At 69.2% G+C, this 55,358-nt stretch carries 54 protein-coding genes (1 of these 54 only partly in view); 27 read left to right on the plus strand and 27 right to left on the minus strand.

The window, feature by feature from the left end:
• The 3 genes from miaA to Mth01_RS04595 all read right to left on the minus strand — a co-directional run.
• Window positions 1-118, minus strand: partial view of a tRNA (adenosine(37)-N6)-dimethylallyltransferase MiaA gene (miaA, locus tag Mth01_RS04585; protein ID WP_204011738.1) — the beginning only. Its footprint begins 851 nt before the window's first position; the window shows 118 of its 969 coding nt (coding positions 1-118); the start codon lies at window positions 116-118; its stop codon lies off the left edge, out of view.
• 102 nt (window positions 119-220) lie between these two features.
• Complete coding sequence (locus tag Mth01_RS04590) at window positions 221-751, minus strand: methylated-DNA--[protein]-cysteine S-methyltransferase (RefSeq protein WP_239089354.1); 531 nt, start codon at window positions 749-751, stop codon at window positions 221-223.
• A 53-nt stretch (window positions 752-804) separates the two neighbouring features.
• A complete protein-coding gene (locus tag Mth01_RS04595) occupies window positions 805-1,749 on the minus strand; it encodes a ribonuclease Z (RefSeq protein ID WP_204011740.1) in 945 nt (314 codons plus the stop codon).
• 308 nt (window positions 1,750-2,057) lie between these two features.
• On the opposite strand from Mth01_RS04595, the gene Mth01_RS04600 reads away from it, so the two are divergent.
• Window positions 2,058-4,451 (plus strand): nitric-oxide reductase large subunit, encoded by a 2,394-nt coding sequence (locus Mth01_RS04600; protein WP_204011742.1) that lies wholly within the window; start codon window positions 2,058-2,060, stop codon window positions 4,449-4,451.
• The gene (locus tag Mth01_RS04605) at window positions 4,448-4,891 is read left to right on the plus strand and encodes a hypothetical protein (protein WP_204011744.1); all 444 of its coding nucleotides are present in this window, start codon (window positions 4,448-4,450) and stop codon (window positions 4,889-4,891) included. Before Mth01_RS04600 ends, Mth01_RS04605 begins: the two co-directional genes overlap by 4 nt.
• Window positions 4,892-5,889: 998 nt before the next feature.
• Here the strand turns inward: Mth01_RS04605 and miaB are convergent.
• Entirely contained in the window at window positions 5,890-7,401 is a 1,512-nt protein-coding gene (gene miaB / locus Mth01_RS04610; RefSeq protein WP_204011746.1) for a tRNA (N6-isopentenyl adenosine(37)-C2)-methylthiotransferase MiaB, read from the minus strand.
• 170 nt (window positions 7,402-7,571) lie between these two features.
• On the opposite strand from miaB, the gene Mth01_RS04615 reads away from it, so the two are divergent.
• From Mth01_RS04615 to Mth01_RS04640, 6 genes are all read left to right on the plus strand, one after another.
• The gene (locus Mth01_RS04615) at window positions 7,572-8,213 is read left to right on the plus strand and encodes a Uma2 family endonuclease (RefSeq protein ID WP_308440769.1); all 642 of its coding nucleotides are present in this window, start codon (window positions 7,572-7,574) and stop codon (window positions 8,211-8,213) included.
• A 134-nt stretch (window positions 8,214-8,347) separates the two neighbouring features.
• Window positions 8,348-9,103 carry an amino acid ABC transporter ATP-binding protein gene (locus tag Mth01_RS04620; RefSeq protein ID WP_275408887.1) on the plus strand — a complete coding sequence of 252 codons (756 nt, stop codon included), beginning with the start codon at window positions 8,348-8,350 and terminating at the stop codon, window positions 9,101-9,103.
• A gap of 56 nt (window positions 9,104-9,159) precedes the next feature.
• Window positions 9,160-10,035, plus strand: coding sequence for a glutamate ABC transporter substrate-binding protein (locus tag Mth01_RS04625; RefSeq protein WP_204011752.1), 876 nt, complete (start codon window positions 9,160-9,162; stop codon window positions 10,033-10,035).
• Between the two features lie 94 nt (window positions 10,036-10,129).
• On the plus strand, window positions 10,130-10,798 hold the full coding sequence (locus tag Mth01_RS04630; protein WP_204011755.1) for an amino acid ABC transporter permease: 669 nt from the start codon (window positions 10,130-10,132) through the stop codon (window positions 10,796-10,798).
• A gap of 8 nt (window positions 10,799-10,806) precedes the next feature.
• The gene (locus tag Mth01_RS04635) at window positions 10,807-11,664 is read left to right on the plus strand and encodes an amino acid ABC transporter permease (protein WP_239089355.1); all 858 of its coding nucleotides are present in this window, start codon (window positions 10,807-10,809) and stop codon (window positions 11,662-11,664) included.
• 104 nt (window positions 11,665-11,768) lie between these two features.
• Window positions 11,769-12,509, plus strand: a complete 741-nt coding sequence (locus tag Mth01_RS04640) for a transporter substrate-binding domain-containing protein (protein ID WP_204011762.1) — start codon at window positions 11,769-11,771, stop codon at window positions 12,507-12,509.
• Window positions 12,510-12,570: 61 nt separating this feature from the next.
• Here the strand turns inward: Mth01_RS04640 and rny are convergent, their stop codons facing one another.
• The 3 genes from rny to recA form a co-directional block, all read right to left on the minus strand.
• Window positions 12,571-14,196 (minus strand): ribonuclease Y, encoded by a 1,626-nt coding sequence (gene rny / locus Mth01_RS04645; RefSeq protein ID WP_407695919.1) that lies wholly within the window; start codon window positions 14,194-14,196, stop codon window positions 12,571-12,573.
• 304 nt (window positions 14,197-14,500) lie between these two features.
• Window positions 14,501-15,070, minus strand: coding sequence for a recombination regulator RecX (gene recX / locus Mth01_RS04650; RefSeq protein WP_204011767.1), 570 nt, complete (start codon window positions 15,068-15,070; stop codon window positions 14,501-14,503).
• A gap of 8 nt (window positions 15,071-15,078) precedes the next feature.
• Entirely contained in the window at window positions 15,079-16,200 is a 1,122-nt protein-coding gene (gene recA, locus Mth01_RS04655) for a recombinase RecA (protein ID WP_204011768.1), read from the minus strand.
• Between the two features lie 500 nt (window positions 16,201-16,700).
• On the opposite strand from recA, the gene Mth01_RS04660 reads away from it, so the two are divergent.
• Complete coding sequence (locus tag Mth01_RS04660; protein ID WP_204011771.1) at window positions 16,701-16,976, plus strand: hypothetical protein; 276 nt, start codon at window positions 16,701-16,703, stop codon at window positions 16,974-16,976.
• Window positions 16,977-17,072: 96 nt separating this feature from the next.
• Here the strand turns inward: Mth01_RS04660 and Mth01_RS04665 are convergent, their stop codons facing one another.
• The 5 genes from Mth01_RS04665 to Mth01_RS04685 all read right to left on the minus strand — a co-directional run bounded on the left by Mth01_RS04665 (window position 17,073) and on the right by Mth01_RS04685 (window position 19,822).
• On the minus strand, window positions 17,073-18,158 hold the full coding sequence (locus Mth01_RS04665; RefSeq protein ID WP_204011775.1) for an ABC transporter permease: 1,086 nt from the start codon (window positions 18,156-18,158) through the stop codon (window positions 17,073-17,075).
• Window positions 18,155-19,033, minus strand: a complete 879-nt coding sequence (locus Mth01_RS04670) for an ABC transporter ATP-binding protein (RefSeq protein WP_204011787.1) — start codon at window positions 19,031-19,033, stop codon at window positions 18,155-18,157. Before Mth01_RS04670 ends, Mth01_RS04665 begins: the two co-directional genes overlap by 4 nt.
• Window positions 19,026-19,355, minus strand: a complete 330-nt coding sequence (locus Mth01_RS04675; RefSeq protein WP_239089356.1) for a winged helix-turn-helix domain-containing protein — start codon at window positions 19,353-19,355, stop codon at window positions 19,026-19,028. The genes Mth01_RS04670 and Mth01_RS04675 overlap by 8 nt, the downstream gene beginning before the upstream one ends.
• Complete coding sequence (locus tag Mth01_RS04680; RefSeq protein ID WP_204011789.1) at window positions 19,331-19,528, minus strand: hypothetical protein; 198 nt, start codon at window positions 19,526-19,528, stop codon at window positions 19,331-19,333. Before Mth01_RS04680 ends, Mth01_RS04675 begins: the two co-directional genes overlap by 25 nt.
• A 99-nt stretch (window positions 19,529-19,627) precedes the next feature.
• Window positions 19,628-19,822 carry a DUF3046 domain-containing protein gene (locus Mth01_RS04685; RefSeq protein WP_204011790.1) on the minus strand — a complete coding sequence of 65 codons (195 nt, stop codon included), beginning with the start codon at window positions 19,820-19,822 and terminating at the stop codon, window positions 19,628-19,630.
• Window positions 19,823-19,927: 105 nt separating this feature from the next.
• Here Mth01_RS04685 and Mth01_RS04690 point away from each other — a divergent pair, with 105 nt between their 5' ends.
• Window positions 19,928-24,823 carry an Lhr family helicase gene (locus Mth01_RS04690; protein WP_239089357.1) on the plus strand — a complete coding sequence of 1,632 codons (4,896 nt, stop codon included), beginning with the start codon at window positions 19,928-19,930 and terminating at the stop codon, window positions 24,821-24,823.
• 43 nt (window positions 24,824-24,866) lie between these two features.
• On the opposite strand, the gene Mth01_RS04695 is transcribed toward Mth01_RS04690, so the two are convergent.
• Both Mth01_RS04695 and Mth01_RS04700 read right to left on the minus strand, forming a co-directional pair.
• A complete protein-coding gene (locus Mth01_RS04695; protein WP_204011795.1) occupies window positions 24,867-25,112 on the minus strand; it encodes a hypothetical protein in 246 nt (81 codons plus the stop codon).
• 15 nt (window positions 25,113-25,127) lie between these two features.
• Complete coding sequence (locus tag Mth01_RS04700; protein ID WP_204011797.1) at window positions 25,128-26,303, minus strand: ROK family transcriptional regulator; 1,176 nt, start codon at window positions 26,301-26,303, stop codon at window positions 25,128-25,130.
• Between the two features lie 214 nt (window positions 26,304-26,517).
• Here Mth01_RS04700 and Mth01_RS04705 point away from each other — a divergent pair, with 214 nt between their 5' ends.
• From Mth01_RS04705 to Mth01_RS04720, 4 genes are all read left to right on the plus strand, one after another.
• Complete coding sequence (locus Mth01_RS04705) at window positions 26,518-27,864, plus strand: sugar ABC transporter substrate-binding protein (protein ID WP_204011799.1); 1,347 nt, start codon at window positions 26,518-26,520, stop codon at window positions 27,862-27,864.
• 104 nt (window positions 27,865-27,968) lie between these two features.
• Window positions 27,969-28,886 (plus strand): carbohydrate ABC transporter permease, encoded by a 918-nt coding sequence (locus Mth01_RS04710; protein WP_239089358.1) that lies wholly within the window; start codon window positions 27,969-27,971, stop codon window positions 28,884-28,886.
• Complete coding sequence (locus Mth01_RS04715) at window positions 28,883-29,734, plus strand: carbohydrate ABC transporter permease (protein ID WP_204011804.1); 852 nt, start codon at window positions 28,883-28,885, stop codon at window positions 29,732-29,734. Before Mth01_RS04710 ends, Mth01_RS04715 begins: the two co-directional genes overlap by 4 nt.
• Before the next feature lie 105 nt (window positions 29,735-29,839).
• The gene (locus Mth01_RS04720) at window positions 29,840-31,294 is read left to right on the plus strand and encodes a glycoside hydrolase family 3 protein (RefSeq protein ID WP_204011807.1); all 1,455 of its coding nucleotides are present in this window, start codon (window positions 29,840-29,842) and stop codon (window positions 31,292-31,294) included.
• A gap of 300 nt (window positions 31,295-31,594) precedes the next feature.
• On the opposite strand, the gene Mth01_RS04725 is transcribed toward Mth01_RS04720, so the two are convergent.
• The gene (locus Mth01_RS04725) at window positions 31,595-32,779 is read right to left on the minus strand and encodes an ROK family transcriptional regulator (RefSeq protein WP_204011810.1); all 1,185 of its coding nucleotides are present in this window, start codon (window positions 32,777-32,779) and stop codon (window positions 31,595-31,597) included.
• Window positions 32,780-33,111: 332 nt separating this feature from the next.
• Between Mth01_RS04725 and Mth01_RS04730 the strand changes: the two genes are divergently transcribed.
• Window positions 33,112-33,576 (plus strand): RrF2 family transcriptional regulator, encoded by a 465-nt coding sequence (locus tag Mth01_RS04730; protein WP_204011813.1) that lies wholly within the window; start codon window positions 33,112-33,114, stop codon window positions 33,574-33,576.
• Window positions 33,577-33,586: 10 nt separating this feature from the next.
• Window positions 33,587-34,408: an Fpg/Nei family DNA glycosylase gene (locus Mth01_RS04735; RefSeq protein WP_204011816.1), complete on the plus strand. Its 822-nt coding sequence runs from the start codon at window positions 33,587-33,589 to the stop codon at window positions 34,406-34,408.
• Window positions 34,409-34,422: 14 nt separating this feature from the next.
• On the opposite strand, the gene Mth01_RS04740 is transcribed toward Mth01_RS04735, so the two are convergent.
• The 7 genes from Mth01_RS04740 to Mth01_RS30345 all read right to left on the minus strand — a co-directional run bounded on the left by Mth01_RS04740 (window position 34,423) and on the right by Mth01_RS30345 (window position 41,817).
• Entirely contained in the window at window positions 34,423-34,803 is a 381-nt protein-coding gene (locus tag Mth01_RS04740; RefSeq protein WP_239089359.1) for a helix-turn-helix domain-containing protein, read from the minus strand.
• A gap of 253 nt (window positions 34,804-35,056) precedes the next feature.
• Window positions 35,057-35,572, minus strand: coding sequence for a CinA family protein (locus Mth01_RS04745; protein WP_239089360.1), 516 nt, complete (start codon window positions 35,570-35,572; stop codon window positions 35,057-35,059).
• Window positions 35,573-35,691: 119 nt separating this feature from the next.
• Window positions 35,692-36,330 carry a CDP-diacylglycerol--glycerol-3-phosphate 3-phosphatidyltransferase gene (gene pgsA / locus Mth01_RS04750; protein WP_204011819.1) on the minus strand — a complete coding sequence of 213 codons (639 nt, stop codon included), beginning with the start codon at window positions 36,328-36,330 and terminating at the stop codon, window positions 35,692-35,694.
• A complete protein-coding gene (gene rimO / locus Mth01_RS04755) occupies window positions 36,327-37,784 on the minus strand; it encodes a 30S ribosomal protein S12 methylthiotransferase RimO (RefSeq protein ID WP_204011829.1) in 1,458 nt (485 codons plus the stop codon). The genes pgsA and rimO overlap by 4 nt, the downstream gene beginning before the upstream one ends.
• 29 nt (window positions 37,785-37,813) lie before the next feature.
• On the minus strand, window positions 37,814-38,551 hold the full coding sequence (locus Mth01_RS04760) for a helix-turn-helix domain-containing protein (protein ID WP_204011830.1): 738 nt from the start codon (window positions 38,549-38,551) through the stop codon (window positions 37,814-37,816).
• 105 nt (window positions 38,552-38,656) lie between these two features.
• The gene (locus tag Mth01_RS04765; protein ID WP_204011832.1) at window positions 38,657-41,263 is read right to left on the minus strand and encodes a DNA translocase FtsK; all 2,607 of its coding nucleotides are present in this window, start codon (window positions 41,261-41,263) and stop codon (window positions 38,657-38,659) included.
• Between the two features lie 134 nt (window positions 41,264-41,397).
• Window positions 41,398-41,817, minus strand: a complete 420-nt coding sequence (locus tag Mth01_RS30345; RefSeq protein WP_407695920.1) for an aldehyde dehydrogenase family protein — start codon at window positions 41,815-41,817, stop codon at window positions 41,398-41,400.
• 36 nt (window positions 41,818-41,853) lie between these two features.
• On the opposite strand from Mth01_RS30345, the gene Mth01_RS04775 reads away from it, so the two are divergent.
• On the plus strand, window positions 41,854-42,948 hold the full coding sequence (locus Mth01_RS04775; protein WP_204011834.1) for a glycerate kinase: 1,095 nt from the start codon (window positions 41,854-41,856) through the stop codon (window positions 42,946-42,948).
• A 117-nt stretch (window positions 42,949-43,065) separates the two neighbouring features.
• Window positions 43,066-43,203 carry a hypothetical protein gene (locus tag Mth01_RS04780; RefSeq protein ID WP_204011837.1) on the plus strand — a complete coding sequence of 46 codons (138 nt, stop codon included), beginning with the start codon at window positions 43,066-43,068 and terminating at the stop codon, window positions 43,201-43,203.
• A gap of 170 nt (window positions 43,204-43,373) precedes the next feature.
• Here the strand turns inward: Mth01_RS04780 and Mth01_RS04785 are convergent, their stop codons facing one another.
• From Mth01_RS04785 to Mth01_RS04795, 3 genes are all read right to left on the minus strand, one after another.
• Complete coding sequence (locus tag Mth01_RS04785) at window positions 43,374-45,059, minus strand: ribonuclease J (protein ID WP_204011839.1); 1,686 nt, start codon at window positions 45,057-45,059, stop codon at window positions 43,374-43,376.
• A gap of 76 nt (window positions 45,060-45,135) precedes the next feature.
• Complete coding sequence (dapA, locus tag Mth01_RS04790; RefSeq protein ID WP_204011841.1) at window positions 45,136-46,053, minus strand: 4-hydroxy-tetrahydrodipicolinate synthase; 918 nt, start codon at window positions 46,051-46,053, stop codon at window positions 45,136-45,138.
• 257 nt (window positions 46,054-46,310) lie between these two features.
• Window positions 46,311-46,565: a hypothetical protein gene (locus Mth01_RS04795; protein ID WP_239089361.1), complete on the minus strand. Its 255-nt coding sequence runs from the start codon at window positions 46,563-46,565 to the stop codon at window positions 46,311-46,313.
• A gap of 184 nt (window positions 46,566-46,749) precedes the next feature.
• Between Mth01_RS04795 and Mth01_RS04800 the strand changes: the two genes are divergently transcribed.
• The 4 genes from Mth01_RS04800 (at window position 46,750) to Mth01_RS04815 (ending at window position 49,323) form a co-directional block, all read left to right on the plus strand.
• The gene (locus Mth01_RS04800; protein WP_204011846.1) at window positions 46,750-47,487 is read left to right on the plus strand and encodes a GntR family transcriptional regulator; all 738 of its coding nucleotides are present in this window, start codon (window positions 46,750-46,752) and stop codon (window positions 47,485-47,487) included.
• Window positions 47,488-47,539: 52 nt separating this feature from the next.
• Window positions 47,540-48,214, plus strand: coding sequence for a JAB domain-containing protein (locus tag Mth01_RS04805; protein ID WP_204011848.1), 675 nt, complete (start codon window positions 47,540-47,542; stop codon window positions 48,212-48,214).
• A 105-nt stretch (window positions 48,215-48,319) separates the two neighbouring features.
• Window positions 48,320-48,799, plus strand: a complete 480-nt coding sequence (locus Mth01_RS04810; RefSeq protein WP_204011850.1) for a GntR family transcriptional regulator — start codon at window positions 48,320-48,322, stop codon at window positions 48,797-48,799.
• A gap of 44 nt (window positions 48,800-48,843) precedes the next feature.
• Window positions 48,844-49,323 (plus strand): GntR family transcriptional regulator, encoded by a 480-nt coding sequence (locus Mth01_RS04815; protein WP_204011852.1) that lies wholly within the window; start codon window positions 48,844-48,846, stop codon window positions 49,321-49,323.
• 56 nt (window positions 49,324-49,379) lie between these two features.
• Here Mth01_RS04815 and Mth01_RS04820 read toward each other — a convergent pair whose 3' ends face one another.
• A complete protein-coding gene (locus Mth01_RS04820; protein ID WP_204011854.1) occupies window positions 49,380-49,751 on the minus strand; it encodes a ClpX C4-type zinc finger protein in 372 nt (123 codons plus the stop codon).
• 147 nt (window positions 49,752-49,898) lie between these two features.
• Between Mth01_RS04820 and Mth01_RS04825 the strand changes: the two genes are divergently transcribed.
• Entirely contained in the window at window positions 49,899-50,339 is a 441-nt protein-coding gene (locus tag Mth01_RS04825) for a coiled-coil domain-containing protein (RefSeq protein ID WP_204011856.1), read from the plus strand.
• A 213-nt stretch (window positions 50,340-50,552) separates the two neighbouring features.
• On the opposite strand, the gene Mth01_RS04830 is transcribed toward Mth01_RS04825, so the two are convergent.
• A complete protein-coding gene (locus tag Mth01_RS04830) occupies window positions 50,553-51,509 on the minus strand; it encodes a DMT family transporter (RefSeq protein WP_204011859.1) in 957 nt (318 codons plus the stop codon).
• Between Mth01_RS04830 and Mth01_RS04835 the strand changes: the two genes are divergently transcribed.
• The 4 genes from Mth01_RS04835 (at window position 51,508) to Mth01_RS04850 (ending at window position 55,223) form a co-directional block, all read left to right on the plus strand.
• Window positions 51,508-52,926 carry an aminotransferase-like domain-containing protein gene (locus Mth01_RS04835; protein WP_204011860.1) on the plus strand — a complete coding sequence of 473 codons (1,419 nt, stop codon included), beginning with the start codon at window positions 51,508-51,510 and terminating at the stop codon, window positions 52,924-52,926. The genes Mth01_RS04830 and Mth01_RS04835 overlap by 2 nt on opposite strands.
• Window positions 52,927-52,985: 59 nt before the next feature.
• Complete coding sequence (locus Mth01_RS04840; RefSeq protein WP_204011861.1) at window positions 52,986-53,534, plus strand: CGNR zinc finger domain-containing protein; 549 nt, start codon at window positions 52,986-52,988, stop codon at window positions 53,532-53,534.
• A 38-nt stretch (window positions 53,535-53,572) separates the two neighbouring features.
• Window positions 53,573-54,175 (plus strand): GNAT family N-acetyltransferase, encoded by a 603-nt coding sequence (locus Mth01_RS04845; protein ID WP_204011862.1) that lies wholly within the window; start codon window positions 53,573-53,575, stop codon window positions 54,173-54,175.
• 178 nt (window positions 54,176-54,353) lie between these two features.
• A complete protein-coding gene (locus Mth01_RS04850; protein WP_204011863.1) occupies window positions 54,354-55,223 on the plus strand; it encodes a 1,4-dihydroxy-2-naphthoate polyprenyltransferase in 870 nt (289 codons plus the stop codon).
• Window positions 55,224-55,358: the final 135 nt, after the last annotated feature.

Raw genomic sequence — 55,358 nt, forward strand, 5'->3', positions numbered from 1 at the left:
CCATGCCCCGATAGAGCTGCATCGAGTCGGTGTTGATGACCTCGCCGTCCAGCCGGAGCGCCAACTCGACGGCCAGATCGGACTTTCCTGCCGCCGTGGCGCCCACGACCGCGATCACTGGTTGCTCTCCTGGTTGCCGGCCCACACCGTCCAGTGTGGCAGTGCCGGGAAGCGCAGATGTCCCGGTGGTCAGATGTGCCGGTGTCAGATGTGCCGGTGGTCAGATGTGCCAGTCGAGCGTCGGCGGAAGATGGCCTTCGAGGGTCAGCAGCCAACGCTTGGACTCCACGCCGTCGCCGCCGCTGAACCCGCCCAGACCGTTGCCCGCGACCACCCGGTGGCACGGCACGATGATCGGGATCGGGTTGCCACCCATGATCGCCCCGATGCCGCGGGCCGGGACGCCGGTCCCGCTACTGGCCGCCAGCTCTCCGTATGTCACGACTTTTCCGTACGGAACGGTCGCGAAGAGCGTGCCGAGGACCTGACGCTGGAGCGTCGAGGTGAGCCGCCAGTCGACCGGGACGCCGAACTCCCGCAGGTCACCATGGAAGTAGGCGGCGAGCTCGGCGCGGGCGGGAGCCGTACGGGCGGGATCGTCGGCCACGGCCAGCCCGAGGCGGGCGGCGATGCGTGTCCGTACCCGCGGATCGTCGCGGAAGTGCGTGGCGACGACGCCCTCCTCCGTCACGGCCGCGAGCACGTCGCCGAGCCGGGTCGGGACGCTCCCGAACGCTACGGTTTCCCCCACTCGTCCATTCTCCACCGGGATCGGCACGACACGCACGGAAGTTCAGGGCGAGATCAGGGCGCCCACTTCGGCGCTATGTCCCTTTTGGGCACGGGGATCCGCATGAGGTCGCGCGCCACGATCACGTCCCCCGCGTACGTCTCGCGGACCTCGGCGACGAACCGGGGCTCGTCTTCGAAGGAGTAGCGCTCGGAGAAGTGGGTCAGCACGAGACGCCGCACCCCGCACTCCGCCGCCACCCGGCCGGCCTGCGCCGCGGTGAGGTGCCCGTAGGCGACGGCCAGTTCCGCCTCGGCGGACAGGAACGTCGACTCGATCACCAGCAGGTCCACGCCGTCGGCCAGCGCGAACACCCCGTCGCACAGCCGGGTGTCCATCACGAACGCGGCGCTTTGGCCCGGGCGTGGCGCGCTGCATTCGGCCAGCGTCACCGTCGAGCCATCGGGCAGGGTGAGCGAGCCGCGCCGCTGCAACTCGCCGACCATCGGCCCGTGCACACCCCGCCGGGCCAGCTCCTCGGGCAGCATCCGGCGGCCGGCCGGCTCGTCCAGGCGGTAGCCGTACGACTCGATGGGGTGTGACAGCGGCCGGGCGGTGAGCGTCACCGGACCGGCCGGCCACTCGACCAGATCACCGGAGACCGGGCGTCGGACGATCACAGCGGTGTCGCCGAAGGAGGTGGCGTGGCGCAGCCGCCGCCAGTAGTGCTCGCCGGCCGCTGGATAGGCGGCCTGGACCTGGTGGTCCACCCGATCTCGCGCGATGCGCTGGATCACCCCGGGCACACCGAGGCAGTGGTCGCCGTGGAAGTGCGTCACGCAGATCCAGGTGAGGTCGTGCGAGCCCACCCCGGCGTGCACCATCTGCCGCTGGGTGCCCTCCCCCGGGTCGAACAGGAAGCCCTCGCCGTCCCAGCGCAGCAGATACCCGTTGTGGTTGCGATGCCGGGTGGGGACGGCGCTCGACGTACCCAGGACGACCAGTTCGCGAACGGACACACTCGCGATGCTAGGCGCTGCTTCCGTCGGCGGCCCCATCTCTCACGACATGAGCAGAAGATCACCGCGACGGTAATTTAACTGTCAACTTTGTAAAAAAACAATCGGGCACCCTTGGCGATCCACCGGGTCTCCGAAGATCAAAAGAGTCTCGCTGTCGTACAAAATCCCAGGTGGAGCGGGGATTTCAGGTGCGATCCGACACTGAAGGAGGGCGAGTGAAGGACCGCTGTTCACCGCGGGTAGTTTGTACAACATTCTTCGTGAAAAAACTAAAGCAGTCAGGCGCCCAGGGAGGATGAGCGAGGATGTCGGACATCACCGTCGAGCAGTCGGCCGAGGACGTTCCTCCGGCCAGACCCGATCCGGATTCCCCGGGCAGGCGAGCTCGCATGATCGGCCGCGGCTGGGTCCAGGCGGCCGTCCTGGTCACCGCCGTCGGCTTCCTCGTTCTCGGACTGCTCGCGGTCCGCACCTACCAGGCGGAGCCGCCCATCCCGCAACGCGTGTCCACCTCTGACGGACAGGTGCTCTTCACCGGCGACGACGTGCGAAACGGTCAGAAGGTCTTCCTGAGCACCGGTCTCATGCAGTACGGCTCGATCTTCGGGCACGGCGCATACCTGGGCCCCGACTTCACCGCGGACTACCTGCACCGCAGCGCCACGTTCGTGCAGGAGCAGCATCGCAAGGCCGGGGCACAGGACGCGCACGCCGCCACCGTCTCCGATTTCCGTACGAACCGATACGACGAGCGCACGGGCACACTCGTCTGGACGGCGGCCCAGGCCGCGGCGTTCAAGCAGATCACGGCCCACTACGCGGACCTTCTCGGCCGTCCCGAGGGCAAGCAGGGGCTGCGCCCGGAAGCGGTGACCGACCCGAAGGACATCCACAACCTGACCGCCTACTTCGGCTGGTCGGCCTGGGCCGCCGCCGCGCAGCGGCCCGGCGAGACCTACTCGTACACCAACAACTGGCCCGCCGAGCCACTGGTGGACAACGGGCCGACCGGCCACATGGTGACCTGGAGCGTGCTCTCGCTGATCTTCCTGCTGGGCGGCGCCGGAGCGCTGTTCGCCGCGTTCGGCCGGTGGAACTTCCTGGGCTGGCACGGCCGCGACCAGCGGACCCTGCGCTTCCATTCGCCGCGCGACGTCCTGCTCACGCCGGCGCAGCGCACCACTGCCTGGTTCTTCTTCGCGATGGCAGGGCTGTTCCTGGTGCAGGTCCTCGTCGGCTCGGCCACCCAGCACTACCGTGCCGACCTCGGCACCTTCTTCGGCATTCCGCTGGACCGCTGGCTGCCGTACAACCTCACCCGCACCTGGCACACCCAGCTGGCGATCTTCTGGGTGGTCACGTCGTTCCTGGCCATCGGCATCTTCCTGATGCCGCTGATCTCCCGCGGCTGGGAGCCGCGCAGGCAGGCGCTGCTGTCGCGGCTGCTGCTCGGGGCGCTCGTCGTGGTCGTCGGCGGCAGCCTGCTGGGCGAGCTGGCCGGGCAGCGGGGGTGGCTGGGCTCGATGTGGAGCTGGCTCGGCAACCAGGGCTGGGAATACCTCGACCTCGGGCGGCTGTGGCAGGTGCTGCTGGTCGCCGGGCTGACCCTCTGGGTGGTGATCCTCTTCCGGGGGCTGCGCAGACGGCTGCGCAGCGAGAGCGTGGCCAACATGCCGTGGCTGTTCTTCCTCGCCGCGCTCGCGCTTCCGGCGTTCTACGCCGTCGGCCTGCTCGCCACGCCGGACTCGTCGTTCACCAGCGCCGATTTCTGGCGGTTCATCGTGGTGCATCTGTGGGTCGAGGACTTCATGGAGCTGTTCACCACGGTCACCGTCGCCTACCTGTTCGTCATGCTCGGCGTGGTGCGCGAGCGGGTGGCACTGGCGGTGATCTATCTCGACATCGTCCTCTACAGCGCCGGCGGCGTGATCGGCACCATGCACCACCTGTACTTCTCCGGCGAGCCCGCCGAGCACCTCGCCCTCGGCGCGATGTTCTCCGCGCTCGAGGTCATCCCGCTGCTGTTCCTGACCGTGGAGGCCTGGAGCTTCCTGCAGCTCGGCGCCCGTAAGAAGAGCCCGTCGAGCACGCCGTTCCCGCACCGATGGGCCGTGATGTTCCTGGTCGCCGTCGGCTTCTGGAACTTCCTGGGTGCCGGGATCTTCGGGTTCCTGATCAACCTGCCGATCGTGTCCTACTACGAGATCGGCACCGGGCTGACCGCCAACCACGCGCACGGCGCGATGATGGGCGTGTACGGCATGCTGGCGGTGGGGTTCGCCCTGTTCGCGCTGCGCTACCTCATCCCGGAGGAGCGCTGGTCCGACCGCTGGCCGCGGCTGTCCTTCTGGTCGCTCAACCTGGGCCTGGCCTGGATGTCGTTCGCCACCCTCCTGCCCGGCGGCGCGCTGCAGCTCTACAAGGTCCTCGAAGCCGGATACGCCGACGCCCGCAGCCTGGGATACCTCCAGGGCAAGGCGAACGCCGTGCTGGAGTGGCTCCGGCTCCCGGGCGACGTGGTGTTCATGGTCGGCGGCGTGCTGCCGCTGCTGTGGATGACCTGGCTGGGGATCCGCTACCGGGTCGCCGCGGCACGGCGGGTGGACGCACCGGAGCAGGTCCTGCTCTTCACCGAGGTCGTCGAGCCCGATGATGTGGCGGCCGTCGGCGGCGACCCGGCCGAACCGGTGGGCCGATGAGCGGCGAGGTCGTGTTCATAGCCGCGTATGCCGTGGCGCTGCTCGTGGTGGCCACCGTACTGGAGATCTACGGCCGCCAGCCGACCAGCGCCTGGGCCTCACGGGTGTTCGCCGGCTATCGGCGTGCGGTGCCGGACGCGCCGGGCCCCGCCGACCCCGAGGATTGGCCGCACTCCGAGGCGAGCCGCTTCCACCAGGTGGTGTCCCTGTTCGTCACGGTGGTCGCCGTGGCCCTCGTCGCGGGCGAACTGGTCCGCCACCACCGGCCGTTCGAGGCACTGACCCTGATCGCGGCCGGATCGGCGCACGGCCTGCTGGCCGCGCGGATCGTACGGCGACTGCGCCACGCCCGGGCGTCCCGTACGACTGGGCCGACTAAACGCGAGGAAGACCCGGTTGTGGAAAACGTCCCCGAGGCGAGACACCGGCGAGCACACTGAACGTGAAGGACAGAAACGGTCCGTAGCGATCAGGAAGAATCACCACGTTGCCGCAGTATGACCCCATACCGGAAACCCAGGAAACCCAGGAAACTCAGAAGACCCGGCGTAGAGGTTCCGGGATTCTCGCCGTAGCGGGGATCACGGGCGTGGTCGCCCTCGCCGGCTTCGCCATCGCCCTCGGTGCCGCGCCCGAGCGCTCCCCGGCCGCCTCGGCACGATCAGGGGCGGATGGAATGCCCGCGCACTCCTTGGAGGAACCGCGCGACGTGCCGGCCGCCGGGACGGGTCTCACACCTGAAGCCGACGCGCAGCGTGTACGGGACGTGGGGTCTCGTCCGGGTCCCGCCCCGATGCCGTATGCCGGGGCGGCGCCTGGGGCGCGAGCCGCGACGAGCCCGGAGACCGCACCGAGCCCGGCCCCCGCGCCTACCGCGAGCGCGCGGCCCGAACTCGTCCCGGCCGAGCGGGTGACCGTGGGACCGGTCCCGCGACCCACGGACACGACTCGCGAAGCGACCGGCCGGTCCCCGCACCTGGAAGGAGGCGGTACGGAACGCCACGTCGGTCCGGCCCGAAGACCGGGCGGCACCTCCTCGGGCGGCACCTCCTCGAGCAGCACCTCCTCAGGCAGCCGCGAATCCCGCTCCGGCCGCCCGTCGGTGCAACAACCGGCGGCGGGAAAGGCCTCGCCGAGCGCGGAACCGGCACCGCGGAGGATAGCGTCACCACGGAAGACACCGGCACCGCGGAAGACACCGGCACCGCGGAAGACACCGGCACCACGGGAATCCACGGCTCCGGAGAAGTCATCGACGGCGGAAGGATCGGCGCGGCCGGCACCGGAGGACCCGGAAAGGGAGGCGCCGCGGCAACGTCATGGCCCGGCGCCGAACCCCTGCGCGACCTTCCACGACATACGCCGGGACTACTGCTACCAGGTGCTCGACCGGCTGATGAACGGCTAGAGCCGACTTCCCAGGCCTGCCCGGGTCGCTCTAGACGGCCGAGCAGGCGGGAGGGTCGGCGGGGGCGGGAGCCGGACGGCCGATCGTGGGCATGCCGAGGCTGACGGCACGGCCCCGTTCGGGGGCGCCCTGGCGCGCCTCCCACGCGTCGCCGGCGCGGGTGCGCCGTACGGACAGGACCTTGTCGGCCACCAGGTGATGCGGCGCGGCATAGGTGACCTCGGCGGTCACCATGTCACCCGGCCGGGCGTCGGCGGCGGCGACGTGCACGAGGCGGTTGTCCGCCGCGCGCCCGGACAGGCGGTGCGTGGCGTCGTCCTTGCGGCCCTCCCCCTCGGCGATCAGCACCTCGACGGTCCGGCCGGTCTGCGCCCGGTTCTCCGCCCAGGAGATCTCGTCCTGGAGGGCGACCAGGCGCTCGTACCGCTCCTGCACGACCTCCTTGGGCACCTGGTCCGCCATCGTCGCGGCGGGTGTGCCGGGACGGATGGAGTACTGGAAGGTGAACGCGCCCGCGAAGCGGGCCTGCCGTACGACGTCGAGCGTCTGCTGGAAGTCCTCCTCGGTCTCGCCGGGGAAGCCCACGATGATGTCGGTCGAGATCGCGGCGTCGGGCATGGCCGCGCGAACCCGGTCGAGGATGCCGAGGTAGCGCTCGGAACGGTACGACCGGCGCATCGCCTTCAGCACCCGGTCGGAGCCGGACTGCAGCGGCATGTGCAACTGGTGCATCACGTTCGGCGTCTCGGCCATCGCGTCGATCACGTCATCGGTGAACGCGGCGGGGTGCGGCGAGGTGAAGCGCACCCGCTCCAGGCCGTCGATCTCCCCGCAGGCCCGCAGCAGCTTGCCGAACGCCAACCGGTCGCCGAACTCGGCGCCGTAGGTGTTGACGTTCTGCCCCAGCAGGGTGACCTCCAGCACACCCTGGTCGACCAGCGTGCGCACCTCGGCCAGGACGTCGCCGGGACGGCGGTCCTTCTCCTTGCCGCGCAGCGACGGCACGATGCAGAACGTGCAGGTGTTGTTGCACCCGACCGAGATCGCCACCCACGCGGCGTACGGCGACTCGCGCCGGGTCGGCAGCGTGGACGGGAAGGTCTCCAATGAGTCCTTGATCTCGACCTGCGCCTCCTGGGCGATCCGGGCGCGTTCCAGCAGCACCGGCAGCGAGCCGATGTTGTGCGTGCCGAACACGACGTCGACCCACGGAGCGCGGCGGACGATCTCGCCCTGGTCCTTCTGGGCGAGGCAGCCGCCGACCGCGATCTGCATGCCCTCCCGCGCCATCTTGATCGGCCGCAGGTGGCCGAGGTTTCCGTACAACCGGTTGTCGGCGTTCTCGCGCACCGCGCAGGTGTTGAACACGACGACGTCCGCGGCCTCCCCCTCGAGGGCCCGGACGTATCCGGCGTCCTCCAGCAGCCCGGCCAGCCGCTCGGAGTCGTGCACGTTCATCTGGCAGCCGTAGGTCCGCACCTCGTAGGTCCGGGTCGCGTCCTCGGTGCCCTGGGTGGTCTCAGCATTCGTGGTCGCAGTCATCGCGATACAAGCCTAGGCGTTCCCCGGCACCTTCCCGTACGCCAACCGAATCGATGACCATTCGTGACGTTTTCCTAACACTCCGATGTATGGCCAGGTAGATTGCCCTTCGCGACCGCATGCGAAAATGAGAACGGACCGATTGCTGGAAGTGGTGAGCCGCGATGGCGATGCCCGCACGAACCGCGGAGGCGTCAATGGAGGCGGACGAGTCGCCGGCGACGACCAGCCCCTGGCACACGCCTGGCGAGCTCAGCGTCGAGGAATGGTTCGAGCTCAACGAGCGGGCGGGCGACGGCAGCCGCTACGAGCTCATCAACGGGAGCCTGATCGTGTCCCCCGCCCCACTCCCCCGGCACCAATTGATCGGTGACAACCTCCGCTCGGTCCTGCAGGATGCCGCGCCGGACGATCTTGTAGCCATCACCGCGATGGGCCTGCTCCTCGATGGCAGACCCGGTGTCATCCCTGACGTCACCGTCGTGGAACGCCGGCCGATCCGGGACGGCGCCACCGTGGCCAGGCCGGACTGGGTCCGCCTGGCGGTGGAGATCGTGTCGAAGTCGACCACGGCGATGGATCGCATGGTCAAGCCTGCGAAGTACGCCGAAGCGGGCATTCCGTACTTCTGGCGGGTGGAGATGTCACCCTTCCGGGGGCAGGCGGGGGACCGGCTCCCCGTCGTCTTCACCTACCGGCTCGACGAAGACGGTCAGTACCAGCTCACCCATCGGATAGGGGCGGGCGCTTCGATCGTGCTCGCCGAACCGTTCAAGGTGACGGTCGATCCGGCCGCGCTCGCCTGGCTCTGATCTCCACCTCCGTACGCCCGGTGATCTACGAAGCGGTGCATATCGGCTCTGATCAGGAGAGTTCGCAGGTCGTGACCGGATCGGTACCAGGTGGTTAGTGACTTGGCAGTATCAACCCGCCTACGTTGTTGACCATGACTGAGCCCGGTGGTTCCGCCCCGCTGGTAAAGCTCGAAGGGGTGAACAAGCACTTCGGCGCGCTGCACGTGCTGAAGGACATCGACCTGGCCGTGGAACGCGGCGAGGTGGTCGTGGTCATCGGCCCCTCCGGCGGCGGCAAGTCCACGTTGTGCCGCGTGATCAACCGGCTGGAGACCATCGACTCGGGGACCATCGTCTTCGACGGGCGGGAGTTGCCGGCGGAAGGAAAGGCCCTCGCCCGGCTGCGCTCCGAAGTCGGCATGGTGTTCCAATCCTTCAACCTTTTCTCCCACAAGACGATCCTGGAGAACGTCACGCTCGGCCCGACCAAGGTTCGCGGGATCTCCCGGCAGCAGGCCGAGCAGCGGGGCATGGAACTGCTCGAACGGGTCGGCATCGCCGCCCAGGCAGGCAAATACCCGGCGCAGCTGTCTGGGGGCCAGCAGCAGCGCACCGCCATCGCCCGGGCTCTCGCCATGGATCCCAAGATGATCCTCTTCGACGAGCCGACCTCGGCGCTCGACCCGGAAATGGTCCAGGAAGTGCTGGACGTCATGACCGCTCTGGCCCGCGAGGGCATGACCATGATGGTCGTCACCCACGAGATGGGCTTCGCCCGGCGGGCCGCGGACCGGGTCGTGTTCGTGGCCGACGGGCAGATCGTCGAGCAGGCCCCGCCCGCGGAGTTCTTCACCCAGCCCAGCAGCGAACGGGCCAGGGACTTCCTTTCCAAGATCCTCACCCATTGATCACACACGTCCCCGGCCCGGACCGGGCCGGGGCGAGGAAGTAGAGGTGGCAGTCAATGCGAGTGCGTCGAATAGGGGCGGTCCTCGGCGTCGCGGCCATGGTCGTGGGCCTCGCGGCCTGCGGGAGCGACAAGACCTACGACAGCGTCGCCGACAAGGTGAAGGACGCCAAGAAGATCGTCGTCGGCACCAAGTGGGACCAGCCCGGGCTCGGCCTGAAAGACCCCGCCAAGGGCGAGCCCGAAGGGTTCGACGTCGAGGTCGCGAAGTACGTCGTCAAGGAGCTGGCCGGCGGCCAGGACGTCGACATCGAATGGAAGGAGTCGGCCTCCTCCAACCGTGAGGCGTTCCTCGCCAACGGCACCGTGGACCTGATCGTCGCGTCATACTCGATCACTGAAAGCCGTAAGGAGAAGGTGACCTTCGGCGGGCCGTACATCGTCGCCCACCAGGACGTCATGGTCCGCGGCGACGACACCGGCATCGCCAAGCCCGAGGACCTGGCCGGCAAGCGGATCTGCCAGGCCGCGGGCTCCAACTCCTACAAGCGGATCACCGACCCGCCGCCGGACGGCGCGCTCGACCTCGACGCCGAACTGGTGGGCGCGGCCACCTACTCCGAGTGCGTGAACAAGCTCGGCGGCAACAACCTCGACGCGGTCACCACCGACGACCTCATCCTGGCCGGGTTCGCCACCCAGGCCGCCGAGCAGGGCGGCGCCAGCTTCAAGATCCTGGGCAAGCCGTTCACCGACGAGAAGTACGGCGTCGGCCTGAAGAAGGGCGACACCAAGACCTGCGAAGCGGTCAACGCCGCGATCACCAAGATGTACCAGGACGGCACCATCCAGCAACTGTTCAGCAAGTGGTTCGGAAAGGCCCAGGGCCTCAGCGCCCCCACGGCCGCCCCCGCCTTCGAGCCCTGCGCCTGACCTGTCGCATGGCGCGGCCGGTGACCCGGTGCCCCGGGTCACCGGCCGACGTCGCCCGACAGAACAGCACGGCAGAGCAGCACCGTGGAGCACGATGAATGATCTGATCAAATACGCGCCCGACCTGGCCGCGGGCTTCCTGGTGAACGTGGAGCTCTCCCTCGTGTGCGCGGTCCTGTCACTGATCGCCGGCACGGTGCTCGTGTCCCTGCGGGTCGCGCCGACACCGGTCCTGCGCACGGCCGCCGCCACCTACATCAACATCGTGCGCAACACACCCCTGACGCTGGTGCTGGCCTTCTCCGCGCTGGGGCTGAGCGACACGCTCGGCCTGTCCTTCTCCAAGGAGCCCAGCACCAACGCGTTCTGGCTGGTGGTGCTGGGCCTGTCCGCGTACACCGCCTCGTTCGTAGCCGAGACGCTGCGCTCGGGCATCAACACCGTGTCCCTGGGACAGGCGGAGGCGGCCCGCGCGATCGGGCTCACCTTCTTCCAGTCCCTGCGACTGATCATCCTGCCGCAGGCGTTCCGTGCGGTCATCGCGCCGATGGGCAGCGTCATGATCGCGATGATCAAGAACACCACGGTGGCCATCGCCGCCGGCTACCTCGCCGAATCGGCATTCGTGATGAGGGACACCTTCGACGACACGGGCGTGTCGATCCCCATCTTCATCGGGCTCGTCCTCGCCTTCATGGCCATCACCCTGCCGGTCGGCTTCCTCACCGGCCGACTCTCCCGACGTCTGGCGGTGGTCCGATGAGCGGCCCAGTGACCACTTCGGTGCTGTTCGACGCGCCGGGACCCCGGGCACGGCTGCGCAACAACGCGCTGACGCTGCTGGCCTTGATCGGGATCGCGGCGATCGCCTACCTCGTCTATCTGAGGTTCGACGAGAAGCACCAGTGGGAGGGGAGGATCTGGGAGCCGTTCACCGAGTCCGCGACCTGGACCGGGTACATCATCCCCGGCCTACTCGGCACGCTGAAGGCCGCTGGTCTCAGCGCGGTGTTCGCGCTCGTCTTCGGCTCGGTCTTCGGTCTGGCCAGGCTCTCCGACCACCGATGGATCAGGGTGTCCGCAGGCGCGGTCGTCGAGGTCTTCCGCTCGATCCCGCTGCTTCTTCTGATCTTCTTCCTGTTCTTCCTCGCCCCCAGCGTCTTCGGCGGCGGTGACTACACGCTGATCGCGCTGGTGGCCGGTCTCACGCTCTACAACGGTTCGGTCCTCGCCGAGGTGGTCCGAGCCGGCGTCCTGGCCGTGCCGAAGGGCCAGTCGGAGGCGGCCTACGCGATCGGGTTCCGCAAGAACCAGGTGATGCGGCTGGTCCTGCTTCCGCAGGCAGTCACCGCGATGATGCCCGCCATCGTGAGCCAGCTCGTCGTGCTGCTCAAGGACACCGCGCTGGGCTACATCATCGCGTACGTCGACCTGCTCAACTATGGATTCAGGGTCCTCCCGGCTCGCTTCTTCGGATCGCTCATCCCCGCCGCGATCGTCATCGGAGTCATCTACGTCGGTCTCAACATGACGCTCAGCGCCCTGGCCACCTGGCTGGAGAGGCGGAGCAGGCGCAGCCGCAGAACATCCGTGAAACCGATACCTGCGACGGCGGACATCGGCGAGTAGCTCGGTTTGATCAGGCCGGTCCGGTCATCCATGGGCAAGTGTTTGCCGTGTCGCTCCTTGCCGCCCGTCGGACCGGCCGTGATCCTGGGCAGGTGCGGCGTGTCGTGGCCCTGTTAGCAGGCGTAGCGATGGCGGGCACGCTGCTCACGGGATGCGGGAGCAGCGGCACGCTCGTCGTCGGCGTGCGTCAGGGACAGCCTGGGCTCGTCACACCCCTCCCCGGCGGGAGAGTCTCCGGCTTCGACATCGCGGTGGCCCACTACGTCGCCCATGAGCTCGGCTACCGTGACGACCAGATCACCTACACCGCCGACCCGGAACAGGCCGACCTGGTCCTCGGCACGATGGGCTCACCCGCCCTGCGGAACGTCGCCGGGCCCTACCTGGAGACCAGCACCGACATCCTCGTCCGCGCGGGCGACCTGACGATACGCAAGCTGCGTGATCTCGCCCGCAGACGCGTCTGCGCGACCAGCGCGTCGGCGAAGCGCCTCATCCGGGCGTTCGGCGGGAAATGGAAGGACGCGTTCCTCGCGGAGGCGAACGTCCCGGCCGCGTGCGCGCCGCTGCTGGCCGACGGGAGGATCGACGCGATCGTGGCCGACGCCCCCGTCCTCGTCGGTCTCGCCGCGCAGTACCCCGGCCGGTTCCGGATCAGCGGCCGCCCCCTGACCACCGAGCGGTACGGCATCGGCACCGGATCGGACACGCTCAGGGACCAGGTCAACGACGCCCTGCGCCACATGTTCGACGACGGCGCCTGGAAACGCGCCGTCATCGACTATCTCGGCGTGCTGGCCACGCGATACACCTCACCCCCGGCCCTGCCGCGCTCGCAGCTGTAGCGCGGTCGGCGGTGGAGGGGGTCGGTGGTGTAGTGGCCGATGGCGTACTGGCCGGCGACGGTCAGCGGGCGAACTCGGTGGCCCGCGACTCGCGGACCACGTTGATCCGGATCTGGCCCGGGTAGGTGAGCTCCTCCTCGACCTGCTTGGCGACATCCCGCGCGATCACCTGGGCCTGGATGTCGTCCACCGCATCCGGTCGCACCATCACCCGGATCTCCCGGCCGGCCTGCATCGCGAACACCTTGTCCACACCTTCGTACGACTGGGCGATCTCCTCGAGCCGCTCGAGCCGCTTGACATACGCCTCGAGAGACTCGCGCCGCGCCCCCGGCCGGCCACCGCTGATCGCGTCGGCGGCCTGGGTCAGCACGGCCTCGACCGTACGGACCTCCACCTCGTTGTGATGCGCCTCGATCGCGTGGACCACGTCCTCGTGCTCGCCGTACCGCCGGGCGATCTCCGCTCCGATCAGCGCGTGGCTGCCCTCGACCTCGTGGGTGAGCGCCTTGCCGATGTCGTGCAGCAGCGCGCACCGCTTCACCAGGTCACGATCGAGCCGCAGCTCCGAAGCCATGATCCCGGCCAGATGCGCCGACTCGATCAGGTGCTTGAGCACGTTCTGCCCGTACGAGGTGCGGTAACGGAGCTGCCCGAGCAGCGTGACCAGCTCCGGATGCATCTCGGTGATGCCCAACTCGACCAGCGCGTCCTCTCCCGCGCGGACGCACAGGTCGAGCACCTCTGCCTTGCTGCGTTCGTGGGCCTCCTCGATGCGCTGGGGATGGATGCGCCCGTCGAGGACCAACTTCTCCAGCGTCAGCCTCGCCGTCTCCCGCCGCACGGGGTCGAAGCACGACAGGAGCACGGCCTCCGGCGTGTCGTCGATGATCAGGTTGACGCCGGTCGTGGACTCGAAGGCCCGGATGTTGCGGCCCTCACGGCCGATGATGCGACCCTTCATCTCGTCGCCGGGCAGATGGAGCACGCTGACCACCGACTCGGCCGTCTGCTCGGTGGCCACCCGCTGGACGGCCAATGTCACGATCTTGCAGGCACGCTTCTCGCCTTCCTTGCGCGCCTCACTCTCGATCTCCCGCACGATCAGCGCGGCCTCGCGCTTGGCCTGGTTCTCGATCTCCCTGACCAGCTCGCCCTTGGCCTGCCCGGCGGTGAGACCCGCCACCCGTTCCAGGATTTCCCGGCGCCGCTCGGCGGCCCGGTCGAGCTCCTCACGGCGGTCGGCCAGCTCGGTCTCCGTCTCAGCCAGCTTGCGCGCCCGATCGGCCTGCCGGCGGGCTTCCTCGTCCAGCCGCTGCTCACGCTCGGCCAGCCGGCCCTCCCGCCGTTCGAGGTCGGTCCGGAGCTCCTTGATCTCCGTCTTGAGGACCCTGGCCTCCTCCTCGACCTCCTTGCGCATGGCCGCGGCGCTCTCGGCCAGGGAATCGGACTTCTTGAGGATCTCCTCCGCGTCCTTCTCCGCCTTGATGCGGATCTCCTCGGCCTCCCGCCTGGCCCGCTCCAGCTCCTCATCCATCTCAGCCGTCACCGCGCTGAGCTGTTCGGGCGAAGGACCGGCCGACGGGAGCAGGCCACCGGTACGACGCACGACGATCACGAGGGCCGCGACCGACACGAGCGCCAGCAGCACCACCGCAACCGCCAAAACGATCACGACCGTATTCATGCGCGCTCACCCTCTCCTCGCCTTGCGATCTCTGCCAGCGAGGGAGCACACGCGCAGCACGACAGCACCCGGCGGCGTCACCAGGACAAATATCGTCTCAATCTCCGGGCATCCCGGAGGACGCCCGACATGGCCCGGAGGCCGGTCAATATCTATCGCCTGTCGTTCACCGTTATGGAAATCCGCGCTGCGCGGAGTGTTACTCCTCACTGCGGTCGAGATTAAGCGTCAGAGAGGTAACGAGCAAGCAAAGACTGTCAGGATCTCCCCACATCGGGCCGTCGGTCCGGCCACATGGGCGCTCTCAGCCGATCTCCTCGGGGAGATCGTCCACGTCGCAACCCTCGGTTTCCAGGGCCTCCCGGACGACCCGGAACGCCAGGCCCGGCGAGTAGCCCTTGCGGGCCAGCATCCCCACCAGCCTCCGGGTCCGCGCCCTCGGGTCGGCACCATGCGTGGCGGCCAGCCTGCGTGCGACCAAGATCCGCGCGGTCTCGACCTCCTGCTCCGGATCGAGTTGTTCCACCGCGTCCTGGACCGTCTCCTCATCCACGCCGCGATGCCGCAACTCCTGGGCGAGCGCCCGCCGGGCCAGGCCTCGGCCGTGATGCCGCGAGCTCACCCAGGCCGCGGCGAACGCCTCGTCGTCGATCAGCCCGACCTCGGAGAACCGCTCAAGCACGGCCCGAGCCGCCTCCTCTGGGACCCCCCGCCTGCTCAGAGCGTCCGCGAGCTGAGCCCGGGTCTTCGGCGCCATCGTCAGCAGCCGCAGGCAGATCGCCCTCGCCACCGCCTCCGGATCGGCATCGGGCTCCCTGGGGTCCCCGTCCGGTCCCCGGCCCTCACGCCGGCCGGGGAACTCGTCGCGTCTCATCCTGGAGATCAGACGTCACCCGGCTTGGGCGTGCTGGCCTTGCTGCCCCGCCCGGATGTGGAAGCGGCCCGCCCGGATGAGGGAGCGGCCGGGGCGGCGGGAGCCGCCGGAGCCGCCTCGCCGGGGGTGTCGAGGCGCGGCCCGATGCCGAGCTTCTCCTTGATCTTCTTCTCGATCTCGTTGGCGATGTCGGGGTTGTTCTTCAGGAAGTTTCGGGCGTTCTCCTTGCCCTGCCCGAGCTGGTCGCCCTCGTACGTGTACCAGGCGCCTGCCTTCCGCACGAACCCGTGCTCGACCCCCATGTCGATCAGGCCGCCCTCCCGAGAGATGCCCTGACCGTAAAGGATGTCGAAATCCGCTTGACGGAATGGCGGACTGACCTTATTCTTCACCACTTTTACCCGGGTCCGGTTGCCGACCGGCTCGGTGCCGTCCTTCAGCGTCTCGATCCGCCGCACGTCCAGCCGCACCGACGCATAGAACTTCAGCGCCTTACCACCTGTGGTGGTTTCGGGTGATCCGAACATGACTCCGATTTTTTCCCGCAATTGGTTGATAAAGATAGCGGTTGTCCGGGTTTGGTTGAGTGCGCCGGCGATTTTGCGGAGGGCCTGCGACATGAGGCGGGCCTGGAGGCCGACGTGGCTGTCGCCCATCTCGCCCTCGATCTCGGCCTTCGGCACAAGTGCCGCCACCGAGTCGATGACGATGATGTCGACGGCGCCGGAGCGGATCAGCATGTCCGCGATCTCCAGGGCCTGCTCGCCGGTGTCGGGCTGGGAGACGAGCAGCGCGTCGACGTCGACGCCCAACTTCTTCGCGTACTCCGGGTCGAGGGCGTGCTCGGCGTCGATGAACGCGGCGATCCCCCCACCCTTCTGGGCGTTGGCCACCGCGTGCAGCGCGACGGTCGTCTTACCGGACGACTCGGGTCCGTACACCTCCACGATCCGGCCTCGGGGGAAGCCGCCGATGCCCAGGGCGACGTCGAGGGAGATCGAGCCGGTCGGGATGACCTCGATCGGGGGGCGCGTGTCATCGCCGAGGCGCATGACGGAGCCCTTGCCGAACTGCCGCTCGATCTGCGCGAGGGCGGTCTCGAGGGCCTTCTCGCGATCGTTGATTGCCATTACTGCCCCCTGGAGGGTCGTCGTCTGCTCGGTCACCAGAAAACTACGGGGTGCCACCGACATTTTCCGGGGCTTCCCGGGAGCCCTCGGGACTCCCATCGGCTCCGCCGCACCCCGGCGGCGACGAGTCAAATATAGCCGAACGGCTGTTCGATCACATGCCATCTCACGTCATCGCTCCGATCCCTCCGATGATGGCGTCCGCCACCCGCCCTCTCGGGTCGAGCACACCCGGGCGGCGAAGGCCTCGACCGCGACTTGGCCGCGTCCATGTGGTCGAAGATGCGGCGATGTGGCAGGCGGCCAGGTGAGGGGCTCGATCAACGGCCAGGCTCGGCCTCGACAACCGGACCCAGATCGCGCTCCTCGCGCACGACGCGGGGCTGGCCTGACCCGAACCTCTCCGTTAGATGTCCGGGCCTTACCCCGGCATGGTTGTCAGCTGACTGACCTGCGGCAATGCTTGTAGGAAAGTCGGATCCCCGGAGAAGGCGGCGACGGTGACGAGCACCAGTGAGTACGGCTGGCGGCGCCGTTCCCTCCTGGAAACCCTCGCCGGGCAGCTTCCGGAGCGGGGGCTCGCCAGCCGGATGATCGGCGGGGAGGAGCCGGTGCTGTGGATCTGGCACCCGCGCACCAGGAAGCAGACGATCGTCTTCGCCTCCCCTGCCAAGGAGGGCTGGGTGTTCCTGTGGTCCCCCGACGGACAGGAGAACGCCGATGAGCCCGGCCTGGCGGCCGACAGGATCAGGAAGCTGCTGTCCCAACCCGTCTGAGCGTTGCCCGTCTCTCCATTCCCCAAGGCGCGAAGGCCGCCCCGATCTCAAGGTCGGGGCGGCCTTCGGCGACCGGGGCCTGTGCGCAGGCGCTGTCTATCGGATGACCTCGCCGAGCTTGACGCGGGCGCCGGTACGGAGCACGGCCCGCTCGTAGACGCGGGCGCCGGCGAGTAGCACGACCACGACCGCCGCGATCATCAGTGCCGCGGCGAGGACGATCTCCCCGAGCGGCACCTCCGCCGCCGCGGTGCGCACCGGCATGACCATCGAGGAGAACGGCGGGATCAGTGACAGGATCCTGGCCGGCGTTCCGGTCGGCTCGGCGGCCGCCAGGTACGACACCAGATAGGTCAGCGTCATCAGCATCGTCATCGGCGTCAGCACACCGTTGAGCTCCTCCTGTCTGGAGACCAGCGAGCCGAATGCGGCGGCGAGCGTCGAGAAGAAGGCGTAGCCCAGGATGAACCACACCACCGCGCTGATCACGATCCCGGCCATTCCCGGCGGGAGATCCGTGGCGAGCCCGCTGGCGAAGGCCGCACCGAGGCCGACCGCGATGACGACGCCGAGGTTGATCAGACCGAGCACGCCCAGGCCGACGATCTTGCCGCCCAGGAGCTGCCAGGGCCGCACGGAGGTGAGCAGGATCTCGACGATCCGGCTGCCCTTCTCCTCGACCACGCCCATCGCCACGAACATCGCGGAGTAGATGAGCAGGAAGAACAGCATCATCATCAACAGCATGGCGAGACCGGCTCGCACTCCCTCGTAGGCGGCGTCGGCCCCGACGGACACGACACGCAGCGGAGTGATCGTGAGACCGGCCTGCTTGATCTGGGCGTCGCGGTGGGCGCTCTGCAGGATGAGGCCGAGCCGGTCGTTGATCTCGCCGTCGGCCAGCACGGTCTGATCGTCGATCAGGGCGGCTTCGACGTCTCCGTCGATCACTGCCTTTCGCGCGGCCGCCTCATCGGCGTACGTCACGAACTTCACCTGCTCGACGGCGGCCGGAGCCGTACCGACGACGCCCACGTCGTAGGTGTCGTTCCCGCCGAACAGCTTCGGGATGAACGCGAACGCGCCCACCAGCACAGCGGTGATCGCCAGGCTGACGATGAAACCCTTCGTCCTGATGCGCGTGCGGATCTCCCGCTGCGCCACCAGCCACAGCCCGTTCATGCGACCGCCTCTCGGAAGATCTCCACGAGTGTCGGCTCCTGGCGGCCGAAGTGCTCGACGTGTCCCGCCTGTACGGCACGGCGGAGGATGGTCTGGTCGTCGCCGTCGGCGCTGAGCAGCACCTGCCGGTCGCCGTCCACGGTGATCTCGCCGGGAAGCCCCTCGGCCCAGCCCGGTGCGGCGCCCCGGACGACGACCTTGAGCAGCCCGCGTCCCTCTCCGGCGCGCAGCTCGGCCACCGAGCCGCAGGCGACCATGCGGCCGGCCGAGATGATGCCGACCGAGTCGCAGAGCCGTTCGACCAGTTCGAGCTGGTGGCTGGAGAAGATGACCGGGACGCCGGATGCCGCCCGGTCCTTCAGCGCTTCGGCGAGGGCGTCCACGGCGAGCGGGTCGAGGCCGGAGAACGGCTCATCGAGGATCAGCACCCCCGGATCATGCACGAGCGCCACCGCGAGCTGGACGCGCTGCTGGTTGCCCAGCGACAGCGCCTCGACCGCGTCGCCGCGCCGCTCGACGAGGCCGAGCCGTTCGAGCAGTTCGGCGGTGGTCCGGCGAGCCGCGGCCGGGGTGAGCCCGTGGAGCCTGCCGAAGTATTCGACCTGCTCGGCGACCTTCATCTTCTGGTAGAGCCCGCGCTCCTCCGGCATGTAGCCGTACGCACGGCGGTCCTCGTACGTGACGGGGCGGCCCTCGTGACGAACCTCGCCCGAGTCGGCCTCGAGGACGCCCATGATGATCCGCATGGTCGTGGTCTTGCCGGCGCCGTTGGCTCCGACGAAGCCGAACATCTCGCCGGGCCGTACGGCGAAGCTCACCCCGTCGAGGGCGACCTTGTCTCCGTAGCGTTTGCGTAGGTTATCGATTTCAAGCAAGGGGGGTTCCTTCGGTGATCCTGTGGAGTACGTCCATGTAGTTCTTGAACGCGGCCCGTCCGCGGTCGGTCAGCGAGAGCCAGGTGCGCGCCCGCTTCCCGACGAAGGTCTTGTCCACGCGGACGTATCCGGCCTCTTCCAGGGTGAGGATGTGCTTGGAGAGCAGGGAGTCGCTGACCTCGATCGTGTCGCGCAGGAACCGGAAGTCGGCCTTCTCGGCGGCCGCCAGCGCCGCCATGATGGACAGCCGGACCGGCGCGTGGATGATCTCGTCCAGCTCGTGGCGCGGGTGGGTGCTCATCGCCTGCCCAGCAGCCGCCATACGGCCGGCACCATGCCGTCGACGAGGAGCATGATCGGCCAGTAGACCATGGTGGCCACACCGACGATCAGGAACATCCAGCCGGGTCCACGCGAGGAGTCGCGCACCCGGCCGTCGACCCGGCTCACCTCTCGCAGCGCCTGGCCGGGAGAGAGTTCTTCTTCAGCGTTCATGTCCTTCCTCCTCCCTCATCCCCTTAAAAAGCTAACAAGTACTCAACCAGCGTTCAAGTACAAGAGCAGCGGTAAAGAGAGTGTGGACAAAAGGAAAGGTCAGCGGAGCTTTGGCTCCACGTCCTCGACCTGGCAGACGGCGTGCCAGACCCGCTTGGCGGAGATCCCCCCGGCGAGGGCCTGCTCGACCGTCCGCCCGCCGAGCTCGGCGAGGACGTAGTCCTTCGCCCAGGACTCCGCGTACGCCTCTCCGAAGTGGCGGTGCATCCGGCTCCAGAAGTCAGTGAGGCGCATCCCTCAAGTATGGTCCGCCCCGGCGGCCGCCCGTCCCGCCTCCGACGGCGATCCTCTCCGTCTCGCGGGGCGTTTTCTGTCAGTGGGCGGAGGCATTATGGGCGGGTGAGCGCGCTCGACGGTTTCAGCACGGTGACCAGGCAGTGGTTCACCGGCGCGTTCGCCGCGCCGACGACGGCCCAGGAGGGCGCCTGGTCGTCGATCTCGCGCGGCGACAACACGCTGGTGGTCGCCCCCACCGGTTCGGGAAAGACCCTGGCCGCCTTCCTCTGGGCGATCGACCGGCTGGCCGTCGAGCAGTCGACAGACCCCCTCGAAACCGGCACCGCCGGGGGCTCCAAGGTCGAGCGGCTGTGCCGCGTGGTGTACGTCTCGCCGCTGAAGGCGCTCGCCGTCGACGTCGAGCGGAACCTGCGCGCCCCACTCACCGGGATCAGGCAGACCGCGGCGCGGCTCGGCCGCCCGGTGCCCGAGATATCGGTGGCCATCCGGTCGGGCGACACGAGCGCGGAAGACCGCCGCCGTTTCGCCGCCAACCCGGCCGAGATCCTGATCACCACACCCGAGTCGCTGTTCCTGATCCTCACCTCGCAGGCACGGGAGGCGCTGCGCGGGGTGGAGACGGTGATCGTGGACGAGGTCCACGCGGTCGCCGCGACCAAACGCGGCGCCCATCTCGCGCTGACGCTGGAGCGGCTCGACGCCCTGCTGCCCAGGCCTGCTCAGCGCATCGGCCTGTCCGCGACCGTGCGGCCGGTCGCCGAGGTCGCGGCGTTCCTGGGCGGCTCCCGCCCGGCCGCCGTGGTGCAGCCGCCCGCCGAGAAGGTCATCGAGATCGACGTCATGGTCCCGGTCGAGGACATGACGGAGCTCGCCCCGCCCCCTCCCGGGATGGCTGCCCCGGACGGGATCACGGGCATGGTCGGGGAGCCCGCCGAACACCGCCGCAGCATCTGGCCGCACGTGGAGGAGCGCCTCCTCGACCTCATCGAGGCCCATCGGTCCACAATCGTCTTCGCCAACTCCCGGCGGCTGTCCGAGCGCCTGTGCACGCGGCTCAACGAGCTGGCCTGGGAACGGCGCGGCGGCACGGTCGACGGTCCGGGGGACGGTCCCGGGGATGGTCCGGGGTACGGCTCGGCGAGCCCACCGGTCTCATCGATCCCGCAGGCGGCGCCGGCCGCGATGATGGCACAGGCGGGGGCGTCGAACGGGGTGGTGCCCGAGGTCGTGCGCGCCCACCACGGATCGGTCTCCAAGGAGGAGCGGTCCCAGATCGAGGAGGCGCTGAAGTCGGGCCGCCTGCCCGCCGTGGTCGCCACCTCCAGTCTGGAGCTGGGCATCGACATGGGCACGGTCGATCTGGTGGCCTGCGTCGAGTCGCCGCCGAGCGTCGCGAGCGGCCTGCAACGCATCGGCCGGGCCGGGCACCAGGTCGGCGCGGTGTCCCGCGGGGTGATCTTCCCCAAATATCGCGGCGATCTCATCCAGACGGCCGTGGTCGCCGAACGCATGAAGACCGGCCAGATCGAGGAGATCCGCTACCCGCGCAATCCCCTCGACGTGCTGGCCCAGCAGATCGTCGCGATGACCGCGCTCGACGAGTGGACGACCGACGCGCTGGAGGCCCTGGTCCGGCGGGCCGCGCCGTACGCGACGCTGCCGCGCTCGGCGCTGGAGGCGACGCTCGACATGCTGGCGGGGCGTTATCCGAGTGAGGAGTTCGCCGAGCTGCGGCCGCGCATCGTGTGGGATCGGGTGACCGGCACACTGCGCGGCCGGCCGGGAGCGCAGCGGCTGGCGGTGACCAACGGCGGCACGATCCCCGATCGCGGCCTGTTCGGCGTGTTCCTCGCCGGGGACGGCGGCTCCGGCGCCTCGGCCAGGCACTCGACCCGGGTCGGCGAGCTGGACGAGGAGATGGTCTACGAGTCGCGGGTGGGCGACGTGTTCGTGCTCGGCGCGACCTCGTGGCGGATCGAGGACATCACCACGGACCGCGTGCTGGTCTCGCCCGCCCCCGGCCGCCCGGGGAAGCTGCCGTTCTGGCATGGCGACGCTCCCGGACGGCCCGCCGAGCTGGGCCGGGCGATCGGCACGTTTCTTCGCGAGCTGTCCACGTCCGAGTCGGCGCACGACCGGGTCAGGGCCGCTGGGCTGGATGAGTTCGCCACCGGCAACCTGCTCGCCTATCTGGCCGAGCAGCGGGCGGCGACCGGCTATGTGCCGGACGACCGGACGCTCGTGGTGGAGCGTTTCCATGACGAGCTGGGCGACTGGCGGGTGGTGATCCACTCGCCGTACGGCGCGCGGGTGCACGCCCCGTGGGCGCTCGCCATCGGGCGGCGGCTGCGCGAGCGGTACGGCGTCGATGTCCAGGCCGTCCACTCCGACGACGGGATCGTCCTGCAGATCCCGGACACGCTGGACGAGGCGCCGACCGATGTCGCGGCCTTCGACGCGGAGGAGATCGAGCAGATCGTCACGGAGGAACTGGGCGGCTCGGCGCTGTTCGCGGCGCGGTTTCGCGAGTGCGCCGGACGGTCGCTGCTGCTGCCGCGCCGCAGCCCGGGCAGGCGGACTCCGCTGTGGCGGCAGCGCCAGCGGGCGGCGCACCTGCTCGGCGTCGCGAGCAGGTACGCGAGCTTCCCCGTCGTGCTGGAAACGATGCGCGAGTGCCTGCAGGACGTCTTCGACGTGCCGGGCCTGGTCGGGCTCATGCGGGACGTGGCGGCCCGGAAAGTGCGGGTCGTCGAGGTGGAGACCGCCCAGCCGTCGCCGTTCGCCGCGTCATTGCTGTTCAACTACATCGGCGCTTTCATGTACGAGGGCGACGCCCCGCTGGCCGAGCGCCGCGCCCAGGCGCTGGCCCTCGACACGGCGCTGCTGGCCGAGCTGCTCGGTCAGGCCGATCTGCGCGAGCTGCTCGACCCCGATGTCGTCACGGAGGTCGAACGGGAGCTGGCCCGGCTGGACCGGCCGCTCCGGGATGTCGAGGACCTCGCCGACCTGCTGCGTTCCCACGGCCCGCTGTCGGCTGAGGACGTCTCGATCCGTGAGGGAGACCCCGCCTGGCTGGCCGGGTTGGAAGGGGCACGTCGCGCCATCCGCGTGCGCCTGGCGGGCCACGAGCAGTGGGCCGCGGTCGAGGACGCGTGGCGGCTGCGGGACGCGCTCGGCGTGCCGCTCCCGGTGGGCGTGCCGCACGAGTTCCTGGAGCCCCCGAATATGAGCGGCGTCGGCACGGGTGGCCCAGGCACGGGTGGCACAGGCACGGGTGGCCCAGGCACGGGTGGCACAGCCTCCGCCGGTTCCGCTGCCCGGGGGTTCGTGCCTCACGGCCCTGACCCGCTGGGTGATCTGGTCGCCCGGCATGCCCGTACGCGAGGGCCGTTCTCGTCCGGGACGGCGGCCGCCCGTTTCGGCGTGGGCGTCGCCGTGGTCGAGGACACCCTGCGCCGCCTGTCCGCGGCCGGCCGGGTGGTCGGTGGTGAGTTCCGGCCGGGTTGCCGGGGTGAGGAGTGGTGCGACGCGGGTGTGCTGCGGCTGCTGCGCCGCAGATCGCTGGCCCGGCTGCGCAAAGAGGTCGAGCCGGTCGCGCCCGAGGTGCTGGCCGCTTTCCTCCCCACGTGGCACGCCATCGCGCCGATCTCCAGCGCCTCGACCTCCACGGCACCGCAGAGTGCGGCCCACCAGCCGGCGCGCGCCATGGACGACCTGGTCAACGCGATCGAGCGGCTGCAGGGCGCGGCGGTTCCCGCTTCGGCGCTCGAGACCCTGATCCTGCCGGGCCGGGTGGCAGGCTACTCCCCCGCCCTGCTCGACGAGCTGACCTCCTCGGGTGAGGTGATCTGGGCGGGCCAGGGGTCGCTGCCCGGCGGGGACGGCTGGGTGTCGCTGTACTTCGCCGACACCGCTCCGCTGCTGCTCCCCCCGCCGCAGGACATCACGCTGACCCCGCTGCACGAGCGGATCCTCGAGATCCTGGGCGGCGGCGGAGCGCTGCTGTTCCGCGAACTTTCCGGCCGCGTCGCGGGCGCGGCGCCGTGCGGTGAGACCGGCCCGTATGGAAGCAGCGTGCCGGACGACGCGGCGCTGGCGGCGGCGCTGTGGGATCTGGTGTGGTCGGGCCGAGTGACCGGAGACACGCTGGCCCCGCTCCGCTCGGCCCTGGGCACGGGGCGGCCGGCCCACCGGCCCGCGGCCGCCCGGCGCCGGCGGGCTGTGCTGCCCACCAGGAGCGGCCCGCCGACGGTGAGCGGCCGGTGGTGGCCGGTGCCCGATCCGGCTGCCGACGGCACCCGGCGGGCGCAGGCCATGGCCGAGGTGCTGCTCGACCGGCACGGCGTGCTGACCAGGGGCGGCGTCGCCGCCGAGCGGCTTCCCGGCGGTTTCTCCTCGGTCTATCAGGTGCTCCGGGCGTACGAGGAGAGCGGCCGGTGCCGCCGGGGCTACTTCGTCGAGGGCCTCGGGGGCGCGCAGTTCGCTCTCCCGGGGGCGGTCGATCGTATGCGAGCCGCGGCATCGGGTCCGTCCACCGTCCCCTCGCCGATCTCCATGACGGTGCCGGGCGCCGAGCCGTACCCGTCTCCTCCCTGGACAGGCCCGGCGCCGCGCCGCGCGGTGGTCCTGGCCGCCGCGGATCCGGCCAACCCGTACGGCGCGGCCCTGCCGTGGCCGGACCGCGGAGGCGACGTGGCCCATCGGCCGGGACGCAAGGCGGGCGCACTGGTGGTGCTCGTGGAGGGGAGGCTGGTCCTCTACGTCGAGCGGGGCGGCAAGACGCTGCTTTCCTTCAGCAACGCGGAGCGGCCGGACGGCGAACCGGACGACCTCCGGCCGGCGGTGAGCGCGCTGGCGACGGCCGTACGGCAGGGCGCGCTGGGGAAGCTGACCGTGGAACGGGCCGATGGGACCGCCATCGCGGAGTCACCGCTGGCGGCGGCCCTGGAGGCGGCGGGATTCCACCCGACACCACGCGGCTTGCGCATCCGTGCCTGACGGCCGGAGCAGGGCGCGGTCCGCCTCCCGAAGCCGGCCGGGTTCAGTCTTTCGGGCGGACGAACAGTTCGAGATGAGAGCACCGGGTGCATCGGTAAGCGTCGATGATCCAGCGCACTTTGCCCAGGCGCCTGGCGCCGCCGAACACGCCGCGCTCGAGGGGACCTTCGATCCAGCGGCCATAGCCCTGAGAATGCTCGCCGCCGTCTTCGATGAATCCCGGCTCCAGGTTTGGACCGCCGCACTGGGTGCACTTCACACCAACCAGTATGTCGGCAAATATCTCCACAATCAGGATGTTCCGTCAGACGGTGTCGGAGAAGACCTCCTCGCGGGCCCGGCCGAGCGCGGCGACGATCGCCCCGCTCAGCACCGGGTTGCCCTCGACCTCGGTCACCGCGACGGTCGGACGGCTGGGGCAGATGCGGCCCACCGCCTCCTCGACCGCGGCCGCCAGTGCCTTCCCCCCGGCGCGGCCGATGTCTCCGCTCAGGACCACCAGTCCGGGGTCGAGCACGACGGACACCGCGGCTACGCCGATCGCCAGCCGTCCCGCCAGTTCGTCCAGGAAGCTCTGGTTGCCGGTGGCGAGAGCCGTACGGACCAGGTCCGCGACGCCGGCGTCCGCGCGCAGGTCGGTGTGCAGGCCGTGGGCACGGCCGAGCCCGACCAGCGCGTCCCTCCCGACGAGACGCTGGAAGGACCCGCTCTGCGGCGCGGTGACGTCGATCGGCAGCGGCTCGCCGGGGACGGGCAGCCAGCCGATCTCGCCCGCGCCGCCGGTGATGCCTCTGTGCAGCCTGCCGCCGAGCATCACCCCGAGACCCTGGCCGACGCCGGCCCACAGGATCGCGAAGTCCTCCAAGCCCCTGGCCGCCCCGTGCGTCTGCTCGGCGAGCGCGACGAGGTTGACGTCGTTCTCTATGATCACACAGTCACCCAGGATGTCGCGCAGGCCGGCGAGGACGCCGAGGTGCCAGGCGGGCAGGTCGAAGGAGTAGCGCACCTCTCCGCTGACGGGGTCGACCACGCCGCGCGTGCCGATCACCAGGCAGCGCAGCCGGGGCAGCTCGACCTGTGCGGCCGCGCAGGCCCGCGAGACGGCTCCGTGGACCATTCGCACCGGGTCCCCGGCGTCGGTCGGGTCGACGGTGATCTCCGCGATGACCGTGCCGGTGATGTCGGCGACGCCGACGGTGACGCTGTCGGGCAGCACGTCGATGCCCGCGACGTACGCGCTCGCCGGGTTCACCCCGTAGAGGGCCGCGTTGGGCCCGCGGCCACCCGGCCGCTCCCCCGCCGAGGTGACCAGCCCTCTGCTCTCCAATCGTGACAAAAGCTGACCTGACGTCACCTTGGAGAGCCCGGTAAGCTCTCCCAACTCGGCCCTGGTCAGCGGGCCCTTGGAAAGGAGCAGTTCCAGTGCCGCGCGGTCGTTGATCTGCCTGAGCAGCCTTGGTGTTCCAGGTCGTTGAGACACCGGCTGATTCCCCTCTCGTCACGATCCGCTAACGCCAGTTTCTTATAAGAAAGTTTCTTGTTAGTTTAGCGCCAGCCACCCCGGAGGCAACCGATCAAGCCTCGGGACGCCATGAGCGCCGACCGAAAGGAGAGCGCCTCGACCAGGTAGACGGCGTGCCGTCCACCTGAGAGGCACTCGCCGGACGCGAAGCCGGGAAGGGAGATAACCCAACGTGAAGATCGCAAAAATCGCGGCCGTGACCACCACGACCGCTGCTCTGGCTCTTGCCCTCGCCGCCTGCAGCAGCAGCGACGGCTCATCTGACTCCTCCTCCTCTTCGTCCGCCGCCCCGTCGGCGGCGGAGAACGGTAAGAAGTTCGAGGGCCAGACGCTCAAGGTCTGGCGTCTCGGCGGCACCAACCCCGACGCAGAAAAGTACATGGAGGAGCTGAACGCCGAGTTCACGAAGCAGACGGGCGCCGCGGTCGACCTCCAGTGGATCGCCTGGCCGGACGTGCAGAAGAAGTTCTCGACCGCGGTCGCCGGCGGCGAGGGGCCCGACGTCACCGAGATCGGTAACGACCAGATCTCCTCGTGGGTGGAGCAGGGCGCGCTGGCCGACATCACCGACGCGGTGAAGGGCAACGCCGACTTCCAGCAGATCCCGCAGAACCTGTGGGGCTACGAGACGATCGACGGCAAGATTTACGGGGTCCCGTGGGGCGCCGGCACCCGCGCCGTCCTCTACCGCAAGGACTGGTTCGAGAAGCTCGGCATCGAGATCCCCAAGACCTGGGACGAGATCGTCTCAGCCGCCAAGACGATCGTGGAGAAGCAGGGCAAGGACGTCGACGGCTTCGCCTACAACGGCGGTTCCGACTCCAACATGTCCCTGGCGCCGTTCGTCTGGTCGCTGGGCGGCGACTTCGCCACCTTCGAGGGCGGCAAGTGGGTCGGCAAGCTGACCGAGCCGGCCTTCAAGGAAGGCTTCCAGTTCTACACCGACCTGGTCGCCAAGGAGGGCGTCTCCGGCAAGGGCCGCCTGGCGCAGAACTCCCAGGACATCGCCACCCGGTTCGCCGCCAGCAAGGTCGGCATGTACGTCACCGCCCCGTGGGACGTCGCGACCATCAAGGACCAGAGCAAGGGCAAGGTCGACGAGTCCAAGATGGGCTTCTTCCCGCTTCCGACCAAGGACGGCAGCGGCATCGCCCCGGCCTTCCAGGGCGGTAACGACATCGCCGTCTGGGGCACCACCAAGAACACCGAGCTCGCCACCATGTACGTGACCCTCGCGGCGGGCAAGGAGTGGGGCGTCCGATACGCCAAGGAGGGCGGCCTGCTCCCGCCGTACCCCGACGCGCTGGACCAGATCGCCCAGGAGGACCCGATCCAGAAGCCGTTCGCTGAGACCTTCAAGGTGGCCAGGGGCTTCCCGAACACCCCGAACTGGGACGAGGCCAACCAGGTCAAGGCAGTCCTGCAGAACGCGGAGCGCGACGTCATCGAGGGCAAGAAGAGCGTCGACGATGCCCTGACGGCGGCGAACTCCGAGCTTGAGTCCATCCTCAACCAGTAAAGATCATGGCGCATACGTCAACAACCGTCCGGGGCGGAGGCCACCCCTCCGCCCCGTCGCGGCGCAGACGGGCACCGCGCGGGTCGGGTCTGCCTGACTGGGTGGTGCCCTACGGCCTTCTGCTTCCCGGCTTCCTGGTCATCGCGGCGCTGCTGCTCTATCCGCTGTACCAGCTGGCCGACATGTCCTTCTACGACGTGAAGCTGAAGAACATCCGACCAGTCAACCCGGTCCCGCCGGAGTTCGTGGGCCTCGACAACTACACGAAGATCTTCGACTCCGATCTATTCTGGCCCGCACTACGCAACACCGTCGTCTTCGCCCTGGTGACCGTCATTCTGACGATCGCACTCGGCACACTCGTCGGCCTCCTGCTCCACCGGCTCGGCCCGAAGATGTCGACCTTCGTCGTCATCGGCGCCATGGCCGCCTGGGCCACCCCGCCCACCTCCCAGGCCATCATCTGGAAGTGGCTGTTCGACTCCGACGCCGGTGTCGTCAACTGGGCGTTGAACCTACTACCCGACTGGCTGTCCAACCTGCTTTTCGGTATGTCGGACTGGAGCGGCCATCCCTGGCTCAACGATGCGTCCACCATCTACCTCGCCCTGATCGTCTCGGTGGTCTGGGGATCGTTCCCGTTCATCGCGGTGTCGGTCCTCGCCGGCCTCAAGAGCATCCCCGGTGAGCTGTACGAGGCGGCCAAGATGGACGGATCCGGGCCGGTCACGACCTTCATGAGGATCACCGTCCCGATGCTCAAGCCGGTCTTCTCGGTCCTGATCGTGCTGTCGATCATCTGGGACTTCAAGGTCTTCACCCAGCTCTATCTGATGGCCGGCGGAACGGTGAACCGCGAGGCGTTCAACCTCTCGCTGTGGAGCTACGCCGAGGCGTTCGGTGGGGGCGCGAACGTGAAGATGGGCCTGGGCGCCGCCATCGCGGTCGTACTGACCATCATCTTGCTGATCATCACGTTCGTACACGTTCGGCAGATCGTGAAGACGGAGGACGTCCGATGAGCCCGCTCGCCCGTAAGAGGCTTGGGAAGGCCGCGCTCAACGGCGCCGGGATCATCGTGTTCCTCTTCGCGATCTTCCCCGTGTACTGGATGATCGGCATCGCTTTCAAGCCGAACGACCAGATCTTCACCACCGATTTCATCCCATTCCCGAGCCCGCCCACCCTCGACCATGTCGAGCGGGTGTTCACCAAGGGGATCGCCGGGCACTCGATCTGGCAGTTCCTGCTCAACAGTACGATCGTGGCGGTCAGCGCCGTGCTGATCGGGGCGGTGTTCGCGCTGCTCGCGGCGACGGCGGTGGCCAGGTTCCGGTTCCGGTTCCGCACCTCGTTCCTGATCCTGCTGCTGATCGTCCAGATGGTGCCGGCAGAGGCGCTGCTGATCCCGCTGTTCCTGATGGCCAGGCGGCTCGGCCTGGCCGACCAGCTCCTCGGCCTGATCGTGATCAACGTCGGCCTGACGCTGCCGTTCTCCGTCTGGATGCTGCGGACGTTCGTCGCGGCGGTCCCGAAGGAACTGGAGGAGGCGTCCTGGATCGACGGCGCCAGCCGGTTCACCACGTTCTGGCGGGTGCTGTTCCCGCTGGTCGCCCCCGGCCTGGTGGCCACCAGCATCTTCGCCTTCATCACCACCTGGAACGAGTTCGCCTACGCGCTCACCCTCATCAACGACCAGGGCAAATACACCATGCCCGCCGCCCTCGGGTTCTTCATCGGGCAGCGGTCGACCGACTGGGGCGCCATCATGGCCGCCTCGACGCTGATGATGATCCCGGTGCTCATCTTCTTCCTCCTGGTCCAGCGGCGCATGGTCTCCGGCCTCGTCGCGGGCGCTGTCAAGGGATAACCCCACAAGCGCACGGTTACGGCTGCCGCCTCACGAGGGAGGTAGCCGTACCCGACCGTGCCCGCGAGCCGTACCCATCAATTTTTCAGTAAGGAATCGAGACGCATGTCTGACGTGTGCGCGAGCACTGGCGATCGGGGGCTGCGTCGTCTCGCGGCCGGCACGCTGCTTGTCTCCTTCCAGGGACTGCAGGCCCCGGACTGGGTCCTGCGCGGCCTGGAAGGCGGCCTGGGCGGCGTGACCCTCTTCGGCTTCAACGTACGCGACCCCGAGCAGGTCGCGGGCCTCACCGCCCAAATGAGCGGCTCAGGAAACCCCGTGATCTCGCTGGACGAGGAGGGTGGCGACGTCACCCGGCTCGCCTACCACATCGGCAGTCCCTACCCCGGGAACGCCGCGCTCGGAGCCGTCGACGACGTGGAGTTGACCGAGCGGGTCTATCACTCCATCGGCTCCGATCTCGCCCGCTGCGGGGTCAACCTCGACATGGGTCCCGTCGCCGACATCAACACTGCCGACGACAACCCGGTGATCGGCACCAGGTCCTTCGGCTCCTCGTCGGATCTGGTCGCGCGGCACACGGTCGCGGCCGTCCGCGGCCTCCAGTCCCTGGGGGTCGCCGCGTGCGTCAAGCACTTCCCCGGCCACGGCGCGACCACCCAGGACTCGCACCTGGAGATCCCGCTCGTGGCGGCGTCTCGCGAACTCCTGTGGGATCGCGAGCTGATCCCCTTCCGGGCCGCCGTCGAGGCGGGCACCAAGTCGATCATGACTGCGCACGTGTCGGTCCCCGATCTCACCGGCAACCTGCCCGCCACGCTCAGCGGGGAGGCGCTGACCACCCTGCTGCGGCGTGAGATGGGCTACGACGGCGTCGTGATCTCCGACGCCCTCGACATGCACGCCATCACCGAAGGCGTCGGCCTGGTCGGCGGCGCGGTGCTCTCGCTGGCGGCCGGCTCGGACCTGCTGTGCCTGGGACCGCTGCCCACAGCGGAGGAGATCGAGCGCGTGCTGACCGGGATCGCCGAGGCGGTCGCCGAGGGCCGGCTCGCGGCCGCTCGCCTGGAGGAGGCGGCCGAGCGGGTCGACAGGCTGCGTGAATGGTTCGCCGCGCCCCGCCGGAAGCCCGCGGAGAGCAACGGCATCGGTCTGGAGGCCGCCCGCCGTGCGGTCGCACTGTCCGGCGCGGTGACGCCGCTGACCGATCCGTTCGTGGTCGAAGTCGACACTCCACCGACGATCGCCGTCGGCGACGTCCCGTGGGGAATCGCACCGTGGCTGCCCAACGCCGAGGTCGTCCGGGTCAAGCCCGAGGACGCCGACGCCGCGGCGCTGCTCGGCCGCTCACACGATCGCTCCTTGGTCATCGTGGTGAAGGACGCCCACCGATACCCGGGTACCAGGACCCTGGTCTCCGCGCTGCTCGCCGGTCGTCCGGATGCCACCGTAATGGAGATGGGCCTGCCCATCTGGCGGCCCGGTGCCGCCACCTACATCGCGACATACGGCGCCGCCCGGGCCAACGCCCAGGCCGCCGTGGAACTCCTGACGAACTGACTCTCCTCCCCCTCAGGGGGTGATCTTGCGAATTCTCGCAAGCGGGTGCCGTGAGCAGGCACTTTCCCATTCATGATCTTGCAGTTTCTTGCAGGCCCGCGCCCTGAGCAGCGCATGCATCGTTGGTGATCTCGCATCTGTACGTCAACTGCGAGATCGCCAACGGTGGCGTTGCAGCTCAGGGTGCGGGCCTGCAAACAATTGCAAGATCATTAAATGGTTCTGCGCAGGTCAGCAGAGTGTCCTGCAAGCATTCGCAAGATCATGGGGAATCACCCGCGGGGGAATCACGGGGAGGCGTCAGGTGGTGGAGGTGAAGATCTCTTCGCGGGCCCGCTCCAGCGCGGCGAGGACCGCGCCGCGCAGCACGGGTTTGCCCGCCACCTCACTGGTGACGACCTCGGGCCGGATGGGGCAGATCCGGGCCACGGCCTCCTCCACACGAGAGGTCAGGTCCGCTCCCCCGGCCCGGCCCACCTCGCCGGCCAGCAGGACCAGGCCGGGATCGAGCACCACGCACACCGACGCCACCCCGAGCGCGAGACGCGAGGCGATCTCGTCCAGCAGCCGCTCGCCTCGAGGCCCGGCCGCCACGGCCTCGGTCACGCACTCGGCCGCCGTCTTCCCCGTGAAGCCGTACGTCTCCGCGAGCTCGGTGACGGCCTCGGAGCTGACGAGTGATTGCAGGCCGCCGGCGAGCGACGGCAGCCGGCCCGGGGTGGCCTTGACGTCCTCGGCCAGGGGAACACCGGGCACCGGCAGATAACCGATCTCACCCGCGCTGCCCGATCTGCCGCGGTGCAGTCGCCCGTCGAGCACGACGGCGAGGCCGATGCCGCGGCCCACCCAGACGAGCACGAAATCGTCCACCTGCTGAGCGGCTCCCTGCGCGCGCTCGGCGATGGCCACGAGGTTCACGTCGTTCTCGATGGTCACGACGCGGCGCAGGTCCCTGGCGAGGGCCTCGTGAATGCCCTCGTGCCAGTGCGGCAGGTCGAAGGAGAACCGAACGTCGCCGGTGCGCGGGTCGACGACACCGGGCGTGCCGATCACGACGCCGCGCAGCTTCGACAGTGCCACCCGACCGGACCGGCACGCCTTCACCACCGCGTTGTGGACGATCGACACGGGATCGTCATGGCCGTGCGGCGAGGCCGTCACCTCCGCCACGACGTCCCCCTTGATGTCGGCCACCGCCGCGGTGACCGAGTCAGGGCCCACATCGAGGCCTGCCACGTACGCGCACGAGGGAACCACTCCGTAGAGCGCGGCGTTCGGCCCGCGGTTGCCCGCATGCTCGCCCACGACCTCAACGAGCCCACGCTCTTCCAGGCGCGCCAGCGTCTGGGAGGCCGTGACCTTCGACAGGCCGGTGAGCTCACCGATCTGGCCACGGGTGAGCGGCCCCGATGCCAGCAGCAGTTCCAGGGCGGCCCGGTCGTTGATCTCCCGGAGCAATCTGGGCACGCCAGGACGTCGCTCCATGCTCCTGCTTTCTATGCTCGGTCCCGCCACGCCGTCACACTCTGCCCGTTTAATCGCCAACAAAGGTTCACTTAATCGCCAACAAAGCTTCCTGAAAGCTTACCGAGCCCTCGCGCGAATGGAACGCCCTCCAGGCCCTTCTGTGGAAACGCTCCCACAACTCGCCCACATCAATCGAATCGTGAGCATCCAGATGGATCCCGTTCTCCGGCCATCTTCCGGTCGTCGTACGGCTCCGCCTCCGCTGACCGGCGAACCGCCGCGAACTCACGAGGGCCGGCGACGTGAGGCCCCTGGCCAACAGACGCCGACCAGGCGGGATAATCGACCACATGCGACTTTCCGCCCGCGTCGACTACGCCCTCCGTGCCGCCGCCGAACTCGCCGCCGCGGGTGAGGGGCCCACAACGGTCGGCGAGCTGGCCAAGGGACAGGACATGCCCCCCAAGTACCTGGAGAACATCCTGCTGCAGATGCGCCGGGCCGGCCTGGTCCGTGGCCAGCGCGGCCCCGAGGGGGGCTATGTCCTGGCTCGGCCGGCCGCCCAGATCTCACTCGCCGACGTGATCAGGGCCGTGGACGGACCCCTGGCCAACGTCCGGGGCGAGCGTCCGGAACACGTCGGCTACCAGGGCGCCGCCCAGGCCCTGCAGCAGGTGTGGATCGCACTGCGCGCCAGCGAGCGCGCGATCCTCGAGGAGGTCACCCTGGAGCACCTCGCCACGGGCGACCTGCCCGCCCGGGTGACCGAGCTCGCCTCCGATCCCGCGGCATGGAACTCACACCCGCCGGCCTGACCGTAGGGCCATGCCCGAAGGCGACGCCGTCTATCGAACCGCGAAGCGGCTCAGGGAGGCCCTCGACGGCCGGATCCTGACCCGATCCGATTTCCGGGTGCCCCGCCACGCGACCGCCGACCTGCGCGGCCGTACGGTGCTCACGACGGTCTCACGCGGCAAGCATCTGCTGACGCGCGTGTCGGGCGGCCTCACCGTGCACACGCACCTGCGGATGGACGGAAGCTGGCGGGTGACTCCGGCGAGGCACCCGGGATCCGGCGTGCGCCCGGTCCCGGGCGGCGACGTCGTGCGGCTCGTGCTCGCCAACGAGCGATGGCAGGCCACCGGGATAAAGCTGGGCATGGTGAACCTCGTGGCCACAGATCATGAGAACCGGGTCGTCGGGCATCTCGGGCCGGACCTGCTCGGCCCGGACTGGGACGCGGCGCTCGCCGCGCGAAACCTGAGCGGGCGTCCCGAGCGCGGCATCGGGGAAGCGCTGCTGGATCAGCGGAACCTGGCGGGGATGGGCACGATCTGGCGGGCCGAGACGCTGTTCGTCGCGCGTCTTTCGCCCTGGCGGACGGTCGGGTCGATCCCCGCGGACGAACTGGAGGCACTGGCCGGGCTCGCGCACGACCTCATGGACGCGAGCAGGGACGCACCGCTGCCGGTCACGACGGGTGATCTCCGGCCCGCCAGGAACATGTTCGTGTACGGCAGGGCGGGCCGCCCCTGCCGCCGCTGCGGGGCCCTGGTCCGCCGCAGCGAGGTGCCGTCGGCCGCGAGCCGGGGGACCGAGCCGTACGAACGGCTGGTCTTCTGGTGCCCGGCGTGCCAGCCGGGGTGACCTTCTCGCCGCGGTCAGGCGGCGACCATGTCCTTGACCTCGGGGCTGTAACCGTGGAAGTCCTCGCCGAACTCGGGGGCGGGGATGCCGCCGGGCACGGTCTCGGGGATCGCCAGCCGCTCACGCTCCGGCACGTCGGCCAGAACCGGGGCGGCCTGCAGCTCGGCCAGCGCGAACTGGTCGGAGACCTCGCGCAGCACCTGCGACAGGGGCACGCCCAAGGCTCCGCAGATCGAGGCGAGCAGCTCCGAGGAGGCCTCCTTCTGGCCACGTTCGACCTCGGACAGGTACCCGAGCGAGACGCGCGCCAGCGTGGAGACTTCGCGAAGAGTGCGATTCTGGCGCACCCGCAACCGTCGCAGCACGTCGCCCAGCAGCTGACGCAGCAGAATCATCTGTCGCTCCCTCCCGGAGGGGGGCGCCTTCACGACGCCTCGCGCGGTGGGCCCATGTCGCCCCTTCTTCGAATGTCCTTCGTGCATGCTCCTCGCCGTCACCGTTGGTTCGCTCGGCCCTTTCGCCGGGCGCGTGCCTGACTTGCTCCTCGCCGATGGCTCACGGACCTCACTCACAGTTCCACCGTACCTGTAGAGGGCAACACCGCGGCAGACCGTGGTGAGCATGTTCGCTGGTGACGTAACGCGGTAATCACCCCGAATGTTCCCCCAAATTTGCCTCCAGCACACCTCTCAGCAGGCTTAAGGCCTCTCGGCACGTCCCCTGCCTGATCTGGTCCCTGCCCCCGTCGAGCATGATGTCACGGTGCCAGACGCGTTTTCCGGGACCGGACAGCGCGATGTGGACCGTGCCCACCGGCCTGCCGTCCTGCGGATCGGGGCCGGCCACTCCGGTGACCGCGAGGCCGTAGTCCGACTTCGTGCGCTCGCGCACCCCCTCGGCCATGGCCGCCGCGACGTCCGGATGCACCGCGCCCTCCCGGGAGAGCAGTTCGGACGGCACGCCGAGCAGTGCGGCCTTGAGGTCGGTCGCGTAGGCCACCACGCCACCGCGGAAAGCAGCCGACGCTCCCGCCGGCGCGGTGAGCGCCACTCCGATCAGACCTCCGGTCAGCGACTCCGCCGCCGAAACCGTGGCGCCTCGGCCGATCAGCAGCGCCAGGATGTTCGCCGCCGCGTCTATCTGGCCGTCCGTCGGGCTGTCCATCGACATGTCCCCGGGCGTGTCCTCTGCCGTATCCTCCGCCACATCGCCCATCAGCATGCCCTCCCAGGCCTCTCAGGCCCTCCTCCTGTGCCCTCGGTGCGCCTTACCGCACCCGTGCCTTACTGGGCCCGTGCCCTGGTCGCCACCTGCCGCAGCCGGATCGCCCGCACCACGTAGTCGAGACCGGTTCCGACTGTGACGATCAGGGCAAGACCGATGGCCGCCCACCTGACCAGGCCGGGCACGCCCGGCACGATGTAGAGCGCGATGGCGACGATCTGCAGGACGGTCTTGACCTTGCCCCCGTAGCTCGCCGGGATCACGCCGTGCCGGATGACCAGGAACCGCAGCAGCGTGACTCCCGCCTCCCTGCCGAGGATCACTCCGGTCACCCACCAGGGGATCTCATCGAGGAAGGACAGACTCACCAGTGCCGCACCGATCAGCGCTTTGTCCGCGATCGGGTCGGCGATCTTGCCGAAATCGGTGATCAGCGCGTACTTCCGGGCCAGCCAGCCGTCGAGCTGATCGGTGAACGACGCGAGCAGGAAGACCCCGAGCGCAGCGAGCCGCCAGGTGGGCCCCTCCAGGAACAGGAAGACCGTGAACACCGGGACGATCACCAGTCGTCCGACGGTCAGCGCGTTGGCGATGTTCCAGGTGCTCACCCGCCGCGTCGACGCGGACGACGCGGTCGACACAGACGGCGCGGGCGGTGCGGGCTGCGGGACGGGTGGCGGCTCGCTGCGCTCCGTCATGGGCCTGCCTTGATCCGGGCGATCAGGTCGGCCCCTTCGGAGTCGACGGCGACTGCCTGGACGATCTGGCCGGGAACCAGTCCGATCCCCCGGACGGTGACCGACCCGTCCACCTCGGGACCCTGATGCGCCGCGCGGCCCTCGTAGCCCCCGTCCCCCAGGTCCTCCTCGATCAGGACCGCGATGTCGGTGCCGATGCGCTCCTCCGCGCGCTGGGAGGTCAGCTCCTCGGCCAGCTCGCTCAGCTCGGCCACCCGTTCGTCGATCACGTCCTGGTCGAGCTTGCCGTCGAAGGAGAACGCCTCGGTGCCCTCCTCGTCGGAGTAGCCGAAGACACCGATCACATCGAGCCTGGCCTCCTCGAGGAAACCCACCAGCGTGTCGAAGTCATGCCGGCTCTCGCCGGGGAAGCCCACGATGAAGTTCGACCGGACGCCCGCCTCCGGCGCGCGCTCGCGGATCCGCGCCAGCAGGTCCAGGAACCGCTCCGGGTCGCCGAACCGGCGCATCCGCCGCAGCAGGGGGCCACTGGCGTGCTGGAAGGACAGGTCGAAGTACGGCGCGACGCCTTCGGTTCCGGCGATCACGTCGAGCAGACCGGGCCGCAACTCGGCGGGCTGCAGGTAGTTGACCCGGACCCGCTCGATGCCTTCGGTCGCGGCGATCCGCGGCAGCAGCTTCTCCAGCGCGCGCAGATCGCCCAGGTCCTTGCCGTACGAGGTCGAGTTCTCGCTGACGAGCACGAGCTCCGTGACGCCCTGCCCGGCCAGCCATCGCGCCTCGGCGAGCAGGTCCTCCGGCGGCCGCGAGACATAGGATCCGCGGAACGCGGGGATCGCGCAGAACGTGCAGCGGCGGTCGCATCCGGAGGCGAGTTTCATCGAGGCGACCGGGCCGCCGCTCAGCCGCTTCCTGAGCGTCCTCGGGCCACTCGCCGGCGCCACACCGTCCGGCAGGCTCTGGTCGGCCCGGTTCTGGTCGGCCCGGTTCTCGTCGGACGGGGCGCCGTGGCCCGGGATGTGCGCGCCGGAGGCGGCGGCCGCGCGGGCGACCGGCGTGATCGGCAGCAACGTCCGCCGGTCGCGCGGCGAGTGCGGCTTGAGCGCCTTGCCCGCCAGCACGTCGTCGAGCCGCTCCCCGATCTCGGTGTAGTCGTCGAAGGAGATCACGGCGGCCTCGGGCAGCGCCTCTGCGAGCTGCTCGCCGTACCGCTCGGCCAGGCAGCCCGCCGCGACCACTTTGGCACCGGTGTCGGCCGCCGCGAGCAGGGTGTCGATCGAGTCCTTCTTCGCTGAATCGATGAAGCCACAGGTGTTGACGACGACGACGTCGGGATCGTCGTCCCCCAGGCGCCATCCGGCCGCGTCGAGCCGCGCGGCCAGCTCCTCGGAGTCGACCTCGTTGCGGGCGCAGCCCAGCGTGATCAGCGATACGGTTCGGCGAGCAGAAGACATGATGAAACTACGGTATCGGCAGTTGGCCCTCAGCGGGCACGCGGGCCACCCGCCTCGAAGGTGCGGTGCACCGTCTGACCATCCTTACCCAGGCTACCGACGTCCTTGCCGTTCACCTCCAGCCGGACGGCTCCCGCGTCGCCGACCGTCACCCGCATCCGGCCCTTGGCGGTCCAGGTCGTCGCCTTGCCCTCCGACAGCGTGCCCTGGAAGACCTTGTGGCCCTGGCCGTCCCTGACGTTGATCCACGTCGGCTTCTTCGCCACGGCCTTGAGGGTGACGACGCCCTGCGCCTGCGCGGGCTTTCCGGGCTCGTGGACCTGGTGGGGCCCCGCGTTCGGCACGGCGATGGGCAGCTGCGCCGTGGTCTCCCCCGCCTTGCCTCCGGAGCCGCTCAGCAGCCGAACGACGGCGAACACCACGACGAGGGCCAGGGCGACCACCGCGGCCATGGTCCAGTTCGAGGCGTGACGCGACCGGTTCCTGACGAGGTCCTCTCCCCGGAACACGGCGGAGGCCCGGACCGGGGACCGTGAGCCGGTGTGAAGCTCGTCGTACTGCCGGACCAGGTCCTCCGCTTCCAACCTCAGGCAGGTCGCGAGGGCCCTGATGTGGCCGCGCGCGTAGAAGTCGCCGCCACACACTGAGAAGTCATCCCGTTCGATGCCCTCGATGACACTCTCGCGGATGCGCGTGCGTTCGCTGAGCTGAGCCACGGTCAGGTCTGCCCGCTGTCGCGCTTCCGACAATGCAGCGCCAACGCTCATAGGTCGCCCCCTTGCCCGAGCTGCCGCTCGTCCTACATTGCGTAGTTAGTCCCATTCAACCAGTAGTCTGCTACGCAACGTGCTCGGAGGTCTACCCAAGGTTATTCAATCTCCGCGGAGATCCGCCAGTAGGCCGGGCAGGTCGTCCGGCTTGACCAGGACTTCCCGCGCCTTGGAGCCCTCGCTGGGGCCCACGACGTTACGGCTTTCCAGCAGGTCCATCAGCCGACCGGCCTTCGCGAAGCCGACCCGCAACTTGCGCTGGAGCATCGACGTCGAACCGAACTGGGTCGAGACGACCAGTTCGGCCGCCTGGATCAGCAGGTCGAGGTCATCGCCGATCTCCTCGTCGATCTCCCTCTTGGCCGTCGCGGGCGCGGCCACATCCTCGCGGTACTCGGCCTGCATCTGGGTCTTGCAGTGGGCGACGACGTCCGCGATCTCCTTTTCGGAGACGAACGCGTTCTGCAGCCGCATGGGCTTGCTGGCGCCCATGGGCAGGAACAGCGCGTCACCCTGCCCGACCAGTTTCTCGGCCCCCGGCTGGTCGAGGATGACCCTCGAGTCGGCCAGCGACGAGGTGGCGAACGCCAGCCGGGAGGGTACGTTGGCCTTGATCAGACCGGTGACGACGTCCACCGACGGCCGCTGCGTCGCGATGACGAGGTGGATGCCCGCGGCCCGGGCGAGCTGGGTGATGCGGACGATCGAGTCCTCGACGTCGCGTGGGGCGACCATCATCAGGTCGGCGAGCTCGTCGACGATCACCAGTAGATACGGGTAGGGCTGGTACACCCGCTCGCTGCCGGGCGGCGGCACCAGCTTCCCCGCCTTGACGGCCTTGTTGAAGTCGTCGATGTGACGGAAGTTGTTGGCGGCCAGATCGTCGTAGCGGCGGTCCATCTCGCCGACCACCCATTCGAGGGCCTCGGCGGCCTTCTTCGGGTTCGTAATGATCGGTGTGATGAGGTGGGGGATGCCCTCGTAGGTGTTGAGCTCGACGCGTTTGGGGTCGACGAGCACCATCCGCACCTCGTCCGGCGTCGCCCGCATCAGGATCGAGGTGATCAGGCCGTTGATGCAGGTGGACTTGCCGGCCCCGGTGGCACCCGCGATGAGGATGTGCGGCATCTTGGCCAGGTTGGCCACGATCGTCCGGCCCTCGACATCCTTGCCCAGCCCCACGATCATCGGATGGTGGTCACCCTGGGCCACCTCGGAACGCAGCACGTCGCCGAGGGAGACCAGGTCCTTGTCGACGTTGGGGATCTCCACCCCGATCGCCGACTTGCCGGGAATCGGGGACAGGATCCGGACGTCCGCCGATTTGACGGCATACGCGATGTTCTTGGTGAGCGCCGTGACCTTCTCGACCTTGACCGCCGGGCCCAGCTCGATCTCGTACCGGGTGACGGTGGGACCACGGGTGAAACCGACGACCTGCGCATCAATGCCGAACTGCTCCAGCACGCTGGTCAGCGCGTTCACCACGGTCCGGTTGGCCTTGGTCTCCGGCTTGGGTGCGGTGCCCTGGTGCAGCGACTGCAGATCCGGCAGGACGTACGGCCCGCCCTGCGTCGACAGCATGAGTTGCTCGACCTTGCGCGGCGCCGGAGTCGGCAGCGGCGGCTGGAGCGGCTGCCCGCCCTGCCCGTCCTGTCCTGGCTGTCCTGGCTGTCCCGAGCGCACCCTCCGCGCCTCGGCTTCCGCGGCACCGGCCTCGTCCACCAGACCGGGCACGATCTCCGGAGAGTGCTCCTTCAGCACCGGCGTGTCGTACGGCTTGGCGCCGCCGGCTTCACCGTCGCCCGGCTGGTCGCCTTCGCCCGCCTTCTTGCGCGAACGTTTCCTGGACGCGCCGGGCTTGGACTCGCCCGGTCCGGGCCGGGCGGCCGACTCCGGCCGCTCCCCCGGCCGCCCCTCCGGCCGGTGGAAGAGCATGTGCTGGATCTCGGCCAGCCGTTCGGGGATGCGGTGGACCGGGGTCGCCGTGATCACCAGCAGGCCGAACCCCGACAACATCATGAGCAACGGGATCGTGATGAACGGGGGCAGAATGCTCGACGGCGGGGCCGACACGATGAAGCCCAGCATGCCGCCGGCCTCCGACACGTGCCCCATGCCGTCGTTCGGCCCGCCGGACGGGTACGGCGTGCCGTGCGCCACGTGGACGATCCCGAGGATGCCGGCGAGCAGCGCGGCCCACCCGATGCCCATCCGCCCGGTCTCGGCGTTCTGGTCGGGGTGGCGCAGCAGCCGCCAGGCGAGCAGGGCCAACAGCACCGGAACCGCCCAGCCCAGCGCGCCGACCATGCCGCGTACCACCGCGTCCGTCACCGCGGCCGCTCCGGTCTTGGTGTCCCGCCAGGTCATCGCGGCCACCACGATGGCGGCGGCCAGGACCGCCAGGCCGGCCCCGTCGCGGCGGTGCGCCGGGTCGAGATCGCGGGCCCCCTGCCCGAGTGCCCTGGCCGCCACGCCGAGAGCATTGGCGATCAGCGACCAAAGGCCGAGGACGAGCTTTCCTATGATCAGGAAGACCCAGCTGATCGGATCCTGACCTGCCGCCACCGGCCGCTTCTGCGCCGGTCTCTGGGCGGGTTTGCTCGCGGCCCGGCCACGGGAGGCCGAGCGCTTCGCGGAAGCCGTACGGGACCCGGAGCGCGGCGTCGGGCGCTTGCCGGACCCCTGTCCGGACGTACGGGTGGCCATGATGCCGAAGTTACTCGCAGGGACGGGAGATGTCCGGGAGGCTCGCCGAACCGGCCGGCACGTGCGGCACGGGTTCCGCCATCTCATACCTCCCTGGCCGCGGTCCGCCTCTCGTTGTGGTCCGCTCTCCCATGTCAGGCCCGCAGGCGGCCGTCCACCCGTTGCGGCACGCCAGGGGGGTTGTCATCGCGCAACTCGGGGGGGAGCAGGTCCGCCGGCCAGTCCTGGTAGGCGACCGGGGTCTGCCATCGCCCGATGGCGGCCGCCCCGACCGAGGTGTGCGCCGGGGCCGTCGAGGCGGGCCAGGGGCCGCCGTGATGCATGGCCCGGCACACCGCGACGCCGGTCGGCCAGCCGTTCCAGATCAGGCGGCCCGCCAGGCGTCGCAGCACCGGCACGAGGTCGCGTGCCTCGGTCGGATCGGCCGCGTGCACGGTCGCCGTCAGCGATCCCGGCAGGCGTCGCAAGGTCTCCGGCAGGTCGGCGGGATCACGGTTAGGGCCCGGGACCGGCGTACCGGACAGCGGCCGTCCAAGCGGTGGAGGTGTCAACATGAAGGAGCGCTACATCAGGTTGGTGCTGGAGGGGTGATGCGGGTCATCGTCGCGCCCGACTCGTTCAAGGGCAGTCTGGCGGCCGGTGACGCCGCCCGCGCGCTCGCACGGGGGTGGCTTGCCCGTCGCCCGGCCGACGAGGTGCGTCTGCTCCCCCTCGCCGACGGGGGCGAGGGGGTCGTCGACGCGTTCGCCGCCGCACTGCCCGCAGGCGAACGCAGGACGGTGACGGTGCCCGGCCCGGACGACCGGCCGGTTTCCGCCGCGTGGTTGCTGCTGCCCGACCGGTCGGCCATCCTCGAACTCGCCCAGTCCAGCGGACTGCCGCTCATGCGCCACCTGGATCCGCTCGGTGCTCACACCTATGGGCTCGGCGCGGTCATGCGCGCGGCCCTCGACGCCGGCGCCTCCCGCCTGGTCGTCGGACTGGGCGGGTCGGCCTCGACCGACGGCGGCACGGGCGCTCTGCGCGCGCTGGGCCTACGGCTGGTCGACGACCGCGGGCGTGATCTACAGCTCGGCGGCGCGGCGCTGGCCGAGCTGGCCCACATCGACACCGGTGACCTGCTCCCCCCGCCGCCCGGCGGAACGCGGTTGCTGGTCGATGTGACGGCACCGCTGCTCGGGCCGGCCGGAGCCGCGGCGACGTATGGCCCGCAGAAGGGCGCGCAGCCGGGCGATGTCGATCTGCTGGACCGGGCGCTGCGACGGCTCGCGGAGGTGGCCGGCGGCGACCCAGGCCAGCCGGGGGCCGGTGCCGCCGGGGGCGCCTCCTATGGCCTGGCCACCCTGTGGGGCGCCCGGATGATGCCAGGCGCTCGGACGATCGCCGCCCTGGTCGGGTTGCCGGACGCGCTCGCCGACGCCGATGTCGTCATCACCGGTGAGGGATGTTTCGACGAGACCTCGCTGACCGGCAAGGTCGTCGGCTCACTGCTCGACCAGGCCCGGGAGGCCGCGGTGCGGGTCGGCGTCGTCGCCGGCCGACTGGCAGGTCCGGTGCCCGGTTCGGTGTCGGAGGCGGTCTCGCTGGCCGACCTCGCGGGGTCGGCCACCGCCGCGCTGAACGACCCGGCGAGATGGCTGGTCGAGGCCGGTGGCGTGATGGCGCAGCGGCTGAGCCGCGGCTGAACTCCGGTAACTCCTGCTTACCCATTTGGGCCCTGCCTGCCGTACCAGTCTCGGCCGGGGACTCACTTCGGTATCCGGGCGTCCAGGGAGTCCTTCGCGCACGGCATCCACGTCACGGTGCTGACCGGTGCGGCCATTCTGCTCTGTCTGGCGGTCGCCGCCCTGTTCGCACTGCGCGGCGTGCCCAAGGTGATCCCCGAGCACGACCTGGACGAGTCGGCGGAAACGGAAGCGGAGCCCTCCCGGGTCGGCTGACTGACCTGGGAAAGCCCGCAGCCATGCATCCCGCGGGGCTACGAAGCGCCCCCGCGTCCATCAGCCAGGCGGCCGACTCTTCCGCCTGGCTGATGACGTCTCCCGGGTAGCCGTACCGGGCCTGGTGCTTCGGCGAACTCGTCCTCTTCGTCGAACACCAGGCGGCCGTGTCATACTTCGACGACCACCGGGATGATCATCGGGCGACGGCGATAGGTGTCGCTGACCCAGCGCCCGACCGTACGGCGGATCGTGCGGCGGATCTGCATGGCGTCGGCCACCCCCGCCGCGGCGACCTCCTGCAGCGCGCTCTCGATCTGCGGGATGACCGCGTCGAACGCGTCGGGGTCGATACCCGAGCCGCGTGCGGTGATCTCCGGCCCCCCCGAGAGCTTCCCCGTGGTGGAGTCCACGACCACGGCGATGGAGATGAACCCCTCGTCGCCGAGAATGCGCCGGTCCTTCAGCGCCACGTCGGTGATGTCGCCGACCGAGGTGCCGTCCACGAAGACGTAGCCGCATGCCACCGCGCCGACGATCCGCGCCTGGCCGTCGACCAGATCCACGACGACGCCGTCCTCGGCGATCACGACGTTCTCGTCCGGGACCCCCGTCAGGCCGGCGAGCTTCGCGTGCGCCCGCAGGTGCCGCCACTCGCCATGGATCGGCATGAAGTTGGACGGCTTGGTCAGGTTCAGCACGTACAGCAACTCACCGGCGGCGGCGTGACCCGATACGTGCACGCGGGCGTTGCCCTTGTGCACCACACGGGCGCCCCATCGGTTGAGGCCGTTGATGACCTTGTTCACCGCGGTTTCGTTGCCCGGGACGAGCGAGGACGCGAGCAGGATCGTGTCGCCCGCCGCGATCCTGATCGGGTGATCACGGTTGGCCATCCGCGACAGCGCGGCCATCGGCTCGCCCTGGGAGCCGGTGCAGATCAGCACCACGTCCTCCGGCGGCCACTCCTCGATCTCACGGGAGTCCACCAGCAGGCCACCCGGGACCTTCAGATAGCCGAGCTCGCGGGCCACCCCCATGTTGCGGACCATCGACCTGCCGATCAGGGCCACCTTGCGCCCGTGTTTCTCGGCGGCGTCCATGATCTGCTGGACTCTGTGGATGTGCGAGGCGAAGCTGGCTACGATGATCCGTTTGTCCGCGGTGCGGAACACGTCGTCGATGACCGGGGCGATCTCCCGCTCGCTGGTGACGAAACCCGGCACCTCGGAGTTGGTGGAGTCCGACATCAGCAGGTCGACGCCCTCGGATCCCAGCCGGGCGAACGCCCCGAGGTCGGTCAGCCGCCCGTCCAGCGGAAGCTGGTCCATCTTGAAGTCGCCGGTGTGCAGCACGATCCCGGCCGGGGTGCGGATGGCCACGGCCAGGGCGTCGGGGATCGAGTGGTTCACTGAGATGAACTCACACTCGAACGGGCCGAACGCACGGCGCTCGTTCTCGACGACCTCGACCTTGACCGGCTGCATCCGGTGCTCGGAGAGCTTGCTCTCGATCAGTCCGAGCGTGAGCCGCGACCCGACCAGCGGGATGTCCGGGCGCTCCCGCAGCAGGTACGGCACGGCGCCGATGTGGTCCTCGTGGGCATGCGTGAGCACGAGAGCCTCGATGTCGTGCAGGCGGCCCCGGATGTAGTCGAAATCGGGCAGGATGAGATCGACTCCCGGCTGGTCCGGATCGGGGAACAGCACCCCGCAGTCGACGACGAGCAGCCGCCCGTCGAACTCGAAGACCGCCATGTTGCGGCCGATCTCGCCCAGGCCGCCCAGCGGAACGATGCGCAGACCGTTCTCCGGCAGCGGCGGTGGCGGCCCGAGTTCGGGATGCGGATGGCTCATGCGAGCTCCTCCCCCGTCCTCCGCCGATCAGCGCCGCTGTTCCATGTGTTTCGCTCGCTCATTCGTCTCCATATGTTTAGCTGTCTGCAAGCTTGACGCCGCCCGCGACGAGGTCCGTACGCAACATCGCGACCTGCTCCTCCGTGGCATCGACGAGCGGGAGCCGTACATGACCGCCTTCCTGGCCGACCAGTTTCAACGCGGCCTTCGCCATGATCGCGCCCTGGGTCCGCGTCATGATCCCCGCGACCACGGGCAGCACGCGGCGGTGCGTCTCAAGGGCGCCCGCGACGTCCCCGGACCGGTAAAACTCGATCATGGAGGCGAGCTGTGCGCCGATCACATGTCCGGCCACGCTGACGAACCCGGCGGCGCCGACCGACAGCCACGGCAGGTTGAGCAGGTCGTCCCCTGAGTAGAACACGAGATCGGTGGCCATCATTACCTGGGATCCGCCGAACAGGTCGCCCTTGGCGTCCTTCACCGCGACGATGCGCGGGTGCTGCGCGAGCCGTAGCAGGGTCGCCGTCTCGATGGGGATACCGCTCCGGCCAGGAATGTCGTAAAGCATCACCGGCAGGCCAGTCGCGTCGGCGACGGCGGTGAAGTGCTGGAACACGCCCTCTTGAGGAGGCTTGTTGTAGTAGGGGGTGACCACCAGCAGCCCGTGCGCCCCCGCACGCTCCGCGGCCTTGGCGAGCTCGACGCTGTGGTGGGTGTCGTTGCTCCCGGCACCGGCGAGCACGCAGGCACGGTCGCCCACGGCCTCGATGACCGCACGGAGGATGCGGTCTTTCTCCTCGCCCGTAGTGGTCGGGGACTCCCCGGTGGTGCCACTGATCACGAGGCCGTCGTGGCGCTGCTCGTCGACGAGATATGCGGCGATCCGCTGGACGCCCTCGTAATCGACGGCGCCGTCAGAGGTGAACGGCGTGACCATCGCGGTCAGCATGCGACCGAAGGGGGCGTCGGAAGTTCCGGTTGGCGATGCCATAGACCGAACGCTACCCGGATCCCGGCGGGTGTAGGACCCCGCCACCCCGTTATGCCCCGTGTCGCCGGGACTGCACACCGTTCGTCACGGCGTTTCCGCCCGGGCTAGCAGTCGCCGCGGGTCCGAAAGAGGCCGCCGATATGTGCTCGGGGGTACACACATCAGCGGCCTCTAACCCATCCATCGGCGTGTCTTACGCCCGCGTTACACGCTCCTGCCGAAAATTTCCACCGATCCGCCGCCGGGCAGCCGACGCCTCACCGAGCCTCGCCGAGGAGGAGCCGGTTCCACAGGACTTCCATGCGTACCGAGATGAGCCGCTCGGTCTCGTGGACGTCCAACCGTTCCGGTCCCCGGATCGTGCGGCGGATGAACACCAGGCCACCGGAGTGGCACAGCTCGTAGATCGTCGCCTTGCATTCACAGGTGTGCCGGCGAACCCGCACTCGGTCACTGCGGGCGGCGGGCTTCAGCCAGTTGATCTTCTGATGGCCCATCTGGACCGGGGCCACATGTATACCGTGATACGGCGGCGGAAGGGGAATTTCAGGACCTGACTGCTTAGCGAGAGATTGGCCCATTCGCTGACCTTTCTACGGGCAAAGTTGGAGTCACAGGTTTGTTCCGTTACTCTGAGTTGCTCTTCGGATACGCCAAGATTGGGGAGCTTTAGTCAGCCCCTCAGGGAATGGATTCATGGCCAGCTCTGATCCGGTCTACCTGCGCGTAGTCGAGGACATTCGCCGCCAGATCATCGACGGCACGCTCCCGCCGGGGGCGCCGATCCCGTCTCGCCACCAGATCACCAGGAAATACAGCGTCGGAGAGACCGCCGCCCGCCACGCCCTCCGCGTACTCGTCGGGGAGGGTCTGATCATCGGCAGGGTGGGATCGGGGCATCGGGTGCGGGAGAAACCCATCCTGCTCCCCCTGCAGCGCGGCCGCGCGCCCGACCCCCAGTCCGCGTTCACGATGGACATGCAGGCCTGCGGACGACTGCCGACGTTGCACTGGCGAAGCGAGCTCGCCGAGGCACCCCAGGAGATCGCGCAGCGTCTGCGGCTCGAAGACTGCGGCCCGGTCATCAGGGTGAGCTTCGTCTTTCGCGGCGACGGCCGTCCGATGCAGCTCCTCACCTCCTATGAGGTGATCGAGTTCGGCCAGAGCCAGGCGCCCGAAGACGGCATGGGCGAGCGCAGAAGCATGCTCTCCCGGCTGGCCGCCGCGGGCACCCCTGTCACGGAGATCAGCGAGAACGTCCACGTCCGGGTGCCTCAGCCGACGGAGATCGACCTGCTGGAGCTGCCCGCCGGCGTTCAGGTCCTGCACGTCGAGAGGACCACCTGGACCGGGGACCGCCCGGTGGAGACCAGCGACATCGTGATCCCCGGCGACAGGTTCCGACTCTCGTACGGGATTCCCGTCCACGCCTGACTGTCGGTCGCCGCTGGTAGAACCGTTCCGGATTCCCCATCCGGAGGTGCCGATGCGCGTCAAGGACCTGCCCCTGGCCGACCGGCCTCGCGAGCGGCTGATGACAGCCGGCGCGGCGGCACTCGCGGACAGGGAGTTGCTCGCCCTGCTGCTCGGCTCGGGCAGCAGGGGCGTCAGCGCCGTCGAACTCGCCTCCCAGCTCATCGCGTACTGCGGCGACCTCGGTGAACTCGCCCGTTCCGACCCCCACCGGCTGCTCGCCGTGCCGGGCGTCGGCCCCGCCAAGGCGGCGCGCGTCGCCGCCGCCTTCCAGCTCGTCCGGCGGGCCCGGGCCGAGCCTGAGCGCGTCCGCATCACCTGCTCGGCGGACATCGCCGCGGCGGCCGCTCCCATGCTCCACGGGAACCCCAAAGAGCGACTGGTCGCCGTGATCTGCGATCCACGCGGCGCGGTCATCCGCCGCACCGTCATCAGCGAAGGTGGGAGCGACCACACCTCCGCGCCCGTTCGCGACATCATCACCACCGTCCTCACCTCCGGCGGAGCCGCTTTCGGCCTCGCCCACAACCACCCCAGCGGCTCGCTCGATCCCAGCTACGCCGACCTCGAGGTCACCGCCCGCCTCCACGAGGCCGCCGACACCGTCGGCCTCCGATTCCTCGACCACGTGATCGTCACCGACACCGCCTGGCGCCGGGTTCCGTTCCCGCCTCTGGAGAACGCTTGATTGCAGGGTACGTCTAGTTGTATCGCTCCGTCTACTCGGAAAAGTACTCGCCTAACGGTCATATTCGTACGGAAGGCCTCGTTACGGTTCATCTATCGTGCGGGTGTGCTCGACCACGATGGGGATACTCACCTGTACGTCCAGATCGCCGAGATCATCCGGCAGCAGATTCTGGACGGGGATCTGACACCTGGTCACGCGGTTCCGAGTGAGGCCGCGATCCAGAGCCGGTTCGGCGTCGCACGCACGACGGCCCGCCGCGCATTTCACATGCTTCGCGAAGAAGGGCTCATCTATACCGTTCAGGGCGAGGGCACCTTCGTCGGCCAACCCGAGATGCCCAGGGAAGAGCGCAAGATCTCGTTGTATCGAAAGATCGCCAACGATCTGGTCGACCGGGTACGCCGTGGGGATCTGCAACCGCGGCGCCCGATTCCAAGCGAGACCGCGCTCGTGCAGGAGTACAAGGTGGCGCGAGAAACGGCGCGCAAGGCGATCACGTTCCTGCGCGAACAGGGATGGGTCTATACCGTCCCGCAGCGGGGCAGTTACGTATCGCCAGAGGAGCAGTGGCCGGGAGACTGATCTGTTTCCTCGTCTGGTCGTCACTAGACGACTACTGTAGGTCCATGCTCGATCGTGATGGACCAGTGCCCATCTACAAGCAGATCGCCGAGATCATCCGTGCTCAGATCGAGCACGGGGACTTCGTTCCCGGAGATCCATTACCAAGTGAGGCCGAACTGGAGGCCGAGTACGGCATCGCCCGACTCACGGCACGGCAGGTGGCCCGCGAACTGAGGGAGCAGGGCCTCGCCCACACGATCCGCGGCGAAGGCACGTTCGTCGGCGACGGAACGGTCCGTCGAATCCGTCGCAAGGCTGCCCTCTTTGAGGAGATCGGCAAGGAGATCGCCGACCGCATTCGGCGAGGGGAACTCAAACCTGGCCGGCCCATTCCCAGCGAGAAGACGCTGATGCAACAGTACGGGGTAGCCAAAGCCACCGTCCGGCACGCTGTCGTGTTCCTTCGTGAGCATGGGTGGGTGTGCACCGTGTCCTACCGAGGAACGTACGTGTCCCCTCCCGAGAGTTGGCCCAGCGACTGAGCCGCATCCTGCCGGCACCTCCAAGGAGACGGACGGCCATACAGACGCCGGCGCGTCTACTCTTCACCGGAGAACCTCTCCCAGGCCGATTGACGGGTCATACCGAGGGCTGCGCCGATCCTGGCCCAGGTGACACCGCGGCCGCGCAGTCGACCGACCAAGATCCGCAGGTTCGCGTCGACCTGCGCGCCGACGGCGGCGACGCGGGGCATGAGTTCGAGGATCTGCTCGTCGGTCATGCTGTCCGGCCAGGAGACCTCGGGGTTCGCCGTGGCCTCGGAGGTCAGGTTGAGCACGTCGTTGCAGAGCCCGACGCACTCGTTGCAGATGTAGACGCCCGGACCGGCGATGACCTTGGCCACGGCCGTCTTGGGCTTCGCGCAGAAAGAGCAGTGGATCTCCTGCTCGGCAAGAGAAGGGGCCGGCATCGCATCCTCCGATCGGCATGTATGTCAGGTCAATCCTGACATCTGTCGACGAACCTAGCCCGTCAAGGCGAGCCTGACAAGAATTGAACGCTACGAGATCAAGGTTTCACCCTCCGCGATCATTCACGGACACGTATTCTCACCCGCATGCCGATTACAGAGGAGCGCATCGACGCCATCGAGCGCGACAACGCCGAGATCAAGCGCGACCTCCGTGAGGTCAAGAGCCACGTCCGTGAAGTCAGGTCCCAGCAGACCCTGCAGACCCAGGTGCTGACGAGATACCTCGAGGACATTACCGAACTCCGGACAGGGCAGGACGAGCTCCGCACCAACTACCAAGAACTACGCAAAGGACAGGACGAGCTCCGCAGCAACTACCAAGAACTACGCAAGGGGCAGGACGAACTCCGCACCAACTACCAAGAACTACGCACGATGGTCGAGCGCAACACCGAGACTCTGGCGGAGTTCCGATCCGCATTCAACATCGTGCTCGACGAGCTCCAGGCCCAGAAGGCATGGCGTGAGGAGTTCTCCAGCAAGGTCGCCTGGTTGATGGCCAAGGCAGAAGGCGTCACGAACTAGGGCCCTGCGGCGGAGAGCGCACGGACCTTCGCTCGTTCCATCAAGGTGACTCTCGAAAATCGACGGCGTTCGTACGGCACCGCGCCTTCTTACGGCATCGCGTTTCCCACCGCGCCGGGAGTCACCTGACAAGACCATCAGTTGATCAGAGCGAGGGCTCGGTCGGACAAGCCCGCGGGGCCACACCGACACCGCGTCGTACCGTCACGACATTCAAGGCCTGCGGCCGGCTTGCGTGGCGGCCACGCACACGAGCACGGCGAGGGCTGCCGCGACGGTGGCCACGCCGAACCGCTCGCCCAGCAGCAACCAGGCCCACACGAGCGTGAGCAGCGGCTGCGCGAGCTGGAGTTGCCCGGCACGGGCGATGCCTCCCATCGCCAGCCCGGCATACCACGGGATGAACCCCAAGAACATGGACACCAGACCGACGTAGGCGAACCCGGCGAGCGAGACCCCGGTCGGCTCTGGATGAGTGGACACCGCCAGCAGGGCCGTCACCGGCACCGTGATCGGCGCCGCCAGGACCAGAGCGTACGAGATGACCTGCCAGCCCGGTGTCTCCCGAGCCAGCCGCCCGCCCTCTGTGTAGCCGACGGCCGCCGACAGCAGCGCGAGCACCAGCAGCAGGTCCGCCATCGCGAAGTGCCCGCCGCCCCGGGTGAGCGTGAACACGGTGACGGACAGCGCCCCTGCCGCGCACGCGATCCAGAAGAGCGGCCGGGGCCGCTCCCCCGCCCGCAGTACGGCACAGGCGGCGGTCGCGGCGGGAAGCAGGCCGGTGACGACCGCGGCGTGGGCCGCGCTCGCGCCGCCGTCCAAGGCCAACCCGCTGAACAGCGGAAACCCGAGAACCACGCCGAGCACGATCAGCACGTACGGCGCCAGCCGATCCCGAGGCGGCAGCAGCGGCAGGCCTGCGGCCCTGAGACAGATGAGTGCGGGGACCGCCGCCACGGCGGCCCGTCCGATCGCGACCAGATAGGGGTCGAACCCGCGCATCGCGAAGATCGTCGCCGGAAACGATCCGGAGAACGAGACCGCTCCGGCCGCGGCGAGGAGACTGCCCCGCCACGCCGCCTTCCGGTCCGTTCGCCCCGGTCTCCGTGAGGCCCCGCCGGACTGCTGCGCTATCGGGACAGATGGGGTAGCGCTACTGTTATTTCTCATGAGTGACGATAGCAGTATCGTCCGGCTCGCCGCCATACTCCGGGACGAGGCGGACCGGTCCCGCCCCGGCGACCGCTTGCCGTCGAGCAGGGAGTTGATGCGCCGGTACGGCGTCAGCCCGATCACCGTGTCCCGGGCGATCGCGTGGCTCGCCGCCGAAGGCCGGGTGGTGAGCCGGCCCGGCAGCGGCGTGTTCGTCGCCCCCGTCCGCGGGCCCGCGGCGGAGGCACCCGATCACTCCTGGCAGACGGTCGCCCTCGGGGACCGTGTCGTGGACGATGCCGCCGTCGCGTCCCTGCTCGCCCATCCCTCCGACGGAGTCATCCCACTGACCGGCGGCTACCTCCACCCGGAACTGCGGCCGGTGCGCGCGCTCACCGCCGCCGCGGCGCGAGCCGTACGGCGCGCCGACGCCTGGGATGTGCCGCCGCTGAACGGCCTGGCCAGTCTGCGCAGGTGGTTCGCCGGCGAGGCGGGCGGCGCGGTGACGGGCGACGACGTGCTCGTGGTCAGCGGCGGTCAATCCGCGCTGGCACACGCGTTCCGCGCGCTCGCGGCACCCGGCGCGCCGGTGCTGGTGGAGACCCCCACCTATCCGGGAGCGCTCGCGGCGGCCAAGGCGGCGGGCCTGCGGGCGACAGCCGTGCCGATCGACCAGGACGGGGTGCGGCCAGACCTGCTGGCGGAGGCCTTCGCCGTCACCGGAAGCCGCGTCTTCTACTGCCAGCCGACCCTGCACAACCCGACGGGGGCGACGCTGAGCCTGGAGCGCCGGGAGCAGGTGCTGGCCGTCGCGCGGGCGGCGGGTGCGTTCGTGATCGAGGACGATTACGCCAGATATCTGACCGCAGGCCCGATCCCGCCTCCGATGGTGGCACTGGACGCCCATGGCACGGTCGTCCACATCCTGTCACTGAGCAAGATCTCCTCACCCAGCCTGCGGGTGGCTGGACTGGTCGCGCGTGGGCCGGCGGCGCGGCGATTGCGCGCCGGCCAGGTGGTGGAGTCGTTCTTCGTCTCGCGGCCGCTACAGGAGACGGCGCTGGAGTTGGTCGGCTCGCCCGCCTGGCGGCGCCATGTCAGCGTGATCCGACAGGAGATCACGGCCCGTCAGGCAGCCCTCCTCACCGGCCTGGCCCGGCACGCCCCCGAGGCGACCGTCCATCTCGTCCCCCACGGTGGTCTGCACGTCTGGGTGCGGCTGCCTGCTGGTGCGGATGAGGCGGCGGTGGTCGAGGCCGCGCAACTCAACGGGATCCTGGTCAGCCCGGGCCGCATCTACCATCCGGCCGAGCCGCCCGGCCCCCGGCTGCGGCTGACGCACACCGCCGCCGCGAGTCTCGCCGAACTCGACGCGGGTATCCGCCGCCTCGCACCCGCCCTGCGGACGGGGCCGAACGCCGGCACCGGCGAGTGAAGGCGTTGATTATTCGACCCCGCCGACTGCCGTACAGTGGTCACCAGGGGTGATCGACCATGACTGGCCCGGCGGAGTTGCTCCGCGACTTCGTGAACACCTACGACGTGGAGGATGACGCCGACGATCTGGCGTCCCCTGCCGAGCTGTCGGTGTGGCTGCGCGAACGAGAGTTGATCGCAGATGGAGACCGCGCCGCCGACGAAGACATGATCATGGCCACCCGGCTACGGGAAGGGCTGCGGCGCGCACTGCGACACAACAACCACGTCGCCGAGCCGTACGACCTGCCGGAGGACCTGGAGACGACGCTGACGGCGCTTCCGGTACGGATCGCACTGGCCGGGGGGACGCCCGCGCTGGAGCCGACGTGCTCCGGGGTGGCGGGCGGACTCGCGCGGATCGCGGCGTTGATCCCGGCGGCCCACGCCGAAGGGACCTGGCGACGGCTCAAGGTGTGCGCGGAAAGCACCTGCCAGTGGGCGTTCATCGACTCGTCCAAGAACCGGTCGCGTTCCTGGTGCTCGATGCGGGTTTGCGGAAACCGCACCAAAACGAGGGCATATCGGGCACGACGCCGGGCGGAAGGTTCGCCTAGGCCGTCCTGACCAGTACGGTGTTACAGGTACAGAAAGGAGCCGGATCAATGGGTGTACGACCTGCCCGTCTCGAAGACGTCGACGCGGTGACGAGCACCCAGATCCGGGCGTGGAAGTGCGCCTACCGCGACTTCCTGCCTCCCGGCCCGCTTGAGCAGATGACCGGGCCCGCGGCGGAGAAGATGTGGCGTCGCCAGTGGGACGAGGCGATCCTGTCGCCACCCACCCCACGACACCGGGTGCTGGTCGCGGTCGAGCGCGTGGTGCCGGACACGGACGCCTTCACCGCCCTCGGACCCGGTGGAGTCCTGGCCACCGCGGCGCAGCGGGCGTCCGATCGGGTCGTCGGCCTGGCCTCGCACGGACCGGCCGAGGACCCGGATCTGCGCCCGGGCACGACCGCGGAACTGCTGACACTGCTCATCGACCCCAACCACATCCGGCGTGGCCACGGCAGCCGCCTGCTCAACGCGACCGTCGACTTCCTCCGTGAGGACGGCTATGACACGGTCGTGACGTGGGTGTTCGCCGACAACCACGCGATGCTCGGCTTCCTGGAGTCGGCGGGATGGGGCGAGGACGAGGCCGAGCGGGTGCTGGACATGGGCCGCCCCATTCGGATGATCCGCCTCGGCACCGACATCCGCTGACACATCGCCCGTGCCGTTTCCACGCCCGCCTGGGTTCTTCGGTCGGCCGTGCCGTATCGCTTCCCCTGACCGTCGCCTGCTCCGCGTGCCCCGACCCTAATGTCAGTGTGCACCGAAGGGATGGCCCGACTTGCGTTGCCCTCGTCGCGTGGCTTTACAGTAAGAAAAGGGAGATGAAGTGGCCACCCCAGCTCAGTGGTTGGCGGGCGCACGCCCTCGAACGCTGCCCGCCGCCGTCGTCCCGGTCGCCGTCGGCACCGGTGCCGCGATCGCCGAAGACGGCGCGATCTGGTGGCGCGCCCTGGTGGCGTTGTTCGTCGCGCTGGCCCTGCAGGTCGGGGTGAACTACGCCAACGACTACAGCGACGGCATACGCGGCACCGACACTGATCGGGTGGGCCCGATGCGCCTCGTGGGCTCCGGCGCGGCCACCCCCAGATCTGTGCTGGCCGCCGCCCTTTTGTGCTTCCTCGCGGCCGCCGTCGCCGGCCTCACACTCGTGATGGCGACCGGGGCGTGGTGGCTGCTGCTCGTCGGACTGGCCGCGATCCTGGCCGCCTGGTTCTACACCGGCGGCTCCCGCCCGTACGGCTACCGGGCCCTCGGCGAGATCTCAGTCTTCGTGTTCTTCGGCCTCGTGGCGGTGGCCGGAACGACGTACGTCCAGGTCGAGCGCCTCGACTGGCTGTCACTGGCCGCCTCCGTTCCGGTCGGCCTCCTGGCCTGCGCGCTCCTCGTGGTGAACAACCTCCGGGATATCGCAACCGACGGGACATCGGGGAAGCGGACCCTCGCCGTCGTGCTGGGCGACACCCGGACGCGAGCGCTCTACACGGCGGGCCTGATCCTTCCGTTCGTGATCGCGCTCTCCCTGGTGCCGATACGGCACTTCGCCGTACTCACCCTGGTCGCGCTCCCCCTCGTTGTCGCGCCGATACGAACAGTCCGATCAGGGGCGACCGGACCGTCCCTCATCGCCACGCTCCAGCAGACCGGGCGCCTGCAACTCGCCTTCGGCGTCCTCTTCACGCTCGGCCTGGCTCTCTGACACCCACCGGTACGGCTGCCGCCCCTCCCCCTGCGGCAGCCGTACCATGGACGCTCGTCAGCCCCTCGCCGTCCCGGCGGAACCAGAGGCCAGTTGCTTGAGGAGCACCATCACCTCGTCGAAGCGCGCGTCCAT

It is taken from the genome of Sphaerimonospora thailandensis (assembly GCF_016863115.1).
GTDB lineage: Bacteria > Actinomycetota > Actinomycetes > Streptosporangiales > Streptosporangiaceae > Sphaerimonospora > Sphaerimonospora cavernae.

Coding starts and splice junctions, on each gene's coding strand:
- Mth01_RS04600 (WP_204011742.1), top strand. CDS start 2,058: ATGTCGGACATCACCGTCGAGCAGTCGGCCGAGGACGTTCCTCCGGCC.
- Mth01_RS04605 (WP_204011744.1), top strand. CDS start 4,448: ATGAGCGGCGAGGTCGTGTTCATAGCCGCGTATGCCGTGGCGCTGCTC.
- miaB (WP_204011746.1), bottom strand. CDS start 7,401: ATGACTGCGACCACGAATGCTGAGACCACCCAGGGCACCGAGGACGCG.
- Mth01_RS04615 (WP_308440769.1), top strand. CDS start 7,572: ATGCCCGCACGAACCGCGGAGGCGTCAATGGAGGCGGACGAGTCGCCG.
- Mth01_RS04620 (WP_275408887.1), top strand. CDS start 8,348: ATGACTGAGCCCGGTGGTTCCGCCCCGCTGGTAAAGCTCGAAGGGGTG.
- Mth01_RS04625 (WP_204011752.1), top strand. CDS start 9,160: ATGCGAGTGCGTCGAATAGGGGCGGTCCTCGGCGTCGCGGCCATGGTC.
- Mth01_RS04630 (WP_204011755.1), top strand. CDS start 10,130: ATGAATGATCTGATCAAATACGCGCCCGACCTGGCCGCGGGCTTCCTG.
- rny (WP_407695919.1), bottom strand. CDS start 14,196: ATGAATACGGTCGTGATCGTTTTGGCGGTTGCGGTGGTGCTGCTGGCG.
- recX (WP_204011767.1), bottom strand. CDS start 15,070: ATGAGACGCGACGAGTTCCCCGGCCGGCGTGAGGGCCGGGGACCGGAC.
- recA (WP_204011768.1), bottom strand. CDS start 16,200: ATGGCAATCAACGATCGCGAGAAGGCCCTCGAGACCGCCCTCGCGCAG.
- Mth01_RS04665 (WP_204011775.1), bottom strand. CDS start 18,158: ATGAACGGGCTGTGGCTGGTGGCGCAGCGGGAGATCCGCACGCGCATC.
- Mth01_RS04675 (WP_239089356.1), bottom strand. CDS start 19,355: ATGGCGGCTGCTGGGCAGGCGATGAGCACCCACCCGCGCCACGAGCTG.
- Mth01_RS04680 (WP_204011789.1), bottom strand. CDS start 19,528: ATGAACGCTGAAGAAGAACTCTCTCCCGGCCAGGCGCTGCGAGAGGTG.
- Mth01_RS04685 (WP_204011790.1), bottom strand. CDS start 19,822: ATGCGCCTCACTGACTTCTGGAGCCGGATGCACCGCCACTTCGGAGAG.
- Mth01_RS04715 (WP_204011804.1), top strand. CDS start 28,883: ATGAGCCCGCTCGCCCGTAAGAGGCTTGGGAAGGCCGCGCTCAACGGC.
- Mth01_RS04720 (WP_204011807.1), top strand. CDS start 29,840: ATGTCTGACGTGTGCGCGAGCACTGGCGATCGGGGGCTGCGTCGTCTC.
- Mth01_RS04725 (WP_204011810.1), bottom strand. CDS start 32,779: ATGGAGCGACGTCCTGGCGTGCCCAGATTGCTCCGGGAGATCAACGAC.
- Mth01_RS04730 (WP_204011813.1), top strand. CDS start 33,112: ATGCGACTTTCCGCCCGCGTCGACTACGCCCTCCGTGCCGCCGCCGAA.
- Mth01_RS04735 (WP_204011816.1), top strand. CDS start 33,587: ATGCCCGAAGGCGACGCCGTCTATCGAACCGCGAAGCGGCTCAGGGAG.
- Mth01_RS04740 (WP_239089359.1), bottom strand. CDS start 34,803: ATGATTCTGCTGCGTCAGCTGCTGGGCGACGTGCTGCGACGGTTGCGG.
- Mth01_RS04745 (WP_239089360.1), bottom strand. CDS start 35,572: ATGGACAGCCCGACGGACGGCCAGATAGACGCGGCGGCGAACATCCTG.
- pgsA (WP_204011819.1), bottom strand. CDS start 36,330: ATGACGGAGCGCAGCGAGCCGCCACCCGTCCCGCAGCCCGCACCGCCC.
- rimO (WP_204011829.1), bottom strand. CDS start 37,784: ATGTCTTCTGCTCGCCGAACCGTATCGCTGATCACGCTGGGCTGCGCC.
- Mth01_RS04760 (WP_204011830.1), bottom strand. CDS start 38,551: ATGAGCGTTGGCGCTGCATTGTCGGAAGCGCGACAGCGGGCAGACCTG.
- Mth01_RS04765 (WP_204011832.1), bottom strand. CDS start 41,263: ATGGCCACCCGTACGTCCGGACAGGGGTCCGGCAAGCGCCCGACGCCG.
- Mth01_RS30345 (WP_407695920.1), bottom strand. CDS start 41,817: ATGTTGACACCTCCACCGCTTGGACGGCCGCTGTCCGGTACGCCGGTC.
- Mth01_RS04775 (WP_204011834.1), top strand. CDS start 41,854: ATGCGGGTCATCGTCGCGCCCGACTCGTTCAAGGGCAGTCTGGCGGCC.
- Mth01_RS04785 (WP_204011839.1), bottom strand. CDS start 45,059: ATGAGCCATCCGCATCCCGAACTCGGGCCGCCACCGCCGCTGCCGGAG.
- dapA (WP_204011841.1), bottom strand. CDS start 46,053: ATGGCATCGCCAACCGGAACTTCCGACGCCCCCTTCGGTCGCATGCTG.
- Mth01_RS04800 (WP_204011846.1), top strand. CDS start 46,750: ATGGCCAGCTCTGATCCGGTCTACCTGCGCGTAGTCGAGGACATTCGC.
- Mth01_RS04805 (WP_204011848.1), top strand. CDS start 47,540: ATGCGCGTCAAGGACCTGCCCCTGGCCGACCGGCCTCGCGAGCGGCTG.
- Mth01_RS04815 (WP_204011852.1), top strand. CDS start 48,844: ATGCTCGATCGTGATGGACCAGTGCCCATCTACAAGCAGATCGCCGAG.
- Mth01_RS04820 (WP_204011854.1), bottom strand. CDS start 49,751: ATGCCGGCCCCTTCTCTTGCCGAGCAGGAGATCCACTGCTCTTTCTGC.
- Mth01_RS04825 (WP_204011856.1), top strand. CDS start 49,899: ATGCCGATTACAGAGGAGCGCATCGACGCCATCGAGCGCGACAACGCC.
- Mth01_RS04835 (WP_204011860.1), top strand. CDS start 51,508: ATGAGTGACGATAGCAGTATCGTCCGGCTCGCCGCCATACTCCGGGAC.
- Mth01_RS04830 (WP_204011859.1), bottom strand. CDS start 51,509: ATGAGAAATAACAGTAGCGCTACCCCATCTGTCCCGATAGCGCAGCAG.
- Mth01_RS04840 (WP_204011861.1), top strand. CDS start 52,986: ATGACTGGCCCGGCGGAGTTGCTCCGCGACTTCGTGAACACCTACGAC.
- Mth01_RS04845 (WP_204011862.1), top strand. CDS start 53,573: ATGGGTGTACGACCTGCCCGTCTCGAAGACGTCGACGCGGTGACGAGC.